The 57671-nt window shown below is 33.3% G+C and carries 38 protein-coding genes and 1 tRNA gene (2 of these 39 running past the window's edge); 11 read left to right on the forward strand and 28 right to left on the reverse strand.

Features of this window, described 5'->3' with window-relative positions:
• Together Q0822_RS02895 and Q0822_RS02900 are read right to left on the reverse strand one after the other, a co-directional pair.
• Positions 1-293, reverse strand: partial view of a hypothetical protein gene (locus Q0822_RS02895; protein ID WP_299119917.1) — the 5' end (the start) only. It extends 1030 nt beyond the left edge of the window; the window shows 293 of its 1323 coding nt (coding positions 1-293); its start codon is at positions 291-293; its stop codon lies beyond the left edge, outside the window.
• On the reverse strand, positions 293-1021 hold the full coding sequence (locus tag Q0822_RS02900; RefSeq protein ID WP_299119920.1) for a type III pantothenate kinase: 729 nt from the start codon (positions 1019-1021) through the stop codon (positions 293-295). Before Q0822_RS02900 ends, Q0822_RS02895 begins: the two co-directional genes overlap by 1 nt.
• Before the next feature lie 102 nt (positions 1022-1123).
• On the opposite strand from Q0822_RS02900, the gene Q0822_RS02905 reads away from it, so the two are divergent.
• Positions 1124-1199: transfer RNA gene (locus Q0822_RS02905), tRNA-Phe, on the forward strand.
• Between the two features lie 186 nt (positions 1200-1385).
• A complete protein-coding gene (locus Q0822_RS02910) occupies positions 1386-2435 on the forward strand; it encodes a hypothetical protein (protein WP_299119923.1) in 1050 nt (349 codons plus the stop codon).
• A gap of 86 nt (positions 2436-2521) precedes the next feature.
• Here Q0822_RS02910 and Q0822_RS02915 read toward each other — a convergent pair whose 3' ends face one another.
• A complete protein-coding gene (locus Q0822_RS02915; protein WP_299119926.1) occupies positions 2522-4246 on the reverse strand; it encodes a glycosidase in 1725 nt (574 codons plus the stop codon).
• A gap of 198 nt (positions 4247-4444) precedes the next feature.
• Between Q0822_RS02915 and Q0822_RS02920 the strand changes: the two genes are divergently transcribed.
• Positions 4445-6094, forward strand: a complete 1650-nt coding sequence (locus Q0822_RS02920) for a solute:sodium symporter family transporter (RefSeq protein ID WP_299119929.1) — start codon at positions 4445-4447, stop codon at positions 6092-6094.
• A 23-nt stretch (positions 6095-6117) separates the two neighbouring features.
• Positions 6118-7779, forward strand: coding sequence for an alpha-glucosidase (locus tag Q0822_RS02925; protein ID WP_299119931.1), 1662 nt, complete (start codon positions 6118-6120; stop codon positions 7777-7779).
• On the opposite strand, the gene Q0822_RS02930 is transcribed toward Q0822_RS02925, so the two are convergent.
• The 6 genes from Q0822_RS02930 to Q0822_RS02955 all read right to left on the reverse strand — a co-directional run bounded on the left by Q0822_RS02930 (position 7776) and on the right by Q0822_RS02955 (position 14612).
• Positions 7776-9065, reverse strand: coding sequence for a family 16 glycoside hydrolase (locus Q0822_RS02930; RefSeq protein ID WP_299119933.1), 1290 nt, complete (start codon positions 9063-9065; stop codon positions 7776-7778). The two genes, Q0822_RS02925 and Q0822_RS02930, sit on opposite strands and share 4 nt — an antisense overlap.
• 9 nt (positions 9066-9074) lie before the next feature.
• Positions 9075-10124, reverse strand: a complete 1050-nt coding sequence (locus Q0822_RS02935; RefSeq protein ID WP_299119937.1) for a sugar phosphate isomerase/epimerase — start codon at positions 10122-10124, stop codon at positions 9075-9077.
• 6 nt (positions 10125-10130) lie between these two features.
• A complete protein-coding gene (locus tag Q0822_RS02940; protein ID WP_299119940.1) occupies positions 10131-11273 on the reverse strand; it encodes a Gfo/Idh/MocA family oxidoreductase in 1143 nt (380 codons plus the stop codon).
• A 4-nt stretch (positions 11274-11277) separates the two neighbouring features.
• Positions 11278-12510 carry a nucleoside permease gene (locus tag Q0822_RS02945; RefSeq protein WP_299119942.1) on the reverse strand — a complete coding sequence of 411 codons (1233 nt, stop codon included), beginning with the start codon at positions 12508-12510 and terminating at the stop codon, positions 11278-11280.
• Between the two features lies 1 nt (position 12511).
• Entirely contained in the window at positions 12512-13474 is a 963-nt protein-coding gene (locus tag Q0822_RS02950; protein WP_299119944.1) for a sugar phosphate isomerase/epimerase family protein, read from the reverse strand.
• Between the two features lie 94 nt (positions 13475-13568).
• Positions 13569-14612, reverse strand: coding sequence for an AraC family transcriptional regulator (locus Q0822_RS02955; RefSeq protein WP_299119946.1), 1044 nt, complete (start codon positions 14610-14612; stop codon positions 13569-13571).
• Positions 14613-14749: 137 nt separating this feature from the next.
• Between Q0822_RS02955 and Q0822_RS02960 the strand changes: the two genes are divergently transcribed.
• The 3 genes from Q0822_RS02960 to Q0822_RS02970 are packed head-to-tail and all read left to right on the forward strand — an operon-like array spanning position 14750 to position 17911.
• Positions 14750-16459 carry a GMC family oxidoreductase gene (locus Q0822_RS02960; protein WP_299119948.1) on the forward strand — a complete coding sequence of 570 codons (1710 nt, stop codon included), beginning with the start codon at positions 14750-14752 and terminating at the stop codon, positions 16457-16459.
• A 10-nt stretch (positions 16460-16469) separates the two neighbouring features.
• Entirely contained in the window at positions 16470-17099 is a 630-nt protein-coding gene (locus Q0822_RS02965; RefSeq protein ID WP_299119951.1) for a gluconate 2-dehydrogenase subunit 3 family protein, read from the forward strand.
• A 2-nt stretch (positions 17100-17101) separates the two neighbouring features.
• The gene (locus tag Q0822_RS02970) at positions 17102-17911 is read left to right on the forward strand and encodes a DUF1080 domain-containing protein (RefSeq protein ID WP_299119954.1); all 810 of its coding nucleotides are present in this window, start codon (positions 17102-17104) and stop codon (positions 17909-17911) included.
• A 4-nt stretch (positions 17912-17915) separates the two neighbouring features.
• On the opposite strand, the gene glpK is transcribed toward Q0822_RS02970, so the two are convergent.
• From glpK to Q0822_RS03050, 16 genes are all read right to left on the reverse strand, one after another.
• Entirely contained in the window at positions 17916-19409 is a 1494-nt protein-coding gene (glpK, locus tag Q0822_RS02975; protein WP_299119956.1) for a glycerol kinase GlpK, read from the reverse strand.
• 5 nt (positions 19410-19414) lie between these two features.
• A complete protein-coding gene (locus tag Q0822_RS02980) occupies positions 19415-20989 on the reverse strand; it encodes a glycerol-3-phosphate dehydrogenase/oxidase (protein WP_299119959.1) in 1575 nt (524 codons plus the stop codon).
• A 19-nt stretch (positions 20990-21008) separates the two neighbouring features.
• The gene (locus Q0822_RS02985) at positions 21009-22391 is read right to left on the reverse strand and encodes a trehalase family glycosidase (RefSeq protein ID WP_299119962.1); all 1383 of its coding nucleotides are present in this window, start codon (positions 22389-22391) and stop codon (positions 21009-21011) included.
• Between the two features lie 17 nt (positions 22392-22408).
• A complete protein-coding gene (locus Q0822_RS02990; protein ID WP_299119964.1) occupies positions 22409-23569 on the reverse strand; it encodes an MFS transporter in 1161 nt (386 codons plus the stop codon).
• Entirely contained in the window at positions 23570-25426 is a 1857-nt protein-coding gene (locus tag Q0822_RS02995) for an alpha,alpha-trehalase (protein ID WP_299119965.1), read from the reverse strand.
• Positions 25427-25428: 2 nt separating this feature from the next.
• Positions 25429-26655, reverse strand: a complete 1227-nt coding sequence (locus Q0822_RS03000; protein WP_299119967.1) for an MFS transporter — start codon at positions 26653-26655, stop codon at positions 25429-25431.
• An 8-nt stretch (positions 26656-26663) separates the two neighbouring features.
• Entirely contained in the window at positions 26664-27998 is a 1335-nt protein-coding gene (locus Q0822_RS03005) for an MFS transporter (protein ID WP_299119969.1), read from the reverse strand.
• A 10-nt stretch (positions 27999-28008) separates the two neighbouring features.
• Positions 28009-29757, reverse strand: coding sequence for an alpha-glucosidase (locus Q0822_RS03010; protein ID WP_299119971.1), 1749 nt, complete (start codon positions 29755-29757; stop codon positions 28009-28011).
• Positions 29758-29808: 51 nt separating this feature from the next.
• Complete coding sequence (locus Q0822_RS03015) at positions 29809-30438, reverse strand: hypothetical protein (protein ID WP_299119974.1); 630 nt, start codon at positions 30436-30438, stop codon at positions 29809-29811.
• Positions 30439-30442: 4 nt separating this feature from the next.
• Positions 30443-31774: a vanadium-dependent haloperoxidase gene (locus Q0822_RS03020; RefSeq protein WP_299119977.1), complete on the reverse strand. Its 1332-nt coding sequence runs from the start codon at positions 31772-31774 to the stop codon at positions 30443-30445.
• A 17-nt stretch (positions 31775-31791) separates the two neighbouring features.
• Entirely contained in the window at positions 31792-35013 is a 3222-nt protein-coding gene (locus tag Q0822_RS03025) for a VCBS repeat-containing protein (protein WP_299119980.1), read from the reverse strand.
• 1 nt (position 35014) lies between these two features.
• A complete protein-coding gene (locus Q0822_RS03030) occupies positions 35015-38299 on the reverse strand; it encodes a VCBS repeat-containing protein (protein WP_299119983.1) in 3285 nt (1094 codons plus the stop codon).
• Between the two features lie 3 nt (positions 38300-38302).
• On the reverse strand, positions 38303-38875 hold the full coding sequence (locus Q0822_RS03035; protein WP_299119987.1) for a hypothetical protein: 573 nt from the start codon (positions 38873-38875) through the stop codon (positions 38303-38305).
• Positions 38856-42143 (reverse strand): VCBS repeat-containing protein, encoded by a 3288-nt coding sequence (locus Q0822_RS03040; RefSeq protein ID WP_299119990.1) that lies wholly within the window; start codon positions 42141-42143, stop codon positions 38856-38858. The genes Q0822_RS03035 and Q0822_RS03040 overlap by 20 nt, the downstream gene beginning before the upstream one ends.
• Before the next feature lie 87 nt (positions 42144-42230).
• A complete protein-coding gene (locus Q0822_RS03045; protein WP_299119992.1) occupies positions 42231-43841 on the reverse strand; it encodes a RagB/SusD family nutrient uptake outer membrane protein in 1611 nt (536 codons plus the stop codon).
• Positions 43842-43851: 10 nt separating this feature from the next.
• Positions 43852-46863: a SusC/RagA family TonB-linked outer membrane protein gene (locus Q0822_RS03050; RefSeq protein WP_299119994.1), complete on the reverse strand. Its 3012-nt coding sequence runs from the start codon at positions 46861-46863 to the stop codon at positions 43852-43854.
• Between the two features lie 311 nt (positions 46864-47174).
• Between Q0822_RS03050 and Q0822_RS03055 the strand changes: the two genes are divergently transcribed.
• Positions 47175-48194, forward strand: a complete 1020-nt coding sequence (locus Q0822_RS03055; protein WP_299119996.1) for a LacI family DNA-binding transcriptional regulator — start codon at positions 47175-47177, stop codon at positions 48192-48194.
• 23 nt (positions 48195-48217) lie between these two features.
• Here the strand turns inward: Q0822_RS03055 and Q0822_RS03060 are convergent, their stop codons facing one another.
• From Q0822_RS03060 to Q0822_RS03070, 3 genes are read right to left on the reverse strand one after another with little or no spacing between them, the layout of a single operon-like run.
• Entirely contained in the window at positions 48218-49096 is an 879-nt protein-coding gene (locus tag Q0822_RS03060) for a carbohydrate kinase (protein ID WP_299119998.1), read from the reverse strand.
• Between the two features lies 1 nt (position 49097).
• Positions 49098-50714, reverse strand: coding sequence for a glycoside hydrolase family 32 protein (locus Q0822_RS03065; RefSeq protein WP_299120000.1), 1617 nt, complete (start codon positions 50712-50714; stop codon positions 49098-49100).
• Entirely contained in the window at positions 50704-52029 is a 1326-nt protein-coding gene (locus Q0822_RS03070) for a sugar porter family MFS transporter (protein ID WP_299120002.1), read from the reverse strand. The genes Q0822_RS03065 and Q0822_RS03070 overlap by 11 nt, the downstream gene beginning before the upstream one ends.
• A 187-nt stretch (positions 52030-52216) precedes the next feature.
• Between Q0822_RS03070 and Q0822_RS03075 the strand changes: the two genes are divergently transcribed.
• The 3 genes from Q0822_RS03075 to ilvB form a co-directional block, all read left to right on the forward strand.
• Positions 52217-54247 (forward strand): glycoside hydrolase family 65 protein, encoded by a 2031-nt coding sequence (locus tag Q0822_RS03075; RefSeq protein WP_299120004.1) that lies wholly within the window; start codon positions 52217-52219, stop codon positions 54245-54247.
• 197 nt (positions 54248-54444) lie between these two features.
• Entirely contained in the window at positions 54445-56124 is a 1680-nt protein-coding gene (ilvD, locus tag Q0822_RS03080) for a dihydroxy-acid dehydratase (protein ID WP_299120006.1), read from the forward strand.
• Between the two features lie 17 nt (positions 56125-56141).
• Positions 56142-57671: the 5' portion of a biosynthetic-type acetolactate synthase large subunit gene (gene ilvB, locus Q0822_RS03085; protein ID WP_299120008.1), read on the forward strand. It continues 207 nt past the right edge of the window; the window shows 1530 of its 1737 coding nt (coding positions 1-1530); the start codon lies at positions 56142-56144; the stop codon falls past the right edge of the window.

The raw sequence follows: 57671 nt of genomic DNA on the forward strand, positions 1-57671 counted from the left end.
CTTTTCAAATTAACGCTAGTTGAAGCTCCAGCAACTGCGAATTTAACAGGTCTGCTTTCCCCATAAAAAAAACGGCTATTTAAAGGTTTACCTGCGTAAGCTGCCGGATTTCTGAGATTCACATGAATACTATCTAAATAAACACCTATACCTCCCATACTTCTATTTTCTACAGTACCCTTAAATTTAAGACTACCTAATCCATAAAAAGAATATGGTGAAGCGGTTCCTTGTTGCGCAAAGGCACCAGAACTTATAATTGTAATACAAATTACAATGAGTTGTTTTATCATTATTTTGAATTAAAATCTAGAATAAAATTCAAACCCTCTAAAAGAAAATTTGAATTCGCAAATATGCTATTTTTTAATTGGTTTGACAAAAATTTGGCGTCGCCTCCTGTTAAAATAACTGTTAAATCTTGATGATTTTCTTGATATTCGTCAATAACTCCATCAATTTCTTTAATAACACCAAATACAACACCCGAATGAATAGATGATTCTGTCGTGTTTCCAATAATTGTTTTTGGTAGGTTTGTTTCTAATAACGGAAGATTAGCCGTTAAATTATTTAAACTTTTATAACGAAGTCTAATGCCTGGTGAAATAGCACCTCCTAAGTAATGATTTTCATCTGTAATAAAATCGTAAGTAATACATGTACCTGCATCTATAATCAAAACATTTTTATCAGGAAACTGATTAACCGAAGCGCTTACTAATGCTATACGATCTACTCCTAAAGTTTTAGGCGTTTTATAACAGTTCTTAAAAGGTAATTTTGTTTTTGAACTTAGCTCGATAACTTTTACATCATTTTTGATATCATCAATTTGCTTTTTAGACAATCTACCAACAGAAGAAATAATAGCCGAATTGACTTCTGGAAATTTTTTCTTTAAGGTATTATATTGCTTTTTGAACTCGGATAGCTCAAAACTAACTTTGCATATAAGGTCTTCATCTTTATAAATGGCAAACTTAACAAACGTATTTCCTACATCTACAATAAGGTTCATAAGCATTTTCTATTTCACAAATTTATAAAATCAAATTTTACAACTTTCTTTTTGTGAATAATAAAATTGCATATATATTTGCATCCGCTTAACAAAGCAATTGGTGCCTTAGCTCAGTTGGTAGAGCAAAGGACTGAAAATCCTTGTGTCCCTGGTTCGATTCCTGGAGGCACCACCATTAAAAACCCGATTCAGTTGAATCGGGTTTTTTGGTTTTAAAGCATCGATTAAAAGATAATATGTATTTTTTTGTAAGTAAATTACTTTAAAAAAGCTCATTTCAACGGTTTTTAAGATAAAAAGGTAATAAAGGATAATTTTTTTTCTAATTTTCTTAGACCAAATCTTTAAAACTTAATCTACCATGAAAAATTTACGATTACTTTCATTGGCAACGTTATGCATAGTTTTTGCCTGTGAAACGGATACAGATATTGTTGCTGAATCTGCAGAGCAGACTTTCTACACTTACAATACTAACCAACAATTTTCTACTATTGAATCCTTTGTAATAGATTTTGAAGACTATAACACCGGAGATATTGTATCTGAGATTTATATTATGGATCCTTTTGAAAATGCTCAAGTCGCTGGTATTACTATGGCATTTCCCAATAGTAACGCCGCAATGATTTTTGATTCTTCAAATCCTACTGGAGGTGATTTTGATATTGGTACTCCAAACGAAATTTACGGTGGTCCAGGAATAGGAAATGGAGGTGCAAGCAATGATACAGCATTAGGTAATGTTCTTATACTTTCTGAAGATTTAGACGCAAGCGATCCTGATGATATTTTTGAAATTGGTGCCAGCTTCGTTTTTGATTTTAGTGCTAATGCTAATGTTACTCTAAACACTTTTGATATTTTAGATATAGAAGAATCTTCTAATCCGACAATTGTTACTTTGTATGATATTGAAGAAAACGTGCTTTTAAGCAAAGGAGTTACACCTGGTGGTGATAATTCAAAAACAACAGTTGATCTGGAAAACACTTCTGATGTTGCATTTATGGAAATTATAATGAATAGTTCTGGTGCCATAGACAATATCGCTCTTGAAATGGAAACAGAAGAAGCATGTGTTGAATGCGATAGTAGTATTGTTGAATTAACCTTTATGTATAATGGATTTACACAACAGGCACCAATAAGAATTGAAACCTCTGAAGGTGAGATTATTTTTGAAAGTATACTTCAATTAAATGAAGAATTTACTGTAACAGGTAATGCTTTGGATGGAACTTTTGGAAGTGAAATTGTTATATTTATTGAGAATGAACAAGTTGCAGTACTTGCGACAGACTGCTCTCAGATTATAGGTCCTGGATATTATATACAAGGTTTAATTTTAGTTTCAGGGACAACTCAAACAGGAAGCCAATTATGTCCTGTGGAAATATCAATTGGTTAGTTATTTAGTCATTGGATATTGATGCAATTTATAAAATCAAAAACCTGATTCGCTTGAATTGGGTTTTTGATTATTGAACACAAACGTTAGCTTAAATTTGAATAGTTAATAGCGAAGGTCGACATATTCAAATCAACTTTCAAGTTTGCAAAGTCTTCACCATTCTCCCAAAGAATATCGATCCCAGATGGTTTACTTTCTTTAATAATTATATCACCTCCAAATGCATTATGCGTATTTCTTAGTCTAATGATTTCTAATTGTTTTAAAACGGTATCCTTTTTTAAACTTTCTTTAATTTCTAAAGTGGTTAAAGTTGTACGATTAATTTCTTTGTGTCCACCTTCCCCAGCTTTCTCAACAGCATCATAATTATTCTTACCTTCAAAAATATCTAAATACCATATTTGCGGAACACCTGGCATAAACAATTGAATAGCTCTGGCTAACAACATTTTTTTAGGATCTTCTCCCAAAGCACTGAAAAAGGTTGCATTAACCTGATAATATGAAATCTTCTTCCCAGAAGGCCCATATAAATTTTTAACTCGCCCACCTCTATCGATAATAGTTTCCATTATAGCTTCAATCTCTTTATCAGCCAACAAGCCTTTATTATAAAAGCCATTTACTTCTTTTCCTTTAAGATCTAAGACTGGAATTCCGTCGTGGCAACCTAACATATTCACTACATTATACCCTTTATCAATAATTTCTTTTGCCCATTTTAAAATTGCAGTACTCGATTTTTTTTCAATGGTATGAATCATTAATCCTGGTAAGAAAAAATCGTAAATCTGAAAACCTTTCTCTGCAACTTCATCATGCAAATAAGCACCATATTCAGCATGAATTTCTGGTAATAAAGTTAAACCGTTCTTATCTGCAATTGTCTTTATTCTATCTAAATAATTCCATGTACCTGGCACATTAAAAAAATTAGATTCTCCAACTTCTTTGTGTAAATAAGCAAAGGCGTCTAATCTCAAAATTTTGCAACCAAAGTCTTTAAGTTTTGCCAAAGTTTCTTCATAAAAATCCCAAACTAATTGTGATTTTGCATTTACATCCATTTGCCCTAAATACGATCTTTTTTGCTTTAAAATTTTAATAACCAATGGTTTAAATGAATTTAAATCCCCTAAATGTAGTGCATCAAGATTCTCTAACTTATCGATAGCCTTATTGACTAAATTACAGATTGTAACTGCATCTTTAGCTGCTAATTTCTTTATACCAACTAAGTCTTGTTTAGTTATCGGATTGTAAGTGATTTTTTGATAAAACGTATTCCAATATGGTCGTTCTGAACCATCAGGAAACACTACTTTTAAAATCGGTAATCCCGATTTTCGCATAAAAAGTTTATTCAAATAAACTTCGTTTGGTATTATAGTTCCTTCATCATTTTTGTTGCCATAGTCTTCCCAAAACGCATTCCAATTAATAAAAAAGTCTTTATACTTTGAAGCTTCACCATATTTTAATAAATCTCTAAATTGAGGTGATGCTACGGAAAGATGATTTAAAACAATATCAAATTTTAGACTTATACCAAGCTTTTCAAGAGCAATCAAATCATCCTCAGATACTAATTTATCATTTAAATTATAATCTATAATCGAAAATCCTCTATCTAAATCACTATTAAAAAATGTTGGTAGCACATAAAAAAGCGAAAATGTATCCTTCAACTCAGGTAATTGAAACATATTTATAGCATCGCTCAATTTTTCGCCGATGCTATCAGGATATGCATTAAACATTACGCCCTTAAATTGCGGTTCTTCATTTTTATTATCCTTACCCATAGTTTGTGCTTCAGTATAACTTTGTTTAGTGATTTAAATTTACGACCCCTTTTCGATAAACTATAATTCTCATCAAAAACTAATTTAAAATCTATACGAAAACGTTTTCGATTGTTTAGAAAGTACTCTAAGACTAAAAAACGAAATACCTAAATTGGTTTTTTATATATTGCTATACTAACTAACTTCAAGAAATTTATGTTATCAATTATAACCTTTGTTGGATTCACTGCTTTAGTTGCTATTATAGCATGGTATGCAACTCGAAAAACAGATGAAACCTCAGCTGATGGTTTTTATTTAGCCGGAAGAAGTCTCGGTGCATTAACCATAGCGGGTTCTCTTTTACTCACAAATCTTTCTGCTGAACAAATTGTAGGACTCAACGGGTCTGCTTTTAAAGAAGGTTTAATGGTAATGGCTTGGGAAACACTCGCGGCAATCGCAATTATTTTTGGTGCTCTATTTTTGTTACCTAAGTATATGAGTTCTGGAATTACTACGGTCCCAGAGTTTATCGAAACACGATTTGACAAGCAAACTAAAGCGATGTTATCATTGCTTTTCTTAATCGCTTATGCAATTGTCTTATTACCAACAATTTTATACTCAGGGTCTTTAGCGTTTAGTACCATGTTTGATTTACCAGAGCTTTTCGGTCTTTCGGAAAATGCTGTTATTTGGATTTGTGTTTGGAGTATTGGTATCATAGGTGTTATTTACGCCATTTTTGGTGGACTAAAAGCTGTAGCTGTTTCAGATTTAATTAATGCGATTGGATTACTCGTTGGTGGATTATTGATTCCTGTTTTTGGGTTACTTTTAATTGGTGATGGAAGTGTTAGCGAAGGTTTAAGTATATTATGGAATTCCAATCCAGAGAAATTTGATATGCGTGGAGAAGTAGATTCGTCTATTCCATTCGGAACCTTGTTTACAGGAATGATGCTAGCACAAATCTATTATTGGGGAACCAATCAATCTATTCTGCAACGTGTTTTTGCAGCGAAAAGTCTTAAAGAAGGACAAAAAGGAATGCTCTTAGCTGCTTTTGTAAAGTTTATAATTCCTATAGTTGTGGTTCTACCAGGTATTATCGCGTGGCATGTTTTTGATGGTAACTTAGAAAATGCTGATCAGGCTTATCCTGCCTTAGTTAAGAAAGTACTACCAACTGCTTTTATTGGATTCTTTGCTGCTGTACTTTTTGGAGCGGTTCTAAGTTCTTTCAATAGTTTGTTAAATAGTAGCGCCACATTATTCGGCTTCGATTTGTATAAGCAATACTTCAATAGAGAAGCAACCGAAAAACAAACAGTTAAAGCAGGAAAGCGATTTGGACTCATCGTTGCTGCTGTATCAATGCTTATTGCCCCGTTTATTGCAAATGCTCCAGATGGTTTATTCAGTTACATTCAGCAATCATTAGGTAGTCTGAGTGTACCAATATTAGCTGTTGTACTTGTTGGTGTTTACACAAAGAAAGTACCAGCAGTGGGTGCGAAAATAGTGCTCTCCGTTGGAGTTATTTTATACCTCGTAAGTTTAATCTTCTTAGAACCTTATTTTAGAGGTGCTGCTGAGGCACAAGCGATTGCAGATGGAATTACTAATGCAAGTCAATTGAATATTATAAAAGCTGAAGCTTATCCTCATTATCTTCATGTAATGGGTATCTTATTTGTATTTAATATTATAGTAATGCTAATTGCTGGAAAATTGAAACCTAAAAAGGACGAATACATTCCTAAGCAAACTGACATCATTGATATAACACCATGGAAACATGCCATTACTGTAAGTATTATAATTGCAATACTCGTATTAGCAACATATTTTGTATTCTAAATTAAATTAGTTTCGTCGAGTTTATGAAAAAAACATGGTGGAAAGAAGGAGTGGTTTATCAAATATATCCACGCTCTTTTAAAGATTCAACGGGTAATGGTATCGGAGATATTTACGGTATCATAGATAAGTTAGACTATATAAAATCGCTTGGAATAGATATCATTTGGCTTTGTCCTATTTATGAATCTCCAAATGATGATAACGGATACGATATATCAGACTACAAAGCTATTTCAGAGGATTTTGGTGGCTCTGAGGCTTTTGACAAACTACTTGATGGTATGCATAAACGAGGCCTAAAACTCGTTATGGATTTAGTTCTTAACCACAGTTCTGATGAACATGATTGGTTTAAAGAATCTCGAAAATCCAAAGACAACCCTTACAGAGATTATTACTTTTGGAAACCCTCTAAAAATGATAATCCACCAAATAATTGGGTTTCGTTTTTTAGCGGCTCTGCTTGGAAAAGGGATGCTATAACAGACGAATATTTTTTACACTTATTTACCAAAAAGCAACCAGACCTTAATTGGGAAAATCCAAAAGTGCGTAAAGAAATACACAATATTGTTGAGTATTGGTGTAAAAAAGGAGTTGATGGATTTAGAATGGATGTGATTTCACTAATTTCAAAAAACCTTGACTTTCCTGATAGTCCATATCCTGATGATTATGGAAAAACCATAAAAAACTACTACGCCAACGGTTCTAAAATACACCAGTATTTACATCAACTCAATCGTGAGGTCTTATCGAGATATGATATTATGACTGTTGGAGAAGGTCCAGGAATCGATTTAGACAATGGACTGGATTACGTGAATGAAGACAGAAATGAACTCAACATGATTTTTCACTTTGACCATATGTTTATAGACAATGGACCAGGCGGAAAATACGATCCTATTGATGTATCCTTACCAAAATTCAAAAAAGTATTTAGTGATTGGGATAAAAAATTAAAGGACAAAGGATGGGGGAGCATCTTTTTAGGAAATCATGATTTTTCTAGAATGGTATCTCGTTTCGGAAATGATTCAACATACCATACAGAATCGGCAAAGCTACTTGCTATGCTATTACTAACGCTAAGAGGTACAGTCTATATTTATCAAGGTGATGAAATTGGAATGACTAATGTAGCTTACCCTAAAATTGAAGATTATAATGATGTTGAAACCCTAGGTAGCTGGAATGAAGCATTAGCCAAAGGTGAAGACATGACAGAATTTTTAAAACTAGTACATAGACAAAGTAGAGATAATGCACGTACACCAGTACAATGGAACTCAACCAAAAATGGTGGATTTTCTCTTGGAAATCCTTGGTTGAAAGTCAATGAAAATTACTCATCAATTAATGTTGAAGCTCAGGAAAATGACAAAAACTCCATTCTAAATTTTTATAGAAAAATGATAGCGTTTAGAAAGGCAAATAAAGTTATGGTTTATGGAGATTACGAATGTATCAATCCAGAAGATACTAACTTGTTTATCTATAAACGCTCGAACGAAAAAGAAAGTTATTTGATTATACTGAATTTTAGCAACACTATCCAAACTGTTGATCATCTCAATTTAGATATCGAACATTCTAAACTAGTGATTTCAAATATTGAAACATTAAATCCTAAAAATGAACTGAGACCTTGGGAAGCGCAGTTACGACAATATAACTAATCTAATTTTTTGATTTTTATATTTCTATACCAAACCGTATCAGTATGGTCTTGTAATCCAATTTTACCAGGTCCGTTAACTGCATAATTTTCTTTATAACTCGAAAATTTACTGTTCTCAATCATTTCTTTCCACGAAGGCGAATTGGTATCATATGCTACTACCTTTTCACCATTTAACCAATGTTCAATAACGCCTTTATTTTTAATAATTTTCACTCTATTCCACTCTCCATGTGCTCTTGTTCTTCGCTCTGAAGATGGAATTAAATCATATAAATCACCTGCTCTATGCGACGTAATAAGACCATCTTTTTGACCTTGATCATCTAAAACTTGCATTTCTGGACTAGATTTCCATCCTTCATCATATTCATCCAACTCTTGAATTGTATAAAATATACCACTGTTGCCGTGTTTTGAAATCTTCCATTCTAAATTTAACTCAAAGTTCTCAAAAGATTCATCGGTGACGATATCTAAACCACCATCACGTTCCTTATTTTCATTACCGTAATCAAATTTTACCCCTCCTAAATAATAGGTGAAGTATTTATCGTAACCCTCAAACTTAAGTGTTCCATCTTCAACAATCCACTTATTACCAATTTTATCAGGCTTATTATACGTATGCCATCCATTCAATGATTTTCCATCAAATAGCAATTGCCATCCATTGGCTTTTTCTTCATCAGACAGTGTATTCAGTAATCCTGTGTCTTCATTGTTTTCGTTAAAAATTTTAGTTTTCCCTAAATCTGCGCTATCAAAAAATTCATTCGGAATAACCTCAAATTTTTCACCATCTCTAGACCATTCTAAAACCAAATGTGGCTCTAACTTCCCAGGAAAATATTCATAATCAAAAATCGCATTTCCAATGTTTATTTTACGCTTTCCTATTTTAGAACTTTGTTCATGAAATTCATTATGCACTACCAAATCAACATTATTTAATTGAAGTTTAACCTTACCAGAACTTGTAAGCCTAAAGTAATAATCACCTGCGTCGCTAATTTTTAAAGCACCTAAACCACGTAGCATAAAATTAGATGTATCACCAATGAAATGAGTACGAGATGTTAAATTAATATTCGATAATTTCTTTGGGATTTGTTTTACTTCAGGATTAATTGTGGAGTCAATCAATGTGTTGTTTATATCTAAAAAGATAGCATCATATACTCCTTCTACAAGTTCATCATTTATCTGTTCATTATTTTTTTCTTTGCAGCTATTGGTGCAAATTAATGTCAACATAACAACTATTATAATGCTATTTTTCATATACTATTTTTATAAACCTAGGATTTTTTTTAATTGTTCTTTGTCTGTTTTTGATCCAGCAAAATCATCAAAGCGTTTTTCTGTAGCTTCAATGATGTGGTCTTGAATAAATTTTACACCTTCGCGCGCTCCTTGTTCTGGACTTTTAATACAACATTCCCATTCCATAACCGCCCAAACATCGCAACCATATTCAGTCAATTTAGTAAAAATTGTTTTGAAATCTACTTGACCGTCACCAGGTGAGCGATAACGACCTGCACGATCTATCCAATCACCATAACCACCAAAGGCCCCCTTTTTTCCTGTAGGATTAAATTCTGAATCTTTTACGTGAAAGGCTTTAATAAATTCGTGATAATGATCTATATATTCAATATAATCTAATTGCTGAAGTACAAAATGTGATGGGTCATATAAAATATTGACACGTTTGTGATTATTTGTTGCTTCTAAAAAACGTTCAAAAGTAACACCATCATGCAAATCTTCTCCTGGATGAATCTCGTAACACACATCTACTCCTTGTTCATCATAATGATTTAAAATTGGTGTCCAACGTTTTGCCAATTCCTCAAAACCCATTTCCACCAATCCATCAGGACGTTGAGGCCAAGGATGCATGGTATGCCAAAGTAGTGATCCAGAAAATGTAGCATGTACATTTAGTCCCAATCTGCGACTGGCTGTTGCAGCATCTTTTACTTGTTGAATAGCCCACTCTGTTCTCGCTTTTGGATTACCTTTACAATTATCTGGAGCAAAATTATCAAACATTATATCGTATGCAGGATGCACAGCGACCAACTGCCCTTGAAGATGTGTTGATAATTCAGTAATTTCTAGTCCGTAAGAATTGATTTTGCCTTTAAACTCATCACAATACGTTTGACTCTCAGCAGCTTTCCCTAAATCTATTAAGCTCGGATCTGTTGGTATCTGAATACCTTTATAGCCCAAATCACTTGCCCATTTACATAAACCATCCAAAGAATTAAATGGCTCCTTATCATCCATAAATTGTGCTAAAAATACTGCAGGTCCCTTTATTGTTTTCATTCTCAATTATTGTTTATCTAAATTCACCCAAACATTACCTTTTTTGTGAGACTCTACTGCTTTTTCAATAAAATCCATACCTCTAACTCCATCTATAATAGTAGGAAATTCGCCATGATCATAATCTTTATATCTTATAGCTTTGGCTACGCCTTTATAAATATTTCCCATAGAGTCAAAAATACCTTCAGGGTGTCCAGGTGGTAGTTTTGTTCCATCTAAGGATAACTCATTATTGTAGGCATGTCCTGGCTTTAAAACCTGAAGTGGCTTATCTTCTTCTAACAAATAAAGGTAATTAGGATTTTCCTGTTCCCATTTTAATCCGGCTTTATCTCCATAAATCTGAACTGTAAAATTGTTTTCTTCACCAGTGGCAATCTGACTTGCTCGTATGACACCTTTCACATTTTGTCCACATCGAATTAAAACCGTACCATCAATATCCATCTGATTATCTTCATACAAATAATTGAGGTCAGCTAAGATTGATTCTACTCGTAAACCAGACATATACTCCACCATATCAAAGGCATGTGTTCCAATATCTCCAATACAGCAACTGATTCCTGATTTTTCAGGATCTAATCTCCAAGTCGATTTACGTAATTCTTTATCATGAATAATAGGATTTATCCAACCTTGATAATATTGCGCATCAATCTTCTGAATTTTTCCAATAGTCCCATTTGCAATCATCTGGCGCATCTGACGTACCATAGGATAACCTGTATATGTATAAGTAACCGCAAAAACAGTATCTGACTTTTTCAGAATCTCATGAAGAATTTTTGCCTCTTCATATGTTGTGGTCATTGGTTTTTCGCAAATGACATTAAAACCATTTTCTAATAGTTTTTTAGCCATTGGGAAATGCAGAAAATTAGGAGTTAAGATAGAAATGACTTCCATTCGCTTATCTACCGGAAGCTCCAATTCTTTTTCGATTAAGGTATCTAAATCCTCATAAATTTGATCTGTCGAAATACCTATTTGGTTCGCAAACTTAATACTCTCATCGATAGATGGATTGAATGATCCACCAACTAATTGATACCTATCAAACATAGTTGATGCCACACGATGCAACACACCAATGAGAGAATCACCACCACCACCTAAAATACCAAGTCTTATTTTTTTACTCATAAAATTATGACTCTTTATATTCTACTTTTTCGTTTTTAAATAAAATTGCAAATAGAATAAATACCACAATTGCAAAGATTGAAGGGAAAATCCAGATATCTTTCCAGCTGTGTGCACCTTCACTTATTAAATTTTTATCCACTATTTGACCTGACACCCAAAAACCTACCAACATACCAACACCATAGGTTGCTAATGTAATTAGACCTTGAGCCGCACTCTTTATTTTTTCACCCGCTTTAGAATCGGTATAAATTTGACCAGAAACAAAGAAGAAATCATAACAAATACCATGCAGTGCAATACCTGTTACGAGCATAAAGAATAAATCGCCACCGTTACCGTAGGCAAATAATACGTAACGAATGGCCCAAGCTAACATGCCGAATAGCACAGTCTTTTTAAAACCATATTTTTTGAAGAAAAATGGCAACAATAACATAAATGCAACCTCAGAGATTTGTCCCAATGAAGCCCAAGCTGTTGAATTTTCAACTTTATATTCGGTTAAAAACAAACTAATATTTTGATAATAAAAAGCTAAAGGAATACAGATTAAAAATGATGATAAAAAGAAAATTAAAAAATTTCTATCCTTCAATAATTTTAAAGCATCTAATCCTAATATATCAGAAATTGAAGCTTTTTCATTTTTATCTGCAGTTGGTGGTGTTTTAGGCAAAAAGAAACTAAACACACCTAATATTGCTGATGCAACAGCTACCATTATGAATGTGTTTGACAACATTCCGCTTGCTATGTTAGCTTCAGAATCCCATTTAAAAAGGAAACTAATCGCTAAACCTGCAAGAATCCAACCTATTGTTCCCCAAACGCGTACTATTGGAAACTGTTTTTCTGGATCATCCATTTGATTAAAAGAAACAGAATTTACTAATGCCAAAGTTGGCATATAAGCAATCATATAGCCTAAAACGTAAGGATAAAATGCACTGAAATCAGTCGCCTGAGACATCATATACATTAATACAGCTCCTAAAATATGAAGAACACCAAGGATTTTTTCAGCATTAAAATATCGATCAGCAATTAAACCTATAACAAAAGGCGCAATAATTGCTCCCCAAGACTGAGTTGAATAAGCCATACCTGTCTCGGCTCCTGAAGCACCTAAATTGCTTCCTAAAAAAGTGCCCATTGTAACAAACCAACCTCCCCAAATAAAAAATTCGAGAAACATCATTATTGATAACTTAGCAGATGTAGAAGACTTCATATTAGTTAGTATTTAAATGTTTTAATAATAACGCTTTGGTAGCCAAGATTCCTTTTCGCTCGTCCAAAGTTTCATGCTCGTATTCTACGCTTATATATCCATCGTAACCAGATTTCTTGATTGTCTGTATAAACTTTTTAAAATCTAAAGTAGTTTCATTTCCATCAGCATCGAACTCATAAGCTTTTGCACTCACTGCTTGAGCTTTAGTCATTAAACGCTCAAAGCCTTCGTACTTATCTGGATATTCCTCTGCGCAATCTCCCCAATTTTCATCTTTAGTTCTTTTAATACACCAATTGCCAAAATCTGCAAGTGTGCCACAGTTTTTCATATCGATCTTATCTATAAGGGGAATAAGTAATCTTGGATCTGATGAATACCATCCATGATTCTCAGCAAGTACGCTAATGTTTTTATTAGCAGCGTATTCAGACAATCGTTTTAGACCATCATAAGTATTCTCTACCCATTCATCAGCATCAAAAGTGCCAAAAGTATTTACTCTTATAGCATGGCAACCTAAATAATCAGCTGCATCTACATATTTTTTGTGCATTTCTACGGCCTCATCGCGTTTAGTTTTATCAGAGTGTGATAAATCACCAGCACCATCTACCATAATAAGTACATTTTTTATTCCATACTTTTCACTCTCTACCTTCCATCTTTCTATAACAGCATCAAAGCCCATACTATCAATTTCTTTTTTATATAATTGGTCTACCCATTCAACAGCACTAAAACCAAGTTCCTTTGCTACTTTGGGAAAATCAAAAGGGTTCAACTTACCTGTTTCAATTTCTCTATGCAGAGACCATTGTGCTAAGGATATTTTTGAATTATAATTTTCTTTAGCAATTTCTTTTTGATCCTTTTTTAAATTTTCTTCTTTTTTTTCCTGATTGCAGCTTAGAAAATTAAGTGCAATAAGAGACAATAGAATTACAAAAAAATGTTTCATCAGTAATATTTAGTTAGTTTAGAATTGAAAAATAATCAATTAGATAAAATTCAGTGTTTACTTTTATTCAGTGAAAGAATTTAAACAAAATGAATTAAACTTCTGGATATGCTGTGAGTGAAGCATCTATTTGATGTAATTTTCTAAATTGATTAGGCGAACATTTTTCGTGTTTTTTGAAAACTGTTGAAAAATACTGACTTGTTGTAAAACCACATGAATATGCCACTTCACCAATAGTTAGTGCTTCGTTTTCTATTAGAATCTTTTTTGACATTTCTAATCGTCTCATTGTAAGATAACGCATTGGCGTTAAGTTTGTTAGCTGCTTACAATGATGTGTAAAACGTGTAAGACCAACACCTGCGCTGCGTGACATCTGCTCAATAGTCCAATCTTCAGATAAATTTTTATCTAATTCTTTTAGAAAATATTGAACACTACGCGAACTATCTATTAACGCCTCATTAAGAACGATATCCTCTGTCTTTAATAAGTCTAAAATTAAGATTAATAAATAATTTATCAATAACCTTATCCGCGAGGCATTACTACCTTTTTCATCCGTGTTTACAGCAATATTGATACGCTTAAAACAATCACGTATTCTTTGGTCTGCCTTTAAAATAGACTTCTCGTCTTGTCTTAGAAATGTAGTTAATTGTTTAAGATCCTTTTCGGTTAAGGTAACCCAATCTGGCCAAACCCATTCTTGGTGTGGACGTCTAACACCCAAATCAATAATGACCCAATAAAATTTTCCCATTCCTATATTAGGATTACCAACTCTGTGTGCTTCCCAAGGACGCGTAATTGTTAAGTGGTTGGGAGTTAATACCACCTCTTTATTTTCTTGAGCATATGGCATTGTACCAGATTCTAAAAAATGAAATTCTATACCCTCATTTCTGTGCCAATCTAAACCCCAATCTTGAGGTTCGTCAGCATCCCAATAACCAATACTATTTAAACCTAAAGTATTATTATCCAATCGATCTCCAGGATAAGTATGCCGTGCTAAAGCTTTAAATTTTATTTTTTTTCTATTGTAGGCATCAATTAAAGGTAAACAAGTATCTGCATGATAGACGACTCCATCAACTTCATAAGGTTCTATTTGTTGTTTGTTTACTTTCACTGAAAAATTTTAAACAATTATACCATGCAAATTAGCTAATTTTCTGTTTTCAAAAAATATATTTGATAATTTATAAACTTTTCTCAAGTTTATTAGAAAAATATTATCAATTTCACGACATCGTTTAAACTAAAAATATGAATAACACTAAAGCGGAAACTACAGAATATGATGCAATTGTTGTAGGTACAGGAATTTCTGGCGGATGGGCAGCAAAAGAACTATGTGAAAAAGGTTTAAAAACACTTGTTCTAGAAAGAGGGAGAATGGTAAAACATATTAAAGATTACCCAACAGCAAATCTAGACCCTTGGGATTTACCTAATGCTGGGAGACCAACACAAGAGGATGTAAAACGCCAAGAAAAACAGCATAGAACGGGTTATGTCACAAGAAAAACACGTAGTCACTTTTTTGTTGATGATATAGACCATCCATACAATGAAGAGAAACGATTTGATTGGATAAGAGGCTATCATGTAGGTGGACGCTCATTAATGTGGGGACGACAAAGTTATAGATTAAGTGATATTGACTTTACAGCCAATAAAAAAGATGGTATAGCTGTAGATTGGCCAATTAGATATAAAGATATTTCTCCTTGGTATGATTATGTTGAAGAATATATAGGTGTTAGTGGTGAAAACTTAGGTTTAGAACAATTACCAGATGGTAAATTTTTAAAACCTATGGAGTTGAATTGTGTAGAAACACATCTTAAAGAGAATATAGCAGAAAATTATGATGATCGATTATTAACTATAGGTCGTACTGCTCATATTACTGAAGGTACAAAGCCAGGTCAAGGTCGTGTTAACTGTCAGTTCCGCAATAGATGCATGAGAGGTTGCCCGTTTGGAGCCTACTTTAGTAGTAATTCTTCTACTTTACCTGCAGCAGAAGCTACTGGAAATATGACCATGCGACCAAACTCTATTGTGCATGAAGTGATGTATGATGACAAGACAAAGAAAGCCACTGGAGTTCGTGTTATTGATGCCGAAACAAATGAAACTTTTGAATTTAAAGCAAAAGTAATTTTCTTATGTGCTTCAGCAATTGCATCTACTTATATACTTATGAATTCTAAATCTGAACGCTTCCCTAACGGATTGGGTAATGATTCTGGAGAATTAGGACATAACGTTATGGATCATCATTTTAAAGCTGGTGCATATGCAAAATTTGATGGCTTTAAAGACAAATATTATTCTGGCAGACGACCAAATGGTATCTATATTCCAAGATTTAGAAACTTAGGAGGCGAAACCGATCAAAAAGACTTTTTACGAGGTTATGGTTACCAAGGTGGTGCCAGCAGACAAGATTGGTCAGATAGTGTTAGAGAACTAAGTTATGGCAAGGAATTAAAAGAAGCTATTTTAAAACCAGGTGGTTGGACTATCGGCTTAATGGGATTTGGCGAAACTTTACCTTACCATGAAAACAAAATGACTTTAGATTATGATAAGAAAGATAAATGGGGATTACCAACAGTGACTTTCGATGCTGAGTTTAAAGAGAATGAAATAAAAATGAGAAAAGACATGATCGCTCAAGCTATGCAAATGTTAGAAAAAGCTGGTTTTGAAGATATATCGCCTATGGATGATATTGGCGCACCAGGATTGGGTATCCACGAAATGGGAACAGCTCGAATGGGAAGAGATCCTAAAACATCTATATTAAATAAATACAACCAAGTCCATAGTGTAAAAAATGTTTATGTAACTGATGGTGCTGCGATGACCTCAGCAGGTTGCCAGAACCCATCGTTAACATATATGGCCTTAACCGCAAGAGCTGCTGAGCATGCAGCCAATGAATTAAAAAAAGGTAATCTATAAAACAGAAAACATGAAAAGAAGAGAAGTAATTAAAGGTTTAGGATTATCTTTAGGAGCACTACTAGTAGCACCTTCTGCCATGAGTTTATTACAAAGTTGTACTAGTGATAAACCAACTTGGGTTCCAGGATTGTTTTCTGAAGATCAGGCGCGTTTATTAGATAAACTAGCAGATATTATTTTGCCTAAGTCTGAAGATTCACCAAGCGCAACAGAAGTTAACGTACCAGAGTTTATTGATAAATATGTTGCAGAGGTATTTGAGGTAGAAGAGCGCGATCTTTTTGTAAAAGGCTATTCTAATTTTGGTAATATAGTAATGAAAAATGTAAATGCCGAAGTCTTGGCTGATATTGAATCTACAGATATAGAACCTGCTTTAGGATCAATTCTAAGAAAGAGCAAAGAAGAAGACGAAGCAATAATGAAGACTTTCTATGAAGCCATTGATAATGAAGCAGAAATTCCTGAGGATGTGCTAAACTATGTAACGATGAATGGAGTTAGAGACCTATGTATTTTCGCATACACAAATTCAGAGAAAGTTGGTGAAGAAGTTATGGCTTATGTCCCAGTTCCTGGCAAGCAAGAAGGCTGCATTGATATCAGTGAAACTGATGGAAAAGCGTATTCATTATAATTATGACAACATCTAAGATATTTAAGTTCTTATTATTTGGTTTTTGTTGTGGCTTATTTTTATATACTTGTAAAAATGAAACTAAAAAAACTGAAGAGGCAAAACAACCTGAATGGGTTAATTTACTTTCAAAAAATAACTTAGATGATTGGATTGTAAAGATCAAAGGCTATCCTGTTGGAGATAATTACAAGAATACTTTTAGAGTTAGTAATGGTGTTTTAAGTGTTGATTATACAGAATATAATGACACATTCAATAATACATTTGGCCATATCTATTATAAAAAGCCATTTTCAAATTACAAATTACGATTAGACTATAGATTTTTAGATAATCAAATTGCGGATGGAGAAGCATGGGCTTACAAGAATAGTGGAGTTATGTTGCATTGTGAAAACCCAAAAACCATTGGATTAGACCAAGGATTCCCTGTTTCAATTGAAGCTCAGCTCTTAGGTGGTAATGGAGAAGTTGAAAGACCAACAGGTAATGTTTGTACACCAGGAATGCACATAACCATAGAAAATAAATTAATAACCGAACATTGTATCCAATCAACATCAAAAACTTTTCATGACGACCAATGGATACATGTAGAACTTGAAGTTTACAATGATTCTATTATCAAGCACTTTATAAATGGTGATAAAGTAATGGAATATTCAAAACCAATTTACGGTGGTGAGTATAATACATCTTTATGGGAATCTAAAGCCGGTGATCCTGTAAAATCCGGCTATATATCTTTGCAAAGTGAAAGCCATCCTATTGAATTCAAAAACATAGAAATTCTAGAATTACCTAATTAATAATCTAATTTTCTTCTACCCAATTTTTACTGCGATTAACAGCTTTATGCCATTGCGAAATAAGTTGTAGTTGCTTTTCGGTATTCGTTTCTGGAGTAAAAGTTTTGTCCTTTTGCCATTGCTTCCTTATTTCTTTTTTATTCTTATAGATTCCAACTGCTAAACCTGCTAAGTAGGCTGCGCCTAAAGCTGTTGTTTCTAAATTTGTTGGTCTAACGACATTACAATTAAAAATATCCGACTGTATTTGCATTAACAGATTATTAGCTGAAGCTCCACCATCTACTCTCAGTTCTTTTAAATGCATGTTGGCATCATTTTCCATAGCTTTCACAATATCATATACTTGTAATGCAATCCCTTCTAAAGTTGCTCTGGCAATATGTGACTTGGTCGTTCCTCTAGAAATACCTTGAATACTTCCTCTAGCATAAGGATCCCAATGAGGCGCCCCTAAACCTGTAAATGCTGGTACTACTATAACTCCATCACTATCGTCAACTTCATTGGCTAATGCTTCTATATCTTTAGCGTCGTCAATTAAATTCAAACCATCTCTTAACCATTGTACTGCTGCACCTCCAACAAATACACTTCCTTCTAATGCATAGTGTGTTTTTCCATTAATTTGCCAAGCTACGGTAGTTAGCAACTGGTTTTGAGATGCTACTGGTTTTTTCCCAGTATTCATTAACAAAAAACAGCCAGTACCAAAAGTATTTTTAACCATTCCCTTTTTAGTACATAATTGTCCAAAAAGTGCTGCTTGTTGATCTCCTGCAATTCCAGCAATTGGCAATTTCCTTTCAAATAAGTCTGTATAACCATAGATTTCTGAAGACGACTTTATCTCAGGAAGCATTGACTTAGGAATAGTAAATAAGTCTAATAACTCCTCATCCCATTTTAGAGTATGAATATTAAATATCATTGTTCGAGAAGCATTACTAACGTCAGTGACAAAGACTTCCCCTTTAGTTAACTTATAAATCAGCCAAGTATCTACTGTTCCGAAGCATAATTCCCCTTTATTAGCTAAATCTCTTGTATTAGGTACATTATCTAAAATCCATTTAATTTTCGACCCAGAAAAGTATGCATCAATTATTAAACCTGTTTTTTTTTGAATTAATTCTGAATAACCATCAGACTTTAGTTTATCACAAAAGGTAGCTGTTCTTCGATCTTGCCAAACAATAGCATTATAAACTGGTTCTCCTGTTTTTCTATTCCAAACAATAGTTGTTTCACGCTGATTTGTAATACCGATTCCAGCTATAGCATCTACTGTAACCTTTTCCTTAGAAAGTACTGCTTTAATAGTTTTAAATTGTGAACTCCAGATTGCTTCGGGATCATGTTCTACCCAACCATTTTTAGGAAAAATTTGTTCAAAGTCTTGTTGTGAAGACTCAATTTTGTTCCCATATACATCAAAAACTATAGATCTACTTGAAGTTGTACCTTGATCGAGCGCTAAAATGAGTTGCTGTGACATATCAATTAAATTAAATAGCCTTGAGCTAGTGTTTTAAACTCTTCTATTTGTTGAATCTTCCATGAGTCCGATTTTTTTAACTCTTTTTGTAAAATATTTGCAACAGCCTCAGTACAATCAATTGCTGCCTGAGCATCTAAAAACAATAATCGAATTCGTCTGGCAAGTACATCTTCCACAGTTCTTGCCATTTCATATCGTGCAGCCCAAATGACTTGACCTGCTTTAAATTCATAATTAGGATGTATTAGCATTCTAAAACTTTCATTAGACGCTATTAATTCTTGTAATTTCGTTGTATCACTACCATAATACCACAAATCCTTATCTAATTCTTTTTTATCTGACTTACTAAGATTACCATGAATAGCTAACTCTCTAGTTTTTGACTTTTCATCAGTTAAATTATGAACAGTAATGGCTTCATTAACTACATCTTCACTCATTTCTCTATACGTTGTCCATTTACCACCAACAATAGTGATTAATCCACTTTCTGAATGAATAATCTTATGTCCTCTTGATATTTCTTTAGTATTGCTTTTATCTCCTTCAGGAGCTACCAAAGGTCGTAATCCTGCAAAGACGGATAATACATCTTCTCGTGTTGGGACCTTAGTTAGATACTCCTTTGCTGTTTCTAAAATAAATTCTATTTCTTGTTCTAAAGGTTTGGGCTCATAACTTGGCTTCTTAATTGGCGTATCTGTAGTACCTACTACTACTTTATTATGCCAAGGTATAGCAAAAAGCACACGTCCATCACTAGTTTTTGGCACCATTAAAGCAGTTTCACCTTCTAAAAATGATTTATCCAGAACCAAGTGAATACCTTGGCTTGGTACTATTTTTAAGCTTTTCTTTTTTCGACCTGCAAGTTTTAAAATCTTATTAGAGAAAACACCAGTGGCGTTAATAACTACTTTAGACTTTACGTTTATAATTTCATCCGTTTCGGTATTGGTAACAACAACACCTATCAATTTACCTTCACCATTTTTGAGCATATCAATCACTTTACAGTGATTTAGTACAACAGCTCCAGATTCACTCGCTGTTTGCGCTAAATTTAAAGCCAACCTTGCATCATCAAACTGACCATCAAAATAAGTAACACCGCCTTGAAGCCCTTCACTTTTAAGGTTATTGATTTTTTGACTCGCCGTTTCAGCCGAAACAACTTTTGAGCGACCAATAGAAAGGCGTTTAGACAAAAAATCATAAGCGGTTAATCCTAAACCGTAATAATATTTATGCCACCATTGATAACTAGGAATTAGAAACGTTTGCCTCTTGAATAGGTGATTTGCATTTTTCTCTAATAAACCTCTTTCTCTTAATGCTTCAGTAACTAACTTAATATTACCTTGAGCTAAATAACGCACTCCTCCATGCACTAATTTTGTACTCCTACTTGAGGTTCCTTTAGCAAAATCATAAGCTTCAAAAAGGGCTACTTTGAAACCTCTTGACACTGCATCTACTGCAATTCCCAATCCACTTGCTCCACCTCCAATAATGACAATATCAAATTCACTCGTTGATTTAAGTTCTTTTATTTGAGAATCTCTATTAAACATTTCTTAGTTTTAAGGGTGACTATTCTTTGATATACTCATTATACATGGCTATTGGAAACAATGCTGTCCAACCACAGAAATCTTTTTTTGCTGGCATACCATAAGACACTAAATCTGGTGCATAGTTTTCCCAAAATGTGCCTGTAGCCTCAAAAACTTTTGCAACATTATTATAGGTCTTCTTTGCAATGGATTTTGCTAAGTCATCCTTATTGTAAGCAGACAAACCTCTTAAAACCATATAACTCGTAGGTGCCCAAACACCTCCTAACCAGTAATCTCCCCAACCTACATAATCTGGATCAGCCGCGGATAATGCTGGTAAAGGCATGGTTCTATCAAATTCATCTGGATTAGATAAATGTGATAAAAAGCGTTCGAGTCTATCTTCTGGAACGACTTTTCCTAAAAGTGTCCAGTACATTCCTATATGTCGTCTTACAACTTGTTTATCAAAACCAAGGTCATAATAAAATCCATCTGTTTCATTCCAACATTTATCATTTATAGCTTTAGATACTTTTGCATGAAACGCATCATAAGCTTCTAAGTCTTCTGATTTATCTATAGTTTCTGCCATTGCTTTTAATTGTAGACTGAACATTGCCATTTGAGCAGAGAAATCAACTAGTCTTGCTTGTTTATTCCAAAGACCTTGTTTTGTATTTACATATTCTGAAATGAAAGTATTCAATTTAGTTTCACCAGATGCGTTCATTGCATTAAGCTTTTCCCCTAACTCATGGTGCGTCATTCCATTACCTTCTGTTGGCTCCCAATCTCGTGGTGCTCTTGGAATATTATCCATTCCCATACCTAAGGTATCACCATAAAATAAGTTATCACCCATCATATAAGTATCTACATGAAACTGGAAATTCTTCTTTAGAATTGGATATATTCTTTTTATGCGGTCTATATCCTTACTTACTTTAAATATTTCCGTTTCAGCAAAAGCCAATAAAGGTGGGTTTATAGAAACTGGGTGTGATTTTGACCATAATGGCTCACCATTTTGCCTGTATTCTCTACAGATATAGCCATCTGCTTCCATACGGTCATAAAAATTATCTAATGCTTGGTAGACAGGTAATTCATCTAAATGGTATTTTGCAAAACAGCACATAAAACAGGTGTCCCAAAGAAAAATATTTGGTGAAAATGCCGCATCTATAAACGGCTTTTTAAAAAAAGGCTCTTGCTCGCCACCTCTAACTTTCTGCTTGGTTATATCTAAAGCCTTTTGATACATAGCTTCTGATAATTCTTTATTAACCTCAGGTAAAGGTTTTATGGCTTCTTCAATATCACTTTTAGGATTATCACATGCTATAGTAACCGAACTAATTCCCAAAGCTCCTGATGCTAAAGCTATATTTTTAGCAAAGTCTCTCCGTTTCATATGAACTATTTTAATACTTATTTAGTTTTTAGCTTAAAGACCGCAATACATGTTGCGATTAGAGTTATGCTTAATAAGAATACATAACTCATTTTAAGACTAAAACTATCTGAAATATAACCCAAAATTACTGGTCCTAACAAAAATCCGACAAAACCTACACCAGAAACGAACGAAATGCTTTTCGAAGCAGCAATATTTTTAGTTGTTCCAGCAATTCTAAGTAATTCTGGAATAATAACAGATAAGCCTAATCCTATTATACCGAATCCTATGAGGCTAAAAAACAATCCATTTAAAAGCACAAAAACATAACCTACAGTAGCTAAGGCACAACCAAATATTACGACTTTAGCTGAACCTATTTTTGCACTTATACCATCGCCAAAAAAACGTCCGATTGTCATCATTATAGAGAATATTGTAAATCCTAATCCTGCCAAATTTTCAGAGGATACTTTTACAACTTCCGTTAAATAAATTGAACTCCAATGCTCGATAGCTCCTTCATTTCCCATAATAACCATGGCCAAAAATCCAAGAATAAATAAAGGCTTGAGCAATTTAATTGGAAGCTTTCCTTTCTCTTTAAAATCTTCCTCAACCTCTCTAATTTTAAAGTATTTTCTAAACAATAACATATTAGTCAATATCACTAAAATCGCCATTATAAGCACGTGATAAAATGGAGAATTCAATACGCCCATTAAAAGGGATCCTACTAAGGCACCAATGGCACCACCTAAACTAAAGAAGCCATGCGCGGCAGACATAAAATTGACGCCATCTGTTTTTTCCATCTCAGAAACTACAGTATTCATCGCAATATCCGTTAATCCAGAAAAAACACCGACTAAAAACAAAGATGCGCACAATGTCTCATAAGTCGGAGCTATTAATGGTCCTATGAATGCTATACAAAAAATACAAATACCAAAAAATGTACTTCTTCCCAGTCCTATTTTTTTTGTAACTATTGGCACTACTGGAATAAAGAACAATAGTCCTAATGCTAAACAAAATAGTGCAAATCCTATTTGCGAATCATCTAATTGTAGTTTCTCTTTAACCTGAGGAATGTATAATACCCAAGTACCAATCATTATATTCAAAGAACTAAATACCCAAACAATTGAGAAGTAGCGTTTGTTAGATAAAATGAGATGTAATGACTTCATTTAGGCTTTGAAAATTGTATCTGGCTGTTCTAAATTATTTAGACGCGCAATTAAATCTTCATTTAATAGCTGCAGTCCATATTGAAACGAAGCATTCATCCAACCGAAACCTTCTTGAGTAATGTATTCGAAATCTGTACCTACATTGCCATACTCTGCGAATACTTTATGAGTAGCTGCTACAACATCATATTTTTCTGGAATTGTGCCATTGTAATCCACAGCATTCCTAGTAATCATATACAACCAACGATACACTAATTCTTGTAGCTCATTCTGAAATCCTTGAATTTTCAACCCTCTCCAAATCATCATTTGGTGCGGAGCCCAACCGTTGGGATAATCCCATTGTCGTTGTATCGCATTTTTAGGAAGTTTGGCCTTCATAGCTCTAGAGGTGCCAGCTATACCACCTTTTTCTTTAAGTTGACTCATTAAAGTATCAACCATGTTTTTTACATCTTTTTTATTGACTCCTGTCCAAAGTGGAATGTAATTGGAAGCACTTTCAAAATGTGTCTGCTCTTGTGTATTAAAGTTATAGTCGAAGAACTGTCCGTTGTCTTCATTCCACATTAGCTCATACATTCGCTGTATTCTTTCATCTGCAATTGTATACCAATAAGCACCGTGATAACCATTAAAAACACCATCAAAATAAGTATCAATGAGATACGCAAAATCTGATTCATATTTATACAATAAGCTATTTAATGCAACTGTATTTAGGTCGGCACAAACATCATCTAAACGCCAAGAAGTATCATGACCAGACTCTCGTAAACTTCTATCGTGTGTAAAGTAAATATCTAATTTTGGTTCTTTGATTTCACCAGACTGATATTTTTCTATGAATTCTTCTTGAGAAAGAGAATGTGACTTTGCATATGCTTGTAAAACCTCATCAAAATGTCCTTCTTCAGTTTCTGGTGGATAACCAAGCCCTTCAGCATAATATCTATTTAGACCATTAGATGTTAAACGTTTTCCTTCTACCATCCAAACCGTTTCATACTCGTTAATGGCCGTTTTTAGGTGACTTGCTAACCATTCTTTATCTTTAGTTACCTCAAAAACTTCTGAAATTAAACTTGTGTAAAAAGGTGGTTGAGTTCTGGTTAAATAATAGCTACGATTCGCATTGAGAATTTTTCCATAATGTTGAATTTGATATTGAAAATTATCCGCCATAGCTTTTGCTAAATCAACTTTACCGTCACAAATCAGTCCAACAGCTTCAAAATAACTATCCCAACCGTACATTTCATTAAAACGACCACCAGGAACTACAAATGGAACACCTTTTATTTCTCCGTTAATCTCTTCTAATTTTAAGCTTAAAATACCAGGCTGGTTATTTATAGATTTTACAAAAGTTGGTGTAATAGCTTCAGGAAGTTTTACTGCTTTAATGGGTAATGCGGACTCTAAGTCTTTATAATAATTAAATGCTAAATCATCTGAATAAGGTATATATATAGGAAGTATTTCAGCAGTCAAACTATTATTTTTTGTATCTGAAATCAGTGCTTCAATTCCTGATTTATCCATACGTCGCGTGAGTCCTTTCCAATAGAAATCTCTAATCATTCGAGAGATTCTATTTGCAGGTAACTCATCTATATACTGAAGATTAATTTCTGCTGTAGTTTTACCGTTTTGCTTTTGAATGACTAACTCTTGTAACAAATTTGAGAGCTGATAGGTGCCTTGAATAGTGACTCGATTTCCGTCTTCTGAAATTAATTCGAACGCTTTTGGCCCTTTATCTTCAATGGTTATTTTTTTATCACCATCTGTATCTTCTTGGGCTAACAACCGTTTTAATACATCTTCAATATTTAGTTTGAATACCATTTCTAGATCACTGTTTTTGCTTTAGACATTCTATCAATTAGCAGTACAAAAACGATAAGTAAAAACATAGGAATCAGCAAGAAGTAAAATGCATTTGCACCTCCAATACTTTCGAATAATTCACCAACAATACGTGAACCAATTGTACCACCCAAAGCAGAAAAGATTATTATTAAACCAGACATTGGTGAATGTAATTTTTTGGGTAAAGAACTTAATACTGTAGAATTAAGTAATGGATATATTGGTGCGATAAACAGACCAATTAATGGCAAAATGAAACCTAAGGTTGGTACATCTACTATACTTTCAATTTTTACTAAAGTATCGATATCTACCTTTAATCGAGGCAAGACAAATAATAGTATTCCTCCAGATATTACAATGCAAATAATGACCAATAATACCCAAGATAACTTCTTTGTTAAATAACCAGCTATAAAACGTCCTAAAGCTAATGACAAAGCAAAAATGAATGCCATTTGTACACTCAGCTTTTCGGAGAAGAAAAATATCTTTTCATTAAACCGCGGTAACCATGTCATAATGCCTTGCTCAATCATAACGAATAGAAATGCTGAAATAATAAAGACTAAAACTAAAGGAACTACAATCAATTTTGCAGAAGCCCTCATATCATCAACAAGACTATTTCCTGAAGTCTCTACATTATATTCAACCTTTGAAAATAAAAGAAACAAAAAGGAAAGCAATATAAGAACACAAAGCACATAATAAACGTTTAACCAACTATTAGGGTCTTCTGAGTAAAAGAACGGGAATAAAACGTAAGCCAACGCAATACCTACCATAAAAAATCCTTCAATAGAACTCATTAAAGATGAGTGTGCTACCTTACCTTCAGTAATTAAACCGATTAAAGAATACACAGATAACTTAATAAGCGCAAAGCTAACTCCAATAGATAAGAATAAAATTTTGGTAGAGAAAAACGAATTACCAAATACCATTGATAAGCAACCAAAAAATACAATGGCCAAGCCTGTTAACATCGCTTTTTTATAGCCAAAACGTGGTAAAAATGATGCTACCAAAAAAGAAACAATTGCTATTGGTAAGTCTTTAAATGCCTCTAAAACTGATGCCTGAGATTCACTAACTCCATAAACATTAATTGATTTTGCGATGACAATACCTACGCTATTTAGTAGGATTGCAAAGACAAAATAATTTAAGTAAATAGATACTTTTATTCCTAAGTTTTTCATAACACTATTTATTCTTCAGTAGGAATTATTTCCGAGTCAGGATTAGTTTTCGACACATTTAATCGCATTGCTAAAATTGCCGCAATCACAAAAAACACTCCAGCAAATAACATAGCATTGATAGCATTGTCTCCTAAAATATATTTATATATTGGACCAAAACTTAGTGTTTGAATTCCCATTGGAATTACGATCATCATATTTAAAATACCCATATAAACACCACGTCTATCCTGAGGTACAATTTTAGATACCATAGTATAAGGAATACCCATCATTGCTGCCCAACCAATACCAAATAAAATCATTGGTACTAAAACTAAATTGGGATCAGATATAGATGGAATTAAGAATAATGCAATTGCAGTCCCAAATAAACTTAAAGCGTAAATCTTCTTACCGCCAAAGCGCAAGGTTAAAGGCACTAACATTAATGCAACCACCATAGTTACAGTGTTATATGTTAAGCTCATTTTTGCCGCTTGTGAAGCTGCCTCTGAAGTGGTAAAACCCATAGTTTTTTTGAACAATGGAGTCGTAAACTGCCAATAAATAAAAAGAGCATACCATTGAAACAAATAAACTCCAGCAATTTTCCACATAAATTTGGGCATGTCTTTTACAGCCTCAATAATCTCTTTAAAAGGTTGTGACACTCGTTGACTGAATGGTAAACTTTTAAGATGATTTATTTCTTCCATCTCTTCATCACTAGGTGGGATTTCTGGTGTTTTAAAAACAGAGTACAATATTGTAGTTAAAGAAAGGAATGCTCCAATAAAAAATGAATAGTATAACCACTGAGGAATCGTACCTGCTTCCTCTACGGATTCTCCACCAAACCAGTATTGAAAAAGTACAATAGATCCATTTGCAAGCAGAATACCAGCACCAACAAATAAACTTTGCATTTGATAACCAAGACTTAATTGTTTTTCTGGCAACTTATCACCGACAAAAGCTCTGTAAGGTTCCATTGCCATATTGTTACCAACGTCTAAAATCCACAGCAAACCAACTGCAAACCAAAGCACAGGACTATGTGGAAAAGCAAATAAACATAAACTACCTAATAGTGCACCAATTAAAAAATAAGGCTTACGTCTTCCCCAACGATTAGACCATGTTTTGTCTGACATAGCACCAATAATTGGTTGTACTATTAAACCAGTTACAGGACCAGCAATATTTAATATCGGCAGCATATCTTCGGGTGCACCTAAATACAAAAAGATAGGATTGATAGCGGTTTGTTGCAACCCAAAACTGTATTGAATTCCTAAGAATCCAACATTCATGTTGAAGATTTGCCAGAACGATAATCTTGGTTTAGTTAGTTTCATATGTTTATGTTTATTTTTTTAATGTCATTACAACAGCTTGATAAGGCTTTAAAGTTACTTTACTATCAGTACTTGTAAATGAACTGTAATTATTTATTAAAGTCGTTTCTACTTGTTTTATTTCTTCAAGACTTATCTCAGATTCTTGGTCACTAAAGTTGAGTAAAACCAGTACCTTTTTGTTATCTAAAGTTCTTGTATACGCGTAAACTTGTTTATTGTGCTTGTCTAACATTTCATAGGCTCCATATACAAACACCTCATTGTCATTTCTTAGCTTTGTCATTTTTCTAAAATGATTCAAAACACTATTTGGATCTTTATCTTGTGCTTCAACATTAATATCTCTGTAATTCTTGTTCACAGATTTCCAAGGATTACCCGTTGTAAACCCAGCGTTTTCTGAATCATTCCATTGCATTGGTGTACGACTATTTTCTCGCGAGCTATAGTTGAGTATTTTCATAAACTCATCCATATCACTATTTATTTTTAATGCCTTTTTGTAATTTCCCAAAGCTTCTATATCTACATAGTCATCAATATTTGGCATATCTATATTAGTCATTCCTAATTCATCACCATTATATGTGTATGGCGTACCTCTCATACTTAATAAAAATGTATTTAATAATTGAGCAGAAACAGTTCTAAATTCTGGGCTTGGATTACCAAAACGGTTTACAATTCTCGCCTTATCATGGTTAGCCAAAAATATAGCCAACCAACCATCCTCTGCAAACGACTTATCCCATTTTGTAAAGATCTCTTTGAACTCAGTCAAATCAAAGCTTCCGGGTTCTTTAGCCATATCTACATACTCGAAATGGTAAGCTGTTTGTAATTCATATCTATCCTCGTCAACAATGTCGTGAGCATCTTGCAACGTGCTGCCTGCACCTTCAGCAACTGCAAAAACATCGTAAGGTTCCATAACCTCTTTATACATTTCTTTTAAATAATCGTGAAGTTGTGGACGCATTCCATACCATTTGATAAAATCTTTTTCATGTCCTTCTGGAAATTTTGGAAATGTGGTGTCCTTACTTGCAAATTGAAATGCATCCATCCTGAAACCGTGGACTCCTTTTTCTGCCCAAAATTTCATAATATCATAAACCTCTTGTCTCAACTTTGGATTTTCCCAGTTTAAATCTGGTTGCCCTTCTGCAAATGTGTGTAAATAATAAGAATTGGTAGCCTTGTTATAATCCCAAGCTCCTTCAGGATCAAATATACTGTATCTATAAGGTGGCTCACCTTTTTCTGCTGGCCACCAATGGTAATAATTATAGTATTTACTATCTCTAGAACTACTGGCTTCCTTAAACCAATGATGTTGATTACTGCTATGATTAACGACAACATCTAGAACGAATTTTATACCACGCTCTTCCATTCCTGCTAACATGGTGTCAAAATCTTCCATAGTACCATATAGTAGGTGTATGGCTCTATAATCACTAACATCATAGCCGTTATCTATCATTGGTGAATCGAAAAATGGATTCATCCAAACCATAGTTATTCCTAGACTTTCAAGATAATCTAGTTCCTCGATAATCCCCTTAAAATCACCTATTCCATCTCCATCCGAATCTTTGAAACTTTGTGGATATATTTGATAAAGCACACCTTCTTTCCACCATGTTTTTGAGGTATTAGCTTGTATTTTTGTGTCTTGCTTTTCGTGCTTTTTATTTTCTGTACAACCTATTACTGTGATAATACCAAAAAGTAAAATGATAATTTTCTTCATAAGTGTAATTCCTTAATTTAAAAAACAAAGCGCAACAACTCAGTAATTGTATTACATAATAGTATTCTTTACTGTCTTATCTGCAAATTTGATTTGCTGTTTTATAATATTATGTTCAATCTCTAAAACTTTTTCGCTGAAATCATCTAATATATCCCGAGCTCTGTTTTCTCTATTAACCTTTGTTTCTTCATATGAATTCTCTATAAATACTTTATATGAAGCTTCTTCTAGCAGCATACTATATGTGCCCTCTACAATACAGAAATCAAATTCTTTAGGATATATGATTTCTTGTTTGATAGTATTCTCTGTGTAATTAACTAAAGGTTTTGTTATACTTGTTTCATTATTTAGGAATGAAGCAATATGAATATCCAACAATTTTAGATTAACCTCAGAAATTCCAACATTTCTAATATCATTTAAACGTTGTTTATGATTATCCTTTGGTGGAAGTTTGAAATAATCATCACCATGAAATATAAATCCCTTAATTCCTAGTTCTTTTTCTATATCCAGAAATAAAGCATAAGCTAATGAAGTTTTTCCGCTTCCAGATTCACCACCGACAGCAATACAAATTCGTTTTTTATCTAAGAATTGATTTTTTAGTATTGAAATAATCTCGTCATTGAAGACTTTAAAATTAGAATGATATATGAGTTTATCTCCTATCATGATTTTACTCAAACTTCATTTTAATATTACTCACAATAAAATCACCAACATTTCTACCTTGTTTTAAACCTTCATCTATTGCTGCCATATAGTGAATACCACCATATAATCTGCTAATAGCAGCTTCTTCTGCAGCCAGATTAAAAGATTTAAACGAGCGTATAGGGAGCCCAAATGGTACTTCCGTATCGTCATCGAACTGAAAATTATCTCCAAAAATTGCTGTTAGTACTGTGGAAGCAGCACCTGATGCTACGGAATGTCCACTCGTGTATTCTGGAAAAGGAGGTGTTTGTAATATTGGCAACCAGTCTTGGTCTAAATGCTGATTGATTAAGGTTTCTGGGCGTATGAGATTACTTCTATATTTCTCATCCCAACAGCTAATAAATGCGTCTGCAATAGCAATAGACGTTTTTGTATAAGCATTTACTGTTTCTGCGACATTTGCATCTGATTTTGTTGAAGCTATTTTCGCAATACCAATCCAATGTGCACCTGGAGATATTTTTTTAGTTGCAAACATAAAATGTCCTCTCGTTACAGATACAAAAGGATTACAATCCCAAAATTGTGCAATTTCTATCTCTTCAGAATCATCACCTTTTGCTGTAATCTCATTACTAATATTATAAACTTCTATGAGTTCTTCAGAAAACTTTGAACCTTTTTCTAACGAAAATTCTGGATGTCTTTTGGGTTTAAATTGTGCTGCAGAATCGAGAACGAAAGTTCTTATTTTATTCCAGTGTGGCTCAATGCCATCCATGTAAGATGGTGGTGTTGGTTGCCAACGCGATGGATCATCAGTATCTACTGTGAACTTTGACATCGTTCTGGTTTGGTTATAATTATCTGCATTCATCCATTTTTTGACATGATCTGTTACCTGCAAGGCATAATCTTTGGAAATATTAAATTCGTTTTCATTTTTATTAGTCCATTCTTTATACAAACTATCTTGCAGAACTTCCATTTTATCCTCAGAAAAAATCAAACTTTTACTAAGCTCCATATGCGCTATCAATGCCGATAATTCGAGATTAATAGCTTTATCCGCCTTTGGTATGCTAGTTAATTCAGCAACTTTGCCAGCCAGTGATTCCATTTCGGGTGTTTTTTGAGCTAAAATCTCATAAGCTGCTATGTTCGGATAAACGAATACTCTACTGGCCACTGGTGGCGAAAAAATATCGTGTATTTGTATTTCCATTACCTTGTCTACTGAGGCGTGAAATAACTCAGGTGAAACCACAATAGGTTCCGTTGATTTACTACAACTGCTTATAACACATACTATGCAGAATAGATATATGCTATGTTTTAAATTTTTCATTTTAATAATTCAATAATTCAACGGTTAATCATATAAGACTTACCATTGTTTGTTATAATTAAGTATTTATTTTCATTCACTTTTACAATCTTTCTACCGCTAATATCCTTTGGCAATTTTAAAGAACTGTAATTTAATAATTCATTTTCTGAAATTTCTACTATACCACCCGAATTAGATGAAGCTTCGCCAAGCTCGGTTACAAAACCTTTATGGTTACCTGTAAAAAAGATTTTGTTTCCGTCAACCAAAATATCTTCTATAGTACTTAATTGCGCTCGTTTTGGCAATGGTTGCGGTGTAAATGTTTCACCATTATTCTTATAAATCATAGATTGTAACTCATATAGATATTTAGTTTCTAAGATATCTGTTTCAGGCTTATCTACAATATCTGTTATTTCTTTCACCATTGAGAATGACTTATAATTAGTGAACTTCTTTTTTAGAAGAGGTATTTGCTCCATTAGTTTATCTTTTGAAGCAAATGGCACATAATTTCCAAAGAAATCATAAAATATAATTTGGTCTAATTTTTCATTTTTATCAAAATCATCTAAATACATTTTCACTGGTTTATCTAAAGATGCCTTCCATTTAAAATTTAATCCTACATTACCTGCAATTATATCTAACTTTCCATCATTATCTATATCGGCAATTTCAACAACATTCCACATTCCGTTTGTTTTGTCTAAGCCAAAGTACTTCGTTTTGTCTTCGAATTTATTTGTTTCAGAATAAGAGAAAACTTTAATAGGCATCCAATCACCAACAACTATTAATTCAATATTCCCATCGTTATTAATATCTGCCCATTTAGAATCTGTTGTCATCCCAAAACGTGCTTTAGAGGCAATCTCAAAATTGTTTTGGCCTTTATTTTTTAGAATGAAACTGTATGGTGTTAGTCCATAGGCTCCAGGTATAGATCGATTACCAATAAATAGATCAGTTAGCCCATCTTTATCATAGTCATAACCAGATATGGTTGCCCCATTTGTGCTTAATAGTTTAGAATTGAGCTTTGTAAAATTCCCTTTACCATCGTTAATATATACACGATCTTCTAACATTTCGTGACCTTCTTGGTAGTCATTACCTCCTCGTAATGCATATATATCTAGGTCATTGTCATTATCAATATCAAAAGCAATAGCGTCTGTATCTTCATAGGCAGCGTCCTCAACAAAAGCAGGAGTTGTCTTTATGATAAAGCTTCCATTTCTGTTTTGCAGATAAAGCACTGGCTCTTGTCCTCGTGCTCCACCAATAAATAAATCTTCGAGTCCATCACCATTGAAATCTTCTTGTACCAAAGAAGGCCCTTCTAATGAGAGATTTTCTGGTATTAGTGCATCACGCTCGTAGTCCAAAAACTTATTCTCCGTGTGTTGGTATTCAAATTCCTCAAATTTGAAATCTATCTCAGCATTGTATTGAAAGTTTGATGTGTTTTCTTTTTCAATCGTAACTAGAGTATTAATATTAGGATTCTTTGTAATACTTTGAGTTCCATCTTGCCAAACCACCTTCAAAGAATCTATACTGGCTAATTCACCAAGCCCGAAATGTACTTTTGCTGTAGAACTAGATAAAAATCCTTTTACTGTCGTTTGCTCTTTATAAAAGGTTTGATTATTGGCATATAAATAAATCTTAGTGCCATTTGTATTTATGGCTTTATCATCTCCCAAAAGTCTAATACTCATAAAATTATTCTTCGCTGTATTTTCTAAAAGCGAAGCATTTTCATTTATATTATTTATCACAATATCTAAATCACCATCATTATCTAGGTCAGAATAAGCAGCACCATTGGAGTATGTCCCTTTATTAGCTTTATCTACTTTAGAATTTGTAAAAGTTAATTCACCTGTATTAGTCAATAGTACGTTTGGTAAATTTAAAGTCGGCATGGTATTAATGAGCTTTTGCTCTAAAGTATCTTGAGTAGTTTTAGCATATCTTGCGAAGTCTACAGTACTCAAATATTTAATATAATCTAAGTCGTTAGGTCGCTTATAGATACCATTTGTAATATAAATATCCGTTAAACCATCATTGTCATAATCCATTAAAAGTGGCGACCAACTCCAATCCGTAGCATAAGTATCAGTCATTAGAGCTACATCTACAAAATATTTACCATTGTTGAGTTGCAAATGGTTTCTGGCATATTGCTGATTAAACCCAAAAGAGGCTTTTATTTTGTTTACCTTATCCGAGTCCTCACCACCTGATTTTAAGAAAATCTCTGACTTATAAGGCATCATATCTAAAGTTATAAGATCTAATTTTCCATTATTGCTTATATCCGCAACATCAACTCCCATCGTGAATCTTGAAGTGTGATTAAAATAACTATCACTAGATTCTGTAAATGTTTTGTCACCATTGTTAATATAGAGATAATCATTTTCGTGAAAATCGTTACCAACATAGATATCTGTAAAACCATCATTATTTATATCTGAAGTTGCGAGTGCTAAACCATAACCCAGAGCACTATTATAAATTCCTGATTGAGCAGTAACATCAACAAATTTAGTTTGCCCATTTTCAGATTTATTTTCATAGAAAATGTCACCAGAAACCTGATCTGGTTTTTCCCTTAATCTCGAGTTTCCATAAGAATATGGTGAATGAACAGAGTGATTCATAAGATACATATCCATATCTCCGTCATTATCATAATCAAAAAAGGAGGCTTGGGTAGAAAAGCCAGAAAACTTAATGCCATATGTTTCTGCTGCTTCTTTAAAGGTATTATTTCCTTGATTTATATATAATTCGTTACTTGCCTTAAGGCCTTTATAGTTGCCTACTTTACAAACATAAATATCTAATAATCCATCATTATTAACGTCGCTCATTGTAACTCCGGTCGACCATGTACCTTCTTGGCTAATACCACCCTTTATAGAAATATCTTTAAACTTTAAGTTTCCTAAATTTAGAAATAGTTTATCTGGTTTTTGGTTTGCGGTAAGATAAATATCATCTAAACCATCATTGTTAATGTCACCTAGGGCAACACCACCACCATTATAGTAATACAAATATTCAATTATATTGAGATCTCCAGTGTCCGTTAAATCATTCGAAAAGTTAAGACCAGAATCTGATGAACTAATGGTATTGAAAGGCGTATTGTTGGAACTATCAATATCTGTTTCATCTTGTTTCTCTGAACAAGCAAAAATTAATAAAAATATAAAGCTTAATCTTTTGGTCATATTAATACTTATAAACCTCTAACGTGTCATTATTTTTAGTAATAAAAATTTTATCTTTTATCACTTTTATGTCTCTTATTTCACCATTAACTTTCAATCCTCTTCCCGTTTTATGGTATTTGAAATTATTGTCTCCTAAATTCTCTAAATAATTTCCGTAAGAAGCATCATACCTTCCAAATTCTGGCATAACACCATTTAAATTTCCACCTAAAAGTATATCCATATCACCATCTTTGTCAAAGTCTGATGTACTTATGGCATATATAGGAGAAAATTGAACCTCTTTAGGTAAGTCTTTTACTTCAAATTTAAAATCACCATTATTTATCAATATTAAAGTACTTAAATTATTAGCTTCTAAGACTGTGCTACTATCTAATTGTTCTTGCGTAAAAATATCACTTATAGTTGCATTTTTAAACGATTCGTAGTCTGGATATTTTTTGCTTAAATATTTTAATTGATCCACTAAGTTATGTCTAAGCGCATAAGGATATTGATTACCATCATGTGATCTAAATGTGAGAATCGGGTCTAAAAAACTATTCCCATCATAATCATTTACATAAAGTTTTATTGGATTACTATCTGAAGCTTTAAATCTACTATTTAAGCCATGATTTCCGAGAATTATATCTTTATCCCCATCATTATCTAAATCCGCTATTTCAATGGTATTGTACCATCCTTTTAAGTTAGACAACATCTCATTATCAGCTTCTTTAAAGCTACCATTAATGTTTTCAAACACCCTAACTCCCATAAACTCACCGACTATCACCAAATCCTCTGAGCCATCTTTATTAAGGTCTACGAATGTTGCATCAGTAATCATTCCTAGGCTTGAAAACTCGGGAGATAACTCACTAGACTTTTCTGTGAAGTTTCCTTTACCATCATTAATTAAAAGAAATCCAGAGCCTGATTCACCGTAAGCTTTTGGTATGGCGCGTTCACCTACAAATAAGTCAATATCATTATCATTATCTATATCTGAAGCTGTAACTGTGTTGCTGCTATGATACCCAACTTTTGTAGGCAATATTTGCGATGAAATCTCATAGTTGCCGTTACCATCGTTAATATAAAGTCTATCCAAGTATTTAGGACTAAATTTGGAAAACTCTATACCTCCACTGCATACATATAAATCTAAATCACCGTCATTATCTGCGTCAAAAAACACACTCTCTGCATCTTCTGATGATTTATTATTTTCAAAAGCAGATGTTTTTAGCTCAATAAATTGACCGTTTTTTTGAATAAATAATTTAGCAGAACTATCTTTAGAACCACCAATAAATATATCCTCTTCTCCATCTCCATTAACATCTCCAAAAGCCATTTTTGGACCTTCTGTACTTCTCATAAATGGCAATAAACGCTCTACATTAAAATCTATAAAATTATTTTCTTTGTGAGTAAAACTCAAACTCGTTTTATCCTTAGAAAATAGTGCTTCAGCAACTTTTGAAGAGCTTTTCATATCATCTGTTGCATCTTTTTCGTAAAGTGTTAGTGTTTTGTCAACTTCAAGATTCGCAAGGTTAGTAACTTTGCCAGAAGGCCAAGTTACTTGTAAATTTACATTGTCTTTATTTTTAAAACCAAAATTAGGACGATTATCCATTGAAGACTGAAATCCTCTTACAGGTTGCTGTTCTAAAAAAAGCGTATCTGTATTGTTAGAGAGTTTGAGTTTAGCTCCTATAGCATCTTTATTTAAGCCTTCACCTTTTAGAATAACTTTTAAATAATGAGTGTCATTTTGGTTCAATTTGTTTTCATAAACAAACAATGGCATATTCACGTTATTAACAATCACATCTAAATCCCCATCGTTATCTAAATCACCATAAGCTGATCCGTTTGAAAATCCCTCTGTATTTAGTCCGTTATCAGTACGCTCAAATTTTAAACTCCCATCATTTATATAAGCATGATTCTTAACTTTATTTGACGGAATTATATCAATCAATTTTTTATAATCGACTTGGTTATTTGTTACAATTGATTGAATAACTTCTTGATTAGAGATGTACCTTAAATAATCTTGATTAGTCAGGTCTTTATAAATGCCATTGGCAATGAATAAGTCTTTTAAACCATCATTATTCATATCAAAAAATAAAGCTCCCCAACTCCAGTCTGACGCCTCTACTCCACTAAACCGACCAACTTCACTAAATGTTAAATCGCTATTATTAAGCTGCAACATGTTTCTGGTGAACTGATGGTAGTAATCATTTTTTAGATTGTATTGGTATTTGTTCCAATCTTCAAATGTAGTTACGGTTTTTAAGCGATCATATTCGCTTGGTAACATTTCAGTAACGAAAATATCATTATAACCATCATTATTAATATCGGCAGCATCTGCTCCCATCGATGCTCCACTAATTGAATTAAGAGAAGTCGTTAAACATTCTTTAAAAGTACCATCTTGCTTATTAATATATAAGTAGTCTCTTTCAAAAAAGTCATTAGACACATATATATCTTGCCAGCCATCATTATTCATGTCACCTACTGTAACGCCTAAACCAAAGCCAATAACGCTACCATAGATTCCTGCTTTTTCGCTTACGTCTATAAAAAGTCCGTCTTTATTCTCAAAAAGTTTGTCTCCTCCCAAAACATCTCTTTTTGGGCGCTCATTTTTAGTAAGATTAAAACTACCTATCGCTTGATAAGAATTGTTGAGAAGGTAAACATCTAAATCCCCATCATTATCATAATCAAAGAAAGAAGCATGTGTAGAAAATCCTTTATCATCCAATCCAAGTGCTTCTGCTTTATCGGTAAATGTTCCATCGCCATTGTTAATGAAGAACTCATTTTGCTTATTATCTCCTTTAACATCCCCAGAATTACAAACATAAATATCTAAAAATCCATCTGCATTAATATCTACCATAGATACTCCTGTAGACCAAGCTTTAGAACCAGCAATATTTGCTTTATCGGTTATATCTTCGAATTTAAAATCACCTTTGTTTAAATACAATCTGTTCTTGCTCATATTAGATGTGAGGTATACATCTAGCAACCCATCGTTATTTATATCTCCTAGTGCAACACCTCCTCCATTGTAGAAATTTCGGTATTTATAAACGTTAAACTCATCATTAGAAACCAAATCATTACTAAAATTAATCCCTGTGGAATCTGCTGACAATAACCTAAATTGTGGTTCTGTATTCTCAATAATTATTTGATTCCTATCTTCTGTACAAGAAGAAAGAAAAAGTAAAATCAGAACGCTATTAAAATACTTCAGCATTTATTACTTGTTTAGATTGTTGTACTTGTAGTCAAGGTCTTCTATTAAAACTGATACATCTTTATCGGACTCTTGCTTTAATTGAATTTGACGATTACCGTCTATCTTAACTAATATATCGTCTTTAACGGCCATAAAGGAATTGCCTGGATACCATTTCAATAAAGTATCTTGAACTCTGGGTAATAATGCTTCCGCAGAAAAATCTTTATTCCATGGTGACCATGCCACATATGAAAACTTAACATCCATAGCTATAATCTTGTTCTCTTTATTGAATTTTCCGTAAAATAACATTCTCATTTTATGAGTTGTGTCAGTTGTATCTTGCGGATAAAGAAAACTTTGAACGTAATTATTATTTGGTCCGTGAGTTAAAATACGTTTTTGGTTATATTCTTTGCAGATTTCATAAAAATCACTTTTCGTTTGACCAAATTTTAAACCATAAAAAACCGAATCATTTCTAACACCAGTTGCAAGTTCATCCTTAACGAGTTTGGTATATTCTGATTGACAAGAACACACCAAAAAAACAGAAAGAAGCACTATTAAATTATCTAACCTTATTTTCATTTAAACTTTTATTATCTAATATTTTATAAAACTTAATACTATCATTATTAATCGCAGTCATTAAAATCGTTTCCTCTTTTAATACTATAAAATTAAAATCTCTTATTTGACCTTTAATATTTAAAGACATAGCTTCTTTAAAATCATTTTTGCCAGTACCATATAATAACCAACCTTGAGAAGCATCATCTATACCGAACTGTGGTTTTATTAAGTATTGATTTCCACCAAATAAAATATCCTGATTACCATCTTTATCTACATCAAAAATTTGAATAGCAGCTACATTTGAGTACTGAATTTCTCTAGGTAATTTTTGATTTACAAAAGTCTTATTTTTATTTATAAAAAGTGCTGAATTTAGCATTTTAACATCAAAATATTTTGCTTCTTTTAGTTGTTCTGCAGTAAAAATAGAAGCGATATGAGCATTTGTATAATCTTTATAAAACAACAACTTTTGCTTGAGACTTGAAATTTGTGAAATCAACTCGTCCCTATCCACAATTGGGTAGTACTTATCATCTCTTTTGTAACATACAATCTGTTCAATAGTGCCATTGCCATCAAAGTCAGAAACATACATTCTCATATTTGGCTTAAAAAAAGTATTCTCACCTTTATTACCAGCCACAATATCTACTTTACCATCATTATTAATATCTTTAACTTCTATGGTTTTCCATAAACCAGAAGTGTCAGATAGACCAAATTCTTTAGTTTGATTTGTGAATTCTCCATCTTTATTTATAAAAATGGTAATAGGCATCCATTCACCTACTACTATGAGATCTTTTACACTATCGTTATTTAAGTCTGTCCAATAAGAATCTGTAATTAAACCAATATTTTTTAATGCTTCAGGTTCAGTAATTTCAAAGCGATTATTACCATTATTTTTTAATACATATCCAGATGATGGAATACCATAGGTTTCTACTTTAAAACGTTCACCAATAAAAACATCTACATCACCATCATTATCAAAATCATAAGTTGAAATTGTTGATGTACTAATTGGTGTTGAGAAACTTAGAGACTCTAAACTCAACTCATAATTACCGTTACCTTTATTAACATATAATCTGTCATTTAAAGAGAAATCGTATTTGGAAAATGCTTTGCCACCACTACTGACATATAAATCTAAATCACCATCATTGTCACTATCAAAAAATACAGCGTCAGTATCTTCAGATTTTGCGTTTACATTAAAAGGTTCAACAACAGCTTTAAATGAACCACCACTTTGTGATATAAATAAAACTCCAGATTGCCCTTTAGCACCACCTATGTAAAAATCTAAGATAGCATCGTTATTTATATCTGCACTTGCAATACTTGGCCCTTCATTATTAAACATCTCCGGCAACAACTGTTCTCTATTAAAATCTACACTATTATTTTCTTTATGCTTATAGTTAAATAACGCATCTGTTTCAACCAATAGATTTTGATTTTCACTATGTTTTTCTTCAGTATAGAGCTTTTCGTCTAACTGATTAAATATATAACTTTGATTTGTGCTAATTTGATAGTGACTACTCTTCGCTCCTGTTGGCCATGAGATAATCAGGCTATCAATAACTTTAGAGGTATTAGTTCCTAAAAGTAGTTTTGGCGAGATTGAACTTTGAAAACCTCTTGACGGAAAATTTTCAAGATTTCCGTATTGATTTTTACCGTAATAGATTTCCACTTTTGAGCCTATTGCGAACTTGTTTTCTTCAGCACCAATTAAGCTTATTGAAATACTTCTATTAAGTGTGCTATCCGCAGTATTTTCATATAAAAAAGCGGGCATATTAACATTATTCACTACTAAATCTAAGTCTCCATCATTATCAATATCTCCGTAAGCACTTCCGTTACTAAAACTTGGAGCATCTAATCCCCAGTTTTTTGATTCATCTGAAAACTGAAAATTACCTTGATTTTTGAATACAGCATTTGAAACCGCTTGAGATGGCATCATATCTACAAGCTTATTCATAATTTCCTTATCAGTTTTTATCATGTCCCTGATTTTATCTTCATTTGCCATATAGGTCAAATAATCCCTATCTAATAAGTCTTTAAAGATACCATTGCTAATAAATATATCCTTTAACCCGTCATTATCTGCATCAAAAAGTAAAGAGGCCCAACTCCATTCAGAGGCTGAAACGTCAGAAAATCGACTTATTTCAAAAAATGAATTATTACCCATATTTCTATGTAAAGCGTTTCTAGAAAATTGTTGGTGATATCCTTTCTTATTTGCTAAATCGTATTTGTTCCAAGATTCAAAAATAGTCTTAGAACGTTGTCTTTCTAGAGACTTTGGCAACATTTCAGTTACCATAATATCTGAAAATGAATCATTATTTAAATCCGCAGCGTCCGCTCCCATAGAGCCCATCGAAATAGAACCAAATTGATTTACTAAATCTTCTTTAAAGGTTCCGTCTTGATTATTTATATATAAATAATCACGTTCAAAAAAATCATTTGAAACAAATATATCTGGCCATGAATCATTGTTATAATCACTCACAGTAATACCTAAACCAAAACCAATAGAGCTTGAATAAATATTAGATTCTTCTGTGACATCGATAAAGACATTATTATCGTTTCGTAAAAATTTATTGCCATTTTCAGTTGATTTTTCTCTCTGGTCTTTTACAAAATCATAGTTTCCAACTGCTCGTATGGAATTATTAAGAAGATAGCAATCTAAGTCACCATCTTTATCATAATCAAAAAAGTTTGCCTGTACGCTCAACCCAACAATATCGAGACCGTATTCTTTAGACTTCTCAGTAAAAGTTAAATCACCATTGTTTATGAATAGCTCGTTATGTCTGTTAGGCATCTCACTTGGAGGACCAGCTTTACAAACATAAATATCTAACCATCCATCATAATTAATATCTACAAACGTGACACCTGATGACCAAACACCATCGCATTCTACTCCAGCACTTTCTGAAATATTCTCAAATTTCCAATTCCCTTTATTTAAATACAGTTCATTTTTAACCAAATTTCCTGTAAAGTAGATATCTAATAAGCCATCATTATTAATGTCACCTAAGGCAACACCTCCACCATTATAAAAATTTCTATATGTATATGGATTAAGCGCTTCGGTATATTCTAATGTGTTCTGAAAAGTTATGCCTGAGTTATCATTTCTCTGTACGAAAAGTTTAGAATCACTAACGTTAGATTCACAAGAAAATAGAATATAACCTATAAAAAAAAGCACTAGAAAGTTTTTCATTTAAGCCTAAATAGAAAAATAATGATATTAAAAAAGGGATACATAAAAGTATCCCTTTTTACTCAAATAAAATACTTTATATAAATATTAGTATCCTGGATTTTGTGTTAAACTTCCACTACTTGCATCTATTTGCTCTTGTGGAATAGGGAACACATTTCTTGTAGGATCAGAAACTGGCTTTTCCCACCATGCATCATTAAACCTACCAAAACGAATTAAATCTTGACGACGAGAAACTTCCATAAACATTTCTCTACCGCGCTCTGCTAAGAATTCGTCAGCAGTTAAAGACGTTAATGCTCCAACACCTGCTCTAGATCTAATTGTATTCACATCACCTAAAGCCACAGCCCAATTGCCAGCAGCTCTAGCATCCGCTTCAGCACGCACCAAATACATATCACCCAGACGAATAATTGGGTAATCATTATCCATATCATTTTGTTGTCCTTGACGGAAGCTGAATTTACCCAAACGTGCACCACCTTTTCTAGATGCATTAGGTTCTAACTCATTAATATCTATAGAATAATCTAATTCTATTTCATCAGCTGGAGCAGCATAATCTAATATAGCTGTACCTTCGTAATCAAATTGTGGTCCTACTATAAAGTTAGCTGTTTTACGAGCATCACCATCTTCATAAGAATTATAGAATTCTTCTAATGCCGAATATCCATTCCAAGGTTGATTTGCAATATTCCAAGTAAATTGACTTGAATAATGTAAAGTCATTTGCGCAAAATTCATATTTGTACCAGACGCATTATCGTAAGCAATTGACCACACCATTTCTGGATTGTTTTGATTGTTAGGCGCAAAAACTGCCGCATAACCTTCTAAAGTTTCAGGATCTGATGCAACTGCTGGTCTTCTTGCTGGATTAGGAACCGAACATCCTGAATCACAAAGGATATAACCACCGTTATCAATAACATAACCTGCAGCCATTGAAGCTTCAGACCATCTTGCTGTACCTGTATAAACTTCAGCATTTAAATATAGTTTTGATAATAAACCTAACGCAGCAAACTGGTTGATTCTATACGGGTTTTGTTCTGTTGTTAAAGGACTAGACGATAAATCCATACCCATTGAAACAGAACCGATACCTAAAGCAGCTAATAGCTCACCCTCAACAAAGTTAAAAACTTCAGTTCTTGTTGATTGTGGAGGGTTATTATTTGTTTCAGTAACTAATTTAACTCTACCATAAAGATCTAATAAACGGTAGTAGAAAAAAGCTCTTAGTGCTCTTACTTGAGCCACCTGATTTGCATCTAATCCACCATCAGCTAATGCTGTATTACATGCTCCAATAGCATCGTATTGTTGTGTCCATGTTCCTGTAACAGGACCATTAGTTGATGTGTAAGTATGTCTGTGCATATCTAACCATATACCACCGTCAAACCAATCACCACCTTTTTGAGTAATAGCCGCTTCATCAGAAGACACTGTTTGTATTGAAAAATAACCACCATGGTTTGCTGAACCAGCATTTCTTAACTGATTGTAAGCAGACGCAATAGCATCGGAAGGACCTGGACCACCTCCGTCAAAGCTTCCAAAGTCAGGCTCTACACCATCGAACTGTTCTGTAACTTCTCCGAGTAAGTTCTCATCTAAATCTGTACAGGCACTCATAAGGACAAGTGCTCCACACATTAAACTGATTTTAAAAATGTTTTTCATAGTTTTTTTTTTAAAAGTTTGCATTAAGACCTAATGTAATAGTTCTTGATTGGAAATAGTTATACCTTCTATCTATACCTGGTGTTAAAGGATCACCTGCACCTGGGTTTAAGAATCCACCGTTGTCTACATCACCTCTATCTTGTAATGCAGGCTCAGGATCTGCACCTGTGTAACCAGTTATAGTAAATAAATTTTGAGCCGTTAATGATAATCTTAGACTCTTAAGATACTTATTATTATCGCCAATATCAAATGTATATCCAATTTGTAAGTTATCAAGCTTAACAAAATCAGCTTTCTCTACGTATAGAGAACTATACTGAGCATTTGTAATCGTTGGCTCTGCCAATTCTGTATTGATAAAGTTGTAAGAACTTTGGCTACCTACTCTTGGCTCGTAAAATACTCTAAAGTTATTAACTAGACTGTGACCAAATGCACCTCTAATTAACATATTAACGTCCCAGTTTTTGTAAGCTAAAGAGTGTGTCCAACTTAATTCAAAATCTGGAATACCCTTACCAAGTTCTTTTAAGTCACCGTCGATAACACCATCACCATCAGCATCAATTGCATTACCAATTTCTTGATTCGCTTGTATGGTTCCATCGCCATTTAAGTCAACGAAGTTTTGAGCACCGTCAGTAATTGTACCATCCCAAACAGGACCATAAATTAATCCAATCTCTTCACCTGGTGCTACTAATACAACAGCCGTATTGTTTTGCCCTGGCGCACCAAGATTTCCTCTAAATGTAGTTTGTCCAAACTCATCTAAGGTAGACTTATAGGTTGAAAAGATTAAACCTGAATTATATGTAAGATCATCATTTTTGATAATATCATAGTTTACAGCTAATTCTAAACCTTTAGTAGATAACTCTCCACTATTATCGAACCAAGTGTCAGCAATTTGAACCACATCATCAGGAAGCTCCCCTGCCAAAATAGGTCTTTCAATAATAAAATCTGTAACTTTTCTAGAATATAAATCTAACGTCGCCCCTAAGCGTCCCATATTAAATTCAATTCCAAAATTCGTCTCTGCTTTTTCCTCCCACTGTAAATCTGGGTTTGCTTGTCTAAATGCTACAGATGATAGTAAATTTCCATCAGGATTGTAACCACTTTGAGCAAGACCATAATCTACAGGTAGAGCACCTGTAACACCATATCCAACTCTTACTTTGAATTGGTCAACATTATTCATGTCTATATAGTTATTCAAATCAACACCTAAACCAACAGATGGAAATGTTCCCCATTGATTATTCACACCTAATTTGGTAGAACCTTCGTGTCTAACAGAAGCATTAAAATATATAGCATTATCAAAAGTTGCATTTGCTCTTGCAAAAAATGCTATAATGCGTTGTTCTGGTGATCTATTACTGTTAATATTCAATAAATTACCACCGTTAATTTGATCTTGAGACCATTCTAAAGCGTCGATATATGCCAAATTATCATTTGGAAAATCACCAGCTGAAATAAAGTAATCATTAAATTGCTCTTCTTGCCATGAGTAGCCACCAGTAAACTTTAAATTTAATCTATCTGTTGGATCTAAAGCAACATCACCGTAGATTTCAAATAACTTAAATCTATCATCTCTATTGTATAATCGCGCTAAACCTTTACGTGTAGGACTCGATGCGTTACCTCTAAAAAGCGATGTTGTTCTATAATATTGACCATTATTAAATTTAGAACTCTGTTCAGAATATGTTGCATTTAAAGAAATGTTATCTGTGAAACTATATTTAAAGTTTGCACCATAAGTAAATTCATTTCTATCACTATTATTAGTATTTTGATTAATAATAGATACTGGGTTGAAACTATCAAACAATCCTAATGTTTCAAAGTAGCCTCCATAAGGGTCTGCACTAAAGGGAAATGGCGAATCCGCACCAAAAACAGGAGCAGTTGGGTTATAAAGAACTGCATATCTTAGCGCCTCATTGAAACCTTCTTCACTATCTCTTTTAGTAAAAGATGCATTAAAATCTATTTTTAATTTATCATCTAATATTTTGGTTGATGCTTGAAGTCTAGTATTAAACTGATTAAAACCAGAGTTTCGTAGAACACCTTGCGCATCCCTAAAGTTTGCAGAAACTCTAAAGTTTGTCTGGTCGTATCCACCAGAAATAGCAACATTGTGTATATTAGTGATAGCGTTTCTTGTTACTAAATCGATCCAATCAGTTCTACTACCTAAATCTGTACCACCAGCTGCAACAAACTCATCACCACTCATATTATCTACTTGTCTTGCAATAGATGCAGAAGCTACAGATCCGTTGTAAGACACCGTTGTAGAACCAGATCTACCTCTCTTAGTTGTGATAATGATTACACCACTAGAACCACGTGTTCCATAAATAGCGGCAGCCGATCCATCCTTTAATACTGTCATAGTATCAATATCGTTAGGATCCACATTGTCTAGAGAAGCACCAATAATACCATCAATAACAACTAATGGCTGAGAATTAGCTCCAATTGTAGAAATACCTCTTAATCTAATTACAGCATCCTCATTTGGATTACCTCCTCTATTATATATACTCAAACCAGCCACTTTACCTTGTAAAAGACCAGCAGCATCGTTAATAGCTCCTCGGTTAAACTCTTCTTCGCTCACTGTTGTAACAGCAGAAGTCACTTCTTTTTTAGTTGTGTTACCATAACCAACAACAACAACCTCTTCTAAAGCCGCTGCATCTTCTTCTAAAACAACATTAATAGTAGATTGACCATTAACTGCTACTTCCTGAGTTTTAAACCCTAAGTAACTGAAAACAATAACAGCGTCTGAAGCCACATCGTTTAATGTGTAATTTCCATCAAGATCGGTTTGAGCGCCATTGGTGGTTCCTTTAACAATAACGTTAACTCCTGGTAAAGGACCCGTGTTATCCGAAACATTACCTGTAACGGTTTGCGAGTATATCAATCCTCCTACCAGAAAGAAAATACTACATAAAATTTTTCTAAAAAGATTTTGTGTCATATTAAGTTTATTTAGTTAGTAATTAGTGCTACGTTGTTACGAAATCAACAAGTAAACGTTAAAAAATTATCAAATTTAAATACTAAATTGCCTTTTTTTATCAGAAACGCAAAATAAAACCTTAAAAAAATCTTAAAAAATTACCGAAAAGGTTTTCGTAAATTGTACTTTTATCATTCTTATTGCCGATTAACAAGAAATTAAATAAGTTTCTAGGTCATTTTTTTGACTATCTATTAGACTATATTTTAATCTTAAATTTTGGTTGAACATATCTAGAGCAATTTTGTATTTAATATTGAATATTAACAATGGTTAAAACTACCCTAAAAGAAATCGCAAATACACTTGGTATATCAATATCTACTGTATCAAAAGCACTCAAAGATTATCCTGATGTAAGTGAAAAAACAAAACTCAAAGTATTAGCGTTGGCCGAATCTGTTAATTATTCTCCAAATGTTTTTGCTCAAAGTTTAAGAAGTAAAGAATCTAAGACTATTGGCGTTATTATTCCTAGTATGGTTCACTACTTTTTTTCTAACATCATCAATGCTATTTTAAAAGAAGCCGAAGTTAAAGGTTATATGGTCATTATAATGCAATCTAACGAAGATTATGAATTAGAAAAAAAACAAGTTGACTTATTAATCAATAAAGGTGTAGATGGCATTTTAATTTCTCTATCTAATAACACAAACAATTTCAAGCATTTGCAAAAAATTAAGGACTACGATATTCCGTTGGTGCTATTTGATAAAATCACAAAGCTTATTGATTGTTCTAAAGTAGTTATCAATGACATCAAAGCTTCTTACGAAGCAGTGTCTTACTTAATTAATAAAGGATATAAACGTATCGCATATTTTAGAGGTGATTTGAATCCACAGAATTCAATTGATCGATTTCTTGGTTATAAAAAAGCATTAGAAGATAACGGCATAGTGTTCGATTCGTCTTTGGTATACATTTGTAATAATGGTGATTTTGAAAATGGCTATTTAAACGCGGAAAAACTAATTAATACGCACGGCAAATCTATTGATGCGATTTACACAGTAACAGACTTAACTGCAATAGGCGTTATAAACTATCTCAATGAGCATAACATTAAAATACCTGAAGATATAGCCGTTTTTGGCTTTAGTAACTGGTTTATGTCATCAGTAATAACACCAACACTGTCCTCGGTAGAACAAAATGCTAACGTGACTGGTGAAAAATCAATAGAACTATTGTTTGAAGAAATAGAATGTAAACAAAAGGGAATAGATTTTAAGCCAAAAACACTAACTGTTGATACTGAATTAATTATTAGGAACTCAAGTTAATTCCACGTGTTATTTTATTTCGTCTAAACCATTAAAGATTGGATTTCATCTACTTCTATAATTGGATTAGCTCCATCTTTTGAAGCAACCAAAGCACCAATAGCACAGGCCATATTTAAGGCTTCTTGTCTAGGTTTATTATTTAGCAGTCCGTTTATTAGAGTAGCAAGAAAAGAATCACCAGCACCTACAGTATCTTTTACCGAAACCTTATAACCGTTACTTCTATAAAAAGCATTATCTGTATATAAAATGGCTCCTTCACTTCCAAGAGTGACACAAATTTGATTTGTTTCTGTTGTTTCAGATACAAATTTTATTTGCCTTTCGATGCTATTTGATTCAAACTTGAAATACTCGCAAAATTCCAAAAGCTCTTCATCATTAAATTTTACAAAATGCGCTTTTAGCATTAATTGTTTTAAGAAATCCATTTCATAGTAAGGAGGCCTTAGATTAACATCTAAAACTCTAAACTTAGAATATTCCAAAAGGTCTAAAAGTGTTTCTCTAGAAGTTTTCATTCTTGTAACTAAACTTCCAAAAATAAATACATCTGAATCCTTAACAACTCTTTTTGAATTTTCGGTAGGCTGAATAAAATCCCAAGCACAAGGTTTTTCAATAGTGTAAGATGCTGAACCTTTATTGTCTAATACTACGTTTACATGACTTGTTTTGTATTCGTTGCTTATCTGAATTTCGTTACAATCAACACCATGATCACTTATAAAATCTAAGAGTTCCTTTCCATCAGAATCATTTCCAACGCTGCTTATTATAGTAACAATATTACCAAAAGATTTTAATCGCAAAGCGACATTAAGAGGCGCACCTCCAATTTTTTTATGAGTAGGAAAAACATCCCATAATATTTCACCAAAACATACAATTTTCTGCATCTTAATTAAACTTAAATTCTCTTACTTTAAAATTCTCTATTATAAAAGCATCATCATTACTTATTATAGAAAATTCCTCAAAGGGTTTATTAGGAAAGAACAATTCGGTCATTACAAATTCACCATCATTATAAAATACCTCAACTGATGTTTTATCTAATAAAATTTGAACTTTCAATTCTTTAATACTATTAGGTAGTTTCGCTTTTGATATGTGAGGTGCAAATTTTTCTGAAAAATCTACTTTTCCAGAGTGTCGTCTATCAATATATAATTCATTAGTCTCATTGTCTAATCCTAATGTAAGTGTATCTCCTGCTTTATTATTAAATACGAATTTGTAAGCATCATTTTTTAGTCCATTTAAAGTAAAATCTAATCCTAACTTTTCAAAGTCAACATCTAAATCTTTAAGTACACCATTTAGTTCATTACTACTTAAAGATATTTTAGACAGTTTAATATCTGCAAACTGATTAAGTTCATCAACAGGAAAACTCATTAAATTAAAAGTGTTATTGTTTTTTCTAAGTTGAAGTTCTCGGGCAATAGTCATAGTACTTCTCCATTTATAAGTAGGAACATCACGTGCATAATCCCAATTAGACATCCAGCCCATAAATAAATGCCTACCATCAGATTCTGGTATATTAGACCAAGTCACTCCTGCGTAATTATCTCTACCATAATCTAACCAAATAGACTTAGATTGAGATAATTGTTGATCAAAATCTTTATCTAACACAAAATTATGACCATCAAAATCTCCAATAAAATACTGCGTAGCACTTCCACCATTTGGGCCAGATGGGTTAATACTCACTAACAAAACCCATTTTGTGGTCTCACTATTTTCAACTTTCATAGGAAAAAGATCAGGGCATTCCCAAACTCCGCCATGTTCTCCTTTGTCTTCACCAAATTCTGATTCAAATACCCAATCCTTTAAATTTTCAGAACTGTAAAACATAATTTTGTTTCCTGCAGCCAAAGACATAATCCACTTATTCGTTTGACTATCCCAAATAACTTTAGGATCTCTAAAATCTTTAATTCCTGGATTTTTAATAACTGGGTTATCACTGTACTTTACCCAAGTCATGCCTTCATCTAAAGAGTAAGCAATACCTTGCGTCTGAAAATCAATATCACCAGCTTTTTCACCATCCATGTTGTGATATGTGTATATGGCAACAACAGGAGTAATTCCATCTTTTCCGAATCCTGAAGTATTTTGTTTATCCACAACAGCACTTCCCGAAAAAATAAGGCCTAGCTCGTCCGGATATAAGGCTATAGGCTGTTCTTCCCAAATAATAAGATCTTTACTAGTGGCATGTCCCCAATGCATTGGTCCCCAAACATTACCGTCTGGATAATACTGAAAGTATAAATGATAAGTACCGTTTAAATAGAACATACCATTAGGATCATTCATCCAATTAGCTTTTGGTGTAAAGTGATAATTCGGCCTATAAAACTCCTCATCTAAATTTTCAGCTGAAACTATTGGCGTTTCAGTTTCAGGTGTTTTATTTTCTTTACAACCAAATGCTATTACCAAGGCTATGAAAACGGCAATAAGACCTAGCTTTTGACTTTTAATTTTATTTATCATTTCGTATTAATTTTTTACTTAATTCTTCTAATGAAATACCTTTAGTTTCTGGCATCATAAAAATAACGAACAACAACTGAAAAACCATCATTATAGCAAATACCATAAATACTGTGCCTGCACCAATTGATGAAAATAAAACTGGTACTAAAGATGGAATAATAGCAGCTAAAACCCAATGGGTTGATGTTCCAAATGATTGTCCACTTGCCCTTAAATGATTTGGAAATATTTCAGAAATATAAACCCAAATTATAGCACCCTGACCAATAGCATGCGATGCTATAAACAAGAATAAAAATATTGGAACTGCCAATCCTTCCCATTCTAAAAAGAATGCCATTGAGACTAATGACAATGAAATAATATAGCCAATGGAGCCAATATACATTAACACTTTTCTACCCAATCTATCAATTAAAAATACACCTAATAAGGTGAATATTAAATTTGTAACCCCAATACCTATACTACTAAGTAGTGCTGTACTTTCACCTAAACCAGCTTCTTCAAAGATTCTTGGTGCGTAATATAAAAATGCATTAATACCTGAAAATTGATTAAACATAGCAACTAAAAAAGCTAACATTAAAGGAAAACGATATTTCTTCATGAAAATATTTTCCCCTTTAGAATGGCTTTGACTTTCAACCTTTATTATTTCCATCAATTCGTCTGCATTCCCATCAGGATTTATCAGCTCTAATACATCTTTAGCTTCTTCATCTCTATTCTTAGAAATTAACCAACGTGGACTTTTGGGCACAGTGAATATTAAAATTGTATAAATCAACGCAGGAAAAGCCTCCACACCTATCATCCATCTCCATGCATTTTCTCCAACATTTCTGAGTAGGTAATTAGATAAAAAAGCAATTAAAATTCCCAGAACAATGTTAAACTGATATAAGGCTACAAGTCTCCCTCTATCCTTTGCAGGCGAAATTTCTGAAACATAAGCAGGTGCTGCAATTGTAGATGCTCCCACACCAATTCCGCCTAAAAATCTAAAGAAGGCAAAACTATAAGGATCATTCACTAATGATGAACCTATTGCAGATACTAGATAGAAAATCCCTATCCATATTAAGGTCTGTTTTCTTCCTAATCGATTTGTAGGAATTCCACCCAATAACGCACCAACAACTGTTCCCCATAATGCCATAGCCATTACTACTGAACCATGGAATGCATCAGAAGAACCCCAAAGTGCTTGTAATTTTTTATCTGCGCCAGAAATTACGACGGTATCAAAACCAAAAAGAAATCCTGCTAACGCAGCTGTGATTGACCAAACTAGTATTTTCCTATTCATAAAAAGTATAATTAATTGGAATAAGTTAGTTATAATTTTAATTCATTCTTAATATTCAGTTCAAGAATCACAGATTTATAAACCGAAAACGATTTCGACTACAATCACGATAAATGGTTATTGTTTATTATTAATCTACATTAAAATATTATTATCTTTTAGCAGCTAATCAACAAATAATAAAACAATGAAAATAATCTTATCTCTAGCATTTTGTCTTTTCATCACCTCAATTATGGCACAAAATGATGGTTGGAATATCTCAACTAAAGATAACACTAACTATACAGGTATTGCAGTAGCCAACGGTCACCTAGGAATATTACCTTCTGAAAAACTATTTAAAACCGAACAAATAATTCTGAATAATGTTTATGACAAAGAATCGCCATTGGGTGTGAGTCGAATTCTAAAAGGCATTAACTTTCAAAATATTAACATTGAAATTGATGGTGAAATAATTACACAAGAAACCGTTTCTAATTGGAACCAAACCTTAGATATGAAAAATGCAAGGTTTATCACACGGTTTGATTATAAGGATATCGCCAGTATTGAATATACCATGTATGCACTGCGTAATGTGGCATACTCAGGGTATCTCGATATAAAAATTACAGCAAAAAAAAATATCGTAGTTAAAGCAACGGCTTCAATAGAAACACCCGAAGAGTATAAGAATCCTGTTAGCACGTTTAGAATACTAAAAGATTTAGAAACTACAATGCCAATATTACAGACTGTAGCTAAAAGTCGACTAGAACGACATACAGTTGCTGCTTCAGGCACTTTTATTTGGCACGATATCAATAGTACTCGAGAACACCAGAGACCTGAGTTAGTTCATAATAAAATATCTGAATACAACAATCAACTGTCCTTTACAAGAACCTTAAAAAAAAATGACAACTTAGAATTTGCTTGGACAGCATCTCAAACTTCAACACAAGATTTTCATGATCCACAAACAGAATCTGAACGTTTTGTAATTTTTAATCTCCTTACACCTCGCGAAGACTTATTAAACCAACACAAATCATTATGGAAAGAATTATGGCAAGGGGATATAATTATTGAAGGTGATTTAAAATCGCAACAAGACGTGCGCTTAGCATTATACCATTTATATGCTTTTGGTCGCGGAGATAATGACCTTAGTATCGCACCAATGGGACTATCATCTCAAAATTACAATGGACATATTTTTTGGGATACAGAACTTTGGATGTATCCACCATTATTGTTATTGAACCAAAATATCGCCAGGTCATTGGTTAATTACAGGTCAGACCGATTAGACAAAGCCAAACAAAAAGCAATCAACTTTGGATATAAAGGAGCCATGTTCCCATGGGAAAGTGATGATACTGGTGAAGAAGCAACTCCAGCGTGGGCTTTAACTGGGACTTTTGAGCATCATATTACAGCAGATATTGGTATAGCATTTTGGAACTACTACCGCGTAACAAAAAACAAAGAATGGCTTAGAGAAAGAGGCTATCCTATGCTTAAAGAAGTTGCTAATTATTGGGTTAGTCGTTCTGCAAAAAATAGTGATGGAAGCTTTTCAATAAAAAATGTTGTTGGTGCTAATGAGTTTGCCCCAAATGTTGATGATAATGCATTTACCAATGGAGCAGCAATTACAGCCTTAAAGTATGCTGATTTGGCTGCTAAAGAATTAAATATCGAACCAGATAAAAAATGGAAAGAATATGCCAATAAAATTATGATTCACAAATTTCCCGATGGTACAACAAAGGAACACAGCAAATATAATGGAGATCGAATAAAGCAAGCTGATGTTAATTTATTAACCTATCCGCTAAATATAATTTCAGACAAGACGACTGTTCTTAAAGATTTAAAATATTATGAACCTAAACTTGCTGAAGAAGGACCTGCAATGGGAAAATCAGTATTTGCAGTAATCTACGCAAGATTGGGAGACGGTGATAATGCATTCAGACTTTTTAAAGAAAGTTACGAACCTAACAAGCGTCCTCCTTTTGGAGCTTTGGCTGAATCTGCAATGAGCAACAATCCATATTTTGCAACTGGTGCTGGTGGTATGTTACAAACTGTTTTATTTGGTTTTGGTGGTTTGCACCTTACCGAAAACGGTATAGAACAAAAAAATCCGATACTTCCAAAACAATGGAAATCATTAACCATAACTGGAGTTGGTAAAGAAAAAAAGACGTTTAGAATTGATTAAAGTTTCTAAATCAATTTTTATTTAAAAATTTAACATTCTTGAACATCATATTAATATTATATTAAAATACTGATTTACAGTGACTTAAATTCACTAAAACTTATTTGACTTTAGCTTTAGAGCTAAGATACATATACGTAGAATTAGACCAAGAAGTAATTTAGTACTATAAACTATTTTTTGCACAACTCGATTCTATGAGTCAATTAAATAAATACAGTAAAACCGTTACCCAAGATCCAACGCAACCAGCTGCTCAAGCTATGTTGCATGCTATCGGATTAACAAAAGAAGATTTTTTTAAACCTATTGTAGGAATTGCTAGCACAGGTTACGAAGGTAACCCTTGTAATATGCACCTAAATGATTTAGCGAAATTAGTCAAAGAAGGCACTAAAAATGAAGATGTTGTCGGTTTAATTTTCAACACCATTGGTGTAAGCGACGGTATTTCTATGGGTACACCAGGAATGCGCTACTCATTACCATCAAGAGATATTATTGCTGATTCTATGGAAACCGTTGTCCAAGCCATGAGTTATGACGGATTAGTAACAGTAGTGGGTTGTGACAAAAATATGCCAGGAGCCTTAATGGCTATGATTCGTTTGAATCGTCCTTCAATTTTGGTTTATGGAGGTACTATTGATTCTGGATGCCATGAAGGAAAAAAACTAGATGTTGTTTCTGCATTTGAAGCTTGGGGAAGCAAAGTGGCAGGAACTATGTCTGAAAACGAATACCAGAATATAGTAGAAAAGGCTTGTCCTGGAGCTGGTGCATGCGGAGGTATGTATACGGCAAATACTATGGCATCAGCAATTGAGGCTTTAGGTATGACTTTACCTTTTAATTCCTCAAACCCAGCATTAAGTGATGAAAAGAAACAAGAATCAATTAAAGCTGGCGAAGCCTTAAGAGTTTTACTCGAAAAAGATATTAAGCCTTCTGACATCATTACTAGAAAATCTCTTGAAAATGCAGTGAGACTAGTAACAATATTGGGTGGTTCTACAAATGCAGTATTACACTTTCTAGCGATTGCCAGAGCAGCTCAAATAGATTTTACACTCAAAGACTTTCAAGATATAAGTGATAATACTCCTTTCTTGGCAGATTTAAAACCTAGTGGAAAATACTTAATGGAAGATGTACATGCGGTAGGAGGCATTCCTGCGGTATTAAAATATCTTTTGAAAAAAGGGCTAATACACGGAGATTGTTTAACTGTTACAGGAAAAACAATCTCTGAAAACTTACTCGATGTTCCTGATTTAAGAGAAGGGCAAGATGTCATAAAACCAATTGAAGAACCTATAAAGATTTCTGGACATTTAAGAATGCTCTATGGCAATTTAGCTACTGAAGGTAGTGTAGCGAAAATCACGGGAAAAGAAGGGTTGAGTTTCAAAGGAAAAGCTAAAGTTTTTGAAGGCGAGTATGATGCTAATGACGGAATAAGAGACGGAAAAGTTGAAAAAGGAGATGTTGTAGTTATTCGTTACGAAGGTCCAAAAGGTGGGCCAGGAATGCCAGAAATGTTAAAACCAACTGCTGCCATTATGGGAGCTGGCTTAGGAAAAGATGTGGCATTAATTACTGATGGGCGTTTCTCTGGTGGAACTCATGGTTTTGTCGTAGGGCATATTACACCAGAAGCTCAAGAAGGCGGGACCATTGCTTTTGTTGAAGATGGAGATATTATTACTATCGACGCAGAAACCAATACTATTTCAGTTGAAGTTTCTGAAGTAGAATTACAAAAAAGAAGACAAAATTGGAAAGCACCAGAATTGAAGTTTGAACGTGGTGTTCTATATAAATATGCTAAAACAGTATCATCAGCGTCTAAAGGATGCGTAACTGATGAATTCTAAATTACAGAGAAGAGAAGATGAAAGAAATTCAAACCTTAAAAAATAAAATCAAAACAACAGAAACTACTGAACGTATTTCTGGTAGCGAAGCTGTTATAAAATGCTTATTAGCTGAAGGTATTGATACCCTTTATGGATATCCAGGTGGTGCAATTATGCCAGTCTACGACGAGTTATATAAGTATCAGGATAAAATTCATCATGTTTTAACACGCCATGAACAAGGAGCTGCGCATGCCGCTCAAGGTTATGCTCGTATTTCTGGAAAAGTTGGTGTCGCTATTGCTACTTCTGGACCAGGTGCTACTAATTTAATTACTGGTATTGCAGATGCACAGATTGATTCTACACCATTGGTTTGTATTACTGGTCAAGTAGGATCACATTTATTAGGCAGTGATGCTTTTCAGGAAACTGATATTGTTGGTATTTCTACACCTGTTACTAAATGGAATCATCAAATTACTAAAGCTTCGGAAATTCCTGAGGTATTTGCAAAAGCATTTTACATCGCAAAAAGTGGAAGACCAGGACCAGTACTTATTGACATTACGAAAGATGCTCAGTTTGAAGAGTTTGATTTTAAATATGAAAAATGTAAAGGTGTTAGAAGCTATAAACCTGTACCAAGCACAGATGAAAATTCTCTAAAAGCTGCTGCAGACCTAATCAATAATGCTAAAAAACCATTAATAGTTTGGGGACAAGGAGTCATTTTAGGCAAAGCTGAAGAAGAATTTAAAGCGGTTATTGAAAAAGCAGGAATTCCTTCTGCTTGGACTATTTTAGGAGCTTCTGCTATTCCAACATCACATCCATTAAATGTTGGTATGGTTGGCATGCACGGAAATTATGGACCTAACGTTTTAACTAATGAATGTGATGTTTTAATCGCTATAGGTATGCGTTTCGATGATCGTGTAACCGGAAACTTAACTACCTATGCTAAGCAAGCCAAAATTGTTCATTTTGAAATTGATCCTGCTGAAGTAGATAAAAATGTAAAAACTGATGTTGCTGTTCTCGGTGATGCTAAATCTAGTTTAAAAAGCTTGTTGCCATTATTGAATGCAAATTCGCATGAAGACTGGCATCAAAGATTTAAAGATTTATATAAAGTAGAATACGATAAAGTCATTAAAGGTGATTTACATCCTACTAAGGAAGGTTTAACCATGGGAGAAGTGTTGAAAGAAATCAACATTCAAACAAAAGGAGAAGCTGCAATTGTGAGCGATGTTGGTCAACACCAAATGATTGCATGTCGTTATGCTGACTTTAATGTTTCAAAAAGTAATATTACATCAGGTGGATTAGGTACTATGGGATTTGCTTTACCAGCTGCAATTGGAGCGAAAATGGCAGCACCAGAACGTGAAGTAGTTATGATTGCTGGTGATGGTGGTTACCAAATGAATATCCAAGAATTAGGAACAATTTTTCAGCAAAAAGTACCTGTGAAAATTGTGGTTTTAAATAATGAATTTCTTGGTATGGTTCGTCAATGGCAACAACTATTTTTTGATAAGCGCTATGCATCTACAGAA

It is taken from the genome of uncultured Winogradskyella sp., assembly GCF_947496485.1.
In the GTDB taxonomy this organism is placed as follows: domain Bacteria; phylum Bacteroidota; class Bacteroidia; order Flavobacteriales; family Flavobacteriaceae; genus Winogradskyella.

Bases quoted from the DNA above. Each gene is read 5' to 3' on its own strand.
- Q0822_RS03075 (WP_299120004.1), top strand. From the start codon at position 52,217: ATGAAAATAATCTTATCTCTAGCATTTTGTCTTTTCATCACCTCAATT.
- Q0822_RS03045 (WP_299119992.1), bottom strand. From the start codon at position 43,841: ATGAAAAACATTTTTAAAATCAGTTTAATGTGTGGAGCACTTGTCCTT.
- Q0822_RS02930 (WP_299119933.1), bottom strand. From the start codon at position 9,065: ATGAAAAATAGCATTATAATAGTTGTTATGTTGACATTAATTTGCACC.
- Q0822_RS03010 (WP_299119971.1), bottom strand. From the start codon at position 29,757: ATGAAGAAAATTATCATTTTACTTTTTGGTATTATCACAGTAATAGGT.
- Q0822_RS03040 (WP_299119990.1), bottom strand. From the start codon at position 42,143: ATGAAAAACTTTCTAGTGCTTTTTTTTATAGGTTATATTCTATTTTCT.
- Q0822_RS02925 (WP_299119931.1), top strand. From the start codon at position 6,118: ATGAAAAAAACATGGTGGAAAGAAGGAGTGGTTTATCAAATATATCCA.
- Q0822_RS03050 (WP_299119994.1), bottom strand. From the start codon at position 46,863: ATGACACAAAATCTTTTTAGAAAAATTTTATGTAGTATTTTCTTTCTG.
- Q0822_RS02960 (WP_299119948.1), top strand. From the start codon at position 14,750: ATGAATAACACTAAAGCGGAAACTACAGAATATGATGCAATTGTTGTA.
- Q0822_RS03060 (WP_299119998.1), bottom strand. From the start codon at position 49,096: ATGCAGAAAATTGTATGTTTTGGTGAAATATTATGGGATGTTTTTCCT.
- Q0822_RS03025 (WP_299119980.1), bottom strand. From the start codon at position 35,013: ATGACCAAAAGATTAAGCTTTATATTTTTATTAATTTTTGCTTGTTCA.
- Q0822_RS02940 (WP_299119940.1), bottom strand. From the start codon at position 11,273: ATGAGTAAAAAAATAAGACTTGGTATTTTAGGTGGTGGTGGTGATTCT.
- Q0822_RS03015 (WP_299119974.1), bottom strand. From the start codon at position 30,438: ATGATAGGAGATAAACTCATATATCATTCTAATTTTAAAGTCTTCAAT.
- Q0822_RS03000 (WP_299119967.1), bottom strand. From the start codon at position 26,655: ATGAAAAACTTAGGAATAAAAGTATCTATTTACTTAAATTATTTTGTC.
- Q0822_RS03055 (WP_299119996.1), top strand. From the start codon at position 47,175: ATGGTTAAAACTACCCTAAAAGAAATCGCAAATACACTTGGTATATCA.
- Q0822_RS02945 (WP_299119942.1), bottom strand. From the start codon at position 12,510: ATGAAGTCTTCTACATCTGCTAAGTTATCAATAATGATGTTTCTCGAA.
- Q0822_RS02965 (WP_299119951.1), top strand. From the start codon at position 16,470: ATGAAAAGAAGAGAAGTAATTAAAGGTTTAGGATTATCTTTAGGAGCA.
- Q0822_RS02935 (WP_299119937.1), bottom strand. From the start codon at position 10,124: ATGAAAACAATAAAGGGACCTGCAGTATTTTTAGCACAATTTATGGAT.
- Q0822_RS03020 (WP_299119977.1), bottom strand. From the start codon at position 31,774: ATGAAAAATTTAAAACATAGCATATATCTATTCTGCATAGTATGTGTT.
- Q0822_RS02920 (WP_299119929.1), top strand. From the start codon at position 4,445: ATGTTATCAATTATAACCTTTGTTGGATTCACTGCTTTAGTTGCTATT.
- Q0822_RS03070 (WP_299120002.1), bottom strand. From the start codon at position 52,029: ATGAATAGGAAAATACTAGTTTGGTCAATCACAGCTGCGTTAGCAGGA.
- Q0822_RS02980 (WP_299119959.1), bottom strand. From the start codon at position 20,989: ATGTTTAATAGAGATTCTCAAATAAAAGAACTTAAATCAACGAGTGAA.
- Q0822_RS03035 (WP_299119987.1), bottom strand. From the start codon at position 38,875: ATGAAAATAAGGTTAGATAATTTAATAGTGCTTCTTTCTGTTTTTTTG.
- Q0822_RS02910 (WP_299119923.1), top strand. From the start codon at position 1,386: ATGAAAAATTTACGATTACTTTCATTGGCAACGTTATGCATAGTTTTT.
- Q0822_RS02985 (WP_299119962.1), bottom strand. From the start codon at position 22,391: ATGAAACGGAGAGACTTTGCTAAAAATATAGCTTTAGCATCAGGAGCT.
- Q0822_RS03005 (WP_299119969.1), bottom strand. From the start codon at position 27,998: ATGAAACTAACTAAACCAAGATTATCGTTCTGGCAAATCTTCAACATG.
- Q0822_RS03030 (WP_299119983.1), bottom strand. From the start codon at position 38,299: ATGCTGAAGTATTTTAATAGCGTTCTGATTTTACTTTTTCTTTCTTCT.
- Q0822_RS03065 (WP_299120000.1), bottom strand. From the start codon at position 50,714: ATGATAAATAAAATTAAAAGTCAAAAGCTAGGTCTTATTGCCGTTTTC.
- ilvD (WP_299120006.1), top strand. From the start codon at position 54,445: ATGAGTCAATTAAATAAATACAGTAAAACCGTTACCCAAGATCCAACG.
- glpK (WP_299119956.1), bottom strand. From the start codon at position 19,409: ATGTCACAGCAACTCATTTTAGCGCTCGATCAAGGTACAACTTCAAGT.
- Q0822_RS02950 (WP_299119944.1), bottom strand. From the start codon at position 13,474: ATGAAACATTTTTTTGTAATTCTATTGTCTCTTATTGCACTTAATTTT.
- Q0822_RS02900 (WP_299119920.1), bottom strand. From the start codon at position 1,021: ATGAACCTTATTGTAGATGTAGGAAATACGTTTGTTAAGTTTGCCATT.
- Q0822_RS02990 (WP_299119964.1), bottom strand. From the start codon at position 23,569: ATGAAGTCATTACATCTCATTTTATCTAACAAACGCTACTTCTCAATT.
- Q0822_RS02915 (WP_299119926.1), bottom strand. From the start codon at position 4,246: ATGGGTAAGGATAATAAAAATGAAGAACCGCAATTTAAGGGCGTAATG.
- Q0822_RS02970 (WP_299119954.1), top strand. From the start codon at position 17,102: ATGACAACATCTAAGATATTTAAGTTCTTATTATTTGGTTTTTGTTGT.
- Q0822_RS02995 (WP_299119965.1), bottom strand. From the start codon at position 25,426: ATGGTATTCAAACTAAATATTGAAGATGTATTAAAACGGTTGTTAGCC.